Source organism: Candidatus Kaiserbacteria bacterium, assembly GCA_016699245.1.
Taxonomy (GTDB): domain Bacteria; phylum Patescibacteriota; class Minisyncoccia; order Phycocordibacterales; family UBA918; genus Damh-18.
The window spans coordinates 519,045-576,715 of sequence record CP064968.1 but is presented as its reverse complement, the minus strand read 5'-3'; the positions used below and the strand labels follow the sequence as shown (position 1 = coordinate 576,715).

Sequence of the window (57,671 nt, the reverse complement as noted above, 5' to 3'; positions counted from 1 at the left end):
CAACGCTTTTGTGGCGCTTGTCGACAAGCATATTGTGAGTGATGAAAAGACGCTCCCACGCCCTTTCGTGTATGCCTTCTACACCTGTCTTATTTCAGGTGTGTGGGTCGTGGTGTACTTCATAGGATTTCTCCCATTTGTCTCCGCGTCACTTCATATCCCTTCTTTTTCAAATGTTATTAAGCCGACCCTTGAAGTGGTGGCACTTTCATTTCTTTCAGCGTACACCTTCTTTACCGCGCTTGTCGCAATGTTTAGTGCACTGCGCGACCACGATGCGTCTGATGTCGTGCCCGTGATTGGCTCAGTCTCTGCGCTTGCGTCCTTTGGTATGGGGTATTATTTTTTCAATACAACCCTCAGTCACAATTTTATTTTTGGAATCATACTTCTTTCTGTGGGTACTTTTTTGGTATCGCGTTTGCAGTTCCCTGTGAAAACAGCAATGGTGGCACTCTATTCAGGAATCTTTTTTGCGCTCCACTACATCACTATCAAGGGACTTTTTCTGAGCACCTCGTTTGATAATGGATTTTTTTGGTCACGTATTGCCTTTGTATTTTTTGCGGGTACTCTCCTCATGATTCCAAATTATTTTGAAAAAATTAAGGAGCAGACGAAGTCAACAACAAAAGGTACTGCCGTACTCGTCATTGTCAATAAACTCTTGGCAGGTGTTTCTACGATTCTTATTTTGAAAGCAACGGACCTAGGCGATGTGGCGGTGGTACAGGCCTTGGGCGGGCTTCAGTTCGTGTTCATCCTGCTTCTCGGTATTTTCTTTAGTATGCGTCCAACCAAACTCAACATCGGTGAAACGTACGATCGGGGCACAATCCTCAAGAAAGTACTATTTGTGACTGTCATTACCCTTGGTTTTCTAGTACTATTTAGATAATGAAAAGATGGCTCCTTCGAACACTTGCGGGTGTTGCGGTGTTGTGTACATGTGTACTTATTACACTTGTTTTTCTTGCGCGTAAAGAAAAGCCTGAGCACATTACGTACGGTATCTCATATAACGTGCCGTACGTACTTGAACTTGGACTTAATCCCGATGATGTCTTCGATGCATTTCTTAATGAACTCAATGTGCGCTATTTCCGTTTGAGTGCACACTGGACACTCATTGAGCCAGATAAAGATGATTATGATTTTGCATGGATGGACAGAGATATTCAGAAAGCCGAGACAGCGGACGCTAAAATAATTTTTGGTGTGGGTCGGCGGCTTCCGCGCTGGCCTGAGTGCCATATTCCCTCATGGGCACAGTCACTCTCGTGGGAAGATAAAAAAGTCGAGATTCGAGAGTACATCACTGCGGTCGTAAATCGTTATAAAGATTCCAAGGCAATTACCCATTGGCAAGTGGAGAATGAACCATACCTCGGTCTGTTTGCATATGATCATTGTGGTGATATTGATGAATCCTTTCTTGAAGAGGAAATTGCGCTCGTGAAATCACTCGATCCTACACGTCCGATACTCGTGACTGATAGTGGCAATCTCGGCACCTGGAATGGTGCGTACTCCCACGGTGATTCTTTTGGGACGAGTGTGTATGTGTATTTCTGGAATCCCGAACTCGGCCAATTCAAAACAATTCTTCCTCCATGGTTCTATCGTGTAAAAGAAAATATCATGGCGCTTATACATGGAGAAAAAGAAACCTTCCTCATAGAACTCTCGCTTGAGCCATGGCTCCTCGAGCCAGTCACTGAAGTGCCTGTAGAGACACAATACTCACGTATGGACATGAAGAAGTTTAATGAAATCATTGAGTACGCTCGTGACACGCGCTATGAGACACAGTTCCTCTGGGGTGGTGAATGGTGGTATTGGCTTCGTGAGCAGGGACACCCCGAAATGTGGGAGCGGGGTATACAATTATTTAATCAATAGTCCCCGTGTATATCCTATCTGTATGAATACAGAATGCTGGGGTATGATACACACATACAAATATGCGTATCGTTCGATTTATTTTTCCGTTTCTTTTTGTGCGTAATTGGTACGATGGTTCGTGGGAGTTTTCGCGTGCACGCCTTATCCTTGTTTCTATGGGTCTGTTTTTCCTTGTCCTCGGTATTGTGATTGCGGCCATGCTCCAGTCGCCCACAGTGTATATTTCACCTACTGTATGAAAGTTATAAAAATATGTATCGTCATCATTGTTGTGCTCCTTGTGTTCGGTATCGGTTTTAGTGTATACGTGTGGTACACCATTCAAAATATTCCCACAGCGGCTGACATTCCGATGCTCCAGGAATCATCCCAAGTTACTTCAGATGAAAGTGCTACAAAAATCACGGTACCTACAGAGGAAAAGCCAGAGACCACGGTGACAAAAACTGAAAGTGTTCCACCCACGGTGATAGAAACCGAAACACTTTCTGAAACGCAACAGACGATGCTCAAATCTATGGGATATACGAAAGATACCGTTACCATTACTAAGGAAATGATTACGTGTGCTGAAGACGCGGTGGGGGCAGCACGACTCAAGGGGATTATGGACGGTGCGGCACCGAGCCCCATGGAATCTTTGAAACTCCTCCCTTGCTTTAAGCAGTAGACTAGAAAAAAACTAGAAAAGTGGTATAATGCACGCATGAACAGAATTTTTGTATGTCTGGCGTTTTGTGCGCTTATTTTTATTCCGGTTTCCGCGTTTGCGGGTCCTATTTTGCGTACGGGAGAAACTATCTCGGTAGATGCAGCTCAGTCCCTTAAAGGTGACTTCTATGGCTTCGGTTCTACGGTTAGTATCTCAGGTCAGGGTGATAATGATGTATATATTGCAGGAGGAACGGTGACTATTAATGCGCCTATTTTGGAAGATCTTACCGTTGTCGGGGGTGTTGTGCAGATACATGGTGATATTGGAGATGATGTACGTATTGTGGGTGGTGAAGTAGTGCTTGCAAGTCCGGTGAAGGGAGATGTGGTCGTGTTTGGTGGAACGCTCACTATCCTCTCTACTGCACAAGTGGAAGGCGATGTACTTTTTATGGGACAAACGCTCGTAATTGAGGGTTCGGTGATGGGAGGCATTCATGGTGTTGCGGAGACAGCACGCCTCAATACTGAAGTAGAGGGTGATGTATCACTCCGTGTCGAAAATCTCTTTACGGTGGGTGATAAAGCAAATTTGCAAGGCAACGTGACCTATGAAAGTGCACATGAAGTCGTCCGTGCGCAAAATGCAGTCGTCGCAGGAGAGATGAAACAAGTACAGGTGCGTGAGCGTGAGTACTCGATGCCTACGGCACAGTTTGCACTTTTTGAATTAAGTATTTTGCTTTTTGTTGCGCTCACACTCTATGTGATTGGACGAAGACATGTGGTGCGTGTGGTGGAATATTCATTCGCTCGGCTGGGTATGTCGGGACTCATGGGTCTCGGAATACTCTTTGCCTTTCCCTTTATCGCAACGCTCCTTTTTGTGAGTGTACTCGGCATATTTGCGGGTATTATTTTCCTCTTTGGATACATGCTCATGATACTCATGGCACTCGCGCTTATGCCTATTTTTGTAGGGTACGCACTGCAGAAAGTGGCATTACGTCGTGAGGGAATTACACTTTATACGGTTATTGGCGGGGTGGCACTCTGTGTACTCCTCAGTCTCTTCTCGGTGGCTGGTGGACTCATCTTGTTTGCATGTTTCGTTATAACATTGGGAGCATTGGGTACGACTGCATATCACGTGCTTCACGGGTAACGAATGGTATTAAGACACTAATTACGCACTTCTGTACGACATTTAACCGTAACATAAAAAGTGGACACGAAAGTGTCCACTTTTTATATTCCTTGCACTATTAGCATATAAACCACTAGATGCATTGCTTCCTAATATCACTGATGGTATGAAGAATTAAATAAGATCAACAACTCCAGTATAGAAAGAGTCGTCCAGGGTTGCTGGACGACTCGGGTTACGTTTTTTTTGACTTACGTTTTACGATATAATTTCTATTTCAGAGGCATCGTAAGTCGCTACCGTCCCGTCTTCGTGTTGCACTACGTAGCATTGACCACGTGAATCGTAATTAACGGCGGCGGTCCCATGAACGCCCCACTTGCGCTTTTCCCAAGCTGTGTCGTTCCACATGTGGCGATACAAAAGGTTCGGCTGGGTAGTTTTCACTCGAATACCCGATGAGACACCTTCTGTCGCGCGGTCTTGACCAAGGATCTCATAGACCTTCAGTAAAAACTTGGGGTCGACGCGATACTGCCCAGAGGTGTCTCTTTTCGGAACCCACTCGATGATGTCGAGCGTGAGGCCGTACCGGGTGTCATCACCCTGGTTGACAGGATTGACTGCCTTCACACGAATAATCATTAGTCGGTCCTCAAGCTGAGGGATGGCCACTCGATTTTCATCCCCATGGATGTAGGTGAGTAGTGCTGCCAGGTTGTCACCTGAAATTCCGTCGAACTTTGCGATCATAAAATGAACTCCTTCTCTTGGGTTACGCTTCACAGAAGCATATCGCAGAAACATTCCACGATAAATGCAAATTAACACATTTAATACAGTATGTCAATGTGATTGTAAAATGCATGCATTACCTTGTTTGTGACAAGACAGTCTCCAGACTGTCCCCAACATCCGCAAATGAAAAATCCCCAAGATGAACCGTACCCCTTTCAGGGTCTACTAAAAGTAGTACGGTTCACATCGGTGTTTTTTGTTATACTACACACTCATGACAAAGGCACAGAAAAAGGCACGTACGGTGCGTGTACAAAAAATGAATGTGATACTCCGCACGCTGTATCCCAATCCTAAAATTGCACTCAATCACAGCACCACATGGGAACTGCTTGTCGCGGTCATACTTTCCGCACAATGTACGGATGCTCGGGTGAATCGGGTGACGAAAACACTCTTTGTTTCGTATCCGCATATTGAAGAGTATGCGCGTGCTCCACAGCACGAGATGGAAAAAGCAGTTTTTCAATGTGGCTTTTATCGCAATAAGGCAAAGCATATTCGAGAGGCGGCACAGATGCTCATCAGTGATTTTAAGGGTGAGGTACCACGCACTATGGAAGAGCTTCTTTTGCTCCCAGGGGTTGCGCGCAAAACCGCAAACGTAATGCTCTCAAACGCATTTGGCATACACGAGGGTATTGCTGTTGATACACACGTGCGTCGTTTTGCAATTCGTTTTGACCTCTCTGACTACACTGACCCAAAGCGAATTGAGCAGGATTTGATGGAAATCATGCCTATGTCCGAGTGGTGGGGATTCAATCATCGGCTCGTACATTATGGGCGGGATTATTGTCCTGCACGGAAGCACGTATGCACCGCACATTCCCTCACTATAGTGTATCCTCAGGCAGAAAAAGTATGGCCAAAAGCTCATTAAATGATTCAAAGAGACAACTTTGCTGACCTAATACATTCTCGTCAATAGGCTCCTTTTTCTCTAAAGTGCTATAGTATAGGTATTATGCAGATTATGGTTGCAACGATAGATACGGTGTATGCATGGATGATGCGTTTAAGTCTCCGTGTGGTGAATAGTGTGCTTGAAACATACGCACCTCGGACCAAAGTGGAAACACAAAAAGATACGGTGCTGAGCGATGCGGTAACCATGCACGAGAAAGTTACGTCAACCTTTAAGACAATGAAGGATGTACTGTATGCATATCCAAAACGCATGCTCGCAGGAAGGGAGGTAGTGTCCGAAGTATATCAGGATTCTCCTGTGGTCACCGCGCTTAAAAAAGCTGTCGCACACACAGAGGTACAGACAATAGATGAAGGTGTGCGTATTCAAAAGAATACCGTGATGTATGTGAGAAGTGTCCGCGTTCCGATATTTAAAAATCCAACCATTGAATTCGATGGTCAGATAGGGGAAGTATCTTTTGGTGAAATGGTGATTGTGCTCGAGCCACGCGGGCGCTTTTATCACATAATGTGGAATACGATTGAGGGATGGGTACTCAAAGAAGATATTGCTGATAGAGCACTTCGCGTGTATCCCGTTTTTGTTATTGGAGAGGAGAATGGTGTTGACCATCCCAATACCGCGCATACACGGGCAATTCTCAGGGATGTTTTTGGTATCGCGCGCTCAGAGTTTGCGCTCCAGTCAGGAGAATATGTGCTCTATCGGCTTTGGCGTAAGGGAAGACACATTGTGTGGCCAGAAATTCGCCCTCGTGTACCTGGTGTGTGGCATACCATATTGCGTGGCTCACGACAGATTCATATTGGTGTAATGCCTAAAGTCGGTGCCGTGATGGAGTATATGCTTTCTTCTGAAATGGGACATGTGGCGTATGTGGAGGCAGTGTTTCCAGACCATACCATTACTATTTCTGAAGCAAATTTTCCTGATGGGGGAATTTATAATGAACGTGTGCTCACGAAAGAAGAATGGAAAGAGTTACATCCCGTTTTTATGACGGTGTTATAAAGACAGGATGCGTGAAGTCGTAATTTTGATACACTACATACTATATGCAAAAAGTCGCTTTTTTTGATATTGATGGGACCGTATTTCGTTCGAGTCTTTTTATTGAGGTTGTGGAGGGGTGTATTAAGGCAGGTGTGTTTCCAAAAGACACACAAAAGGCGTATGCGCGCGAGTATCACGCATGGCAAAATCGCGAGGGCTCGTATGAGGCGTATGTTACTGCGGTGGTGGAGGCTTTTATGGAGCATATTCGTGGTGTCTATTATGGCGATTTTGCGGATGTGGGACGAAGCGTGGTCACCACGCAAGGGAAACAGACGTATCGCTATACACGAGATTTAATCCAGACGCTCCGCGCACAGGGATACTTTGTTGTGGCAATTTCGCAATCACCAAAGACTATCCTCGACGAGTTTTGTGCTGCGTATGGTTTTGATAAAGTGTATGGGAGGATCTATGAATTAGGCCCCCGCGATCTTTTTACGGGAGTGGTGAATGATGTAGATTTTATTGCAAACAAAGCAAAAGTAATAGAGCGGGTACTTGAGAAAGAGGGACTTACCCTTGAAGATTCTATTGGTGTCGGAGATACCGAGAGTGATATTCCACTCCTTGAGTCAGTGGCAAAACCTATCTGCTTTAATCCGAATCAAACGCTCTACCGCCACGCGCAGAAGAAGGGGTGGCAAGTAATCGTGGAACGCAAAGATGTAATATACACCCTATAGGTACTGTGACGAGAAAGGAAGAGAAATTTGTGGAAGAAGTGTGGAAATATTATGAGCGCCACGGAAGGCATAGCCTTCCGTGGCGCAAAACAAAAAATGCGTATCGTATACTCGTTTCAGAAATAATGCTTCAACAAACGCAAGTGGATAGGGTATTGCCCAAGTATACTGCTTTTATTAAAAGGTTCCCCTCACTTCAAGTGCTTGCGAAAGCATCTCTTGGTGACGTACTCCGTGAGTGGCAGGGGCTCGGATACAATCGTCGGGCGAAAATGCTTCATCAGTGTGCACAGTCTGTTGTACAGGAATACAAGGGGCGACTCCCCAGCACGCAGAATGAACTCATGAAGCTCCCCGGCATCGGGCACTACACCGCAGGTGCAGTAATGGCATTTGCTTTTCAGGAAAGTGTACCAATCATTGAGACTAATATTCGCACGGTATTTATTCATCACTTTTTTCATGATGATACCGATGTATGTGATACTGATATTCAAAAGTACGTCGCACGTACACTCGACATAGAGAATCCTCGTGAATGGTACTACGCTCTCATGGACTATGGTGCATTTCTTAAGAAGACCATAGGAAATCAAAATAGCCGTAGTCGCCACTACACAAAGCAATCCACTTTTAAAAACTCTGATAGGCAAATCCGTGGTGCAATCCTCCGTCTACTGGCTACTCAAAATTACTCACGCATAGAGATGCACAAGGCACTCCCATATGAGATTGATCGCATCGACGCACAATGTGAAAAACTTCTGAGTGAAGGACTTATCGTGCTTTGCAAAAAACAATTTGCGTTACCTGAGTAACGGAGGACTGTGTGACATTATTAAACACTTTTATTATTTGGTGTCTTTGAGCGCCATGGCAAAGAAAAGGCCAGGGATCATGAGGGTTCCGAGTATCACAAAAAGGAAACTAAATGAGAAGAAGTGTAGCGTGAGAACGCCCAATACAGGGCCGACGACGTATGAGAGGGGGCGCGTGATACGAAAGAGACTTATGACATTCGTATCCTTTCCTGCGGTATGTTTAAAAAAGTAACTCTCGGTAGTCACTTCAATAAAACTTGCGCCGACACGGGTAAGGAACATCGCGGTCATCCATAGAGGAATAGATGAGTTATCAAGAAATACAAATGACGCTGTTGCCATCGCAATGACCGCAAATCCAAAAGCCATCATTTCTTTTTCACCAATGTATGTGTCGGCAACCTTACCGATGGCGTACTCGAGAAACACGTACGCCATGAGTCCCACAAAAAGTATGGAGCCAACTTCATCCCAAGAAAGTCCAATGACATTCGTGAGATAGAGAGGGGTGTAGATAACCATCCACGTAAAGAAAAATTGCAGTAGAAAGTGGGCAAAAAATACGTTGCGAATATCTTTATACTGCCAAAATTCAAGAAGTCCTTCTCTGAATCTGAAGTGTGGATACACAGGATCTTTAAATGTTTTGAAATATTTAAGCACGACAAAAATAAAGGGAACAAGGAAAAAGGCACTCAGAAGGTAGACGAGGACAAACTCTGATGCATTCGCACTCACGTGGTGCGCAGCGCTCGTGAGCCTACCGAGTGCGAGGGGCGCAAGTGCGGTGGTAAGGCTCATGATAGTGAGTAGAATGCCCCGTTGCCTGCCAGTGGATTCCTCTTTGTCACCAATAATCACCTCCATAATGATATCGAGGTTAAAGAGCAAAATGGGCACAACGGCCTGGTGCACTACAAAGAGAGAAAGTCCAATATATGGATTCACCGTGAGACCCATACCAACAAGCGCACAAAACTCAATAAACGTAAGTACCTTAATGAGAAAAATATTACCAAATCGCGTAAGTATATGAGAGGCGTAGAAAAAGCTTCCAATCGTTACGATTGCTCCCACAACATAGAGAATGTCGATGATGCGATGAGATGCAAGTTGTTCGAGGTATGAAGAGTTGATGTAGAGCACAAACGCCCAGTGTAAGCAAAGAAGCAAGAGCGCAGTATAGTGCGCAAACTCTGCTTTGTGTCGCGATGCAAAGCGATATTCAGGAGTTACTGGTGTGGGCATGTGCCTATTTTATCACAGCGTATCTCGGAAACAGGGTGTTTTCAGAGTAGTTCAGCCCTTTATTTTTATCAATATTTTTGATTTTGTACAATTTGCACAAAATAGTGATTGTTGATATCATACAGGTATGAATGTGATATCAACAAGCAAAGCACGAAACACACTTCCGCAAATTATAGAAGCGCTCAAGGAGCGTGATGGTGTATTTGTGATTGGGCGTCGAAATGTTCCTGAAGCGATACTTATCAAATTCCCATCCCACTATCGCAAGGAAGTGAGCGATATCACGAACGTGAATGCAAATTCCGCAAGTTTCGATTTCTTAGATGATGAACCAGACCTCTATTCGATTGCAGATATTCTTCGGTAGTTTCATATGCATTCAAAAAAAACTATTCAACCAGTGAAAGGTGAAATACATCTCATCCCATTTCCATTTACTGACCTTTCGCAAAATAAATTACGACCATGTATTGTTATTGGACATGACCAAAATGACATGACCGTTGTCTTTGTCACAACCATGAAGCCAAAAAGTGAACTCAATATAGAAATAAAACCAACACCGCAGAATCGACTCAAGGCGGTGTCATATATTCGATACACAAAAATTGCAACCCTCGATACAAAAATGTCTCTCGGTATAGTCGGTGTACTTGAGAATGTATTGTATAAAAAACTCACCACTGCAATTAACGATTTCATTGTATAGTGGGTGACTCTGTTTAGCACGAAAAACTGGGTATTAAGCCCAGTTTTTTGGTGTCATCAAAAGCGACGTAACTAAATACCAATGAGTACAGGGATAACCCCAGTACAAAGCAGAGTTTCGTACGGGGCAAGCCATCTTAAGTTATATGCCGATAAGAACTGGAATCACCATTGGGGTTTTATTTGTTTTCTGAAGAAGGAAGCCAGATACCACTTGTGTAATTTCATCTTTTACAAAATCAAGGTCGATTGGATTTGCTTTTTCTGTATTCCGTTCAACAGTTTTCTTGATGAGGACACGGGCTTCTGAAAGCAATTGTTGGTTTTCACGAAGGTACACAAATCCGCGGGAAATAATATCAGGTGACTTACGAAGTGTACCCGTCTTGGTGTTGATGGTAGCAATGATGACAAACATACCATCTTCAGAAAGCGATTGGCGATCGCGAATCACGACCTCTTGCCTCGTACCTACCGTGAAGCCATCCACCATCATAATTTCTGATGGGGCCTTTTCCTTTCGTATGACCATCTCAGTACCATTTTTGATTTCAATCACGGAGCCATTGTCGGCGAGAATGATATTCTCGCGGGGGAAGCCTGCTTCTATATTGGCGTATGCATGACAACGAAGCATTGAGTGGTAGCCGTATGCAGGCATTACGAATGTTGGTTTTACTTGTTCACGAATCCACACGAGTTCACCGGAGTTTCCGTGACCAGTCGAGTGCACATCTGATGCACGGTAGTGAATAATGTGCACACCGCGACGGTACAGATTGTCTTTCAGTGTCTGTACAGACAGTTCGTTGCCCGGAATAACCGATGATGAAAGCATAATGGTGTCACGGTCATTGAGGGTAATAAACTTATGACGTTGGGTTGCAATACGCATGAGTGCGGCAAACTCCTCACCCTGTGCACCGGTAGCGAGTACCACAATACGATCGGAAGGGTAGTTACCAATATCTTGAATAGGAATGATGGTGTCTTTTTGTACTTTCATGAGGCCAGCGAGTTCAGCAATTTCGAGGTTTGTCTTGATAGAGCGACCCTCAAGGACTATTTTCTTCCCGAGTTCCTCACAAATCATAATGATGCGAATCATGCGCTCAAACTGGGACGCAAAGGTGCCGACAATAAGTCGTCCACGCACGTTTCGAATAATTTGTTCGATGTTGGTATGAACACGCAACTCAGGAATGGAGAAACCATCGCGCTCTGCGTTGGTGGAGTCTCCTATGAAAAGAATGTTCTTATCCTTACCGAGGCCACCCCACGTTTCTTTTTCTTTTGGTGATGGATCAGTACCATCGTGATCGAGTTTGAGGTCTCCCGAAATCACCACGTTACCGTGTTTTGTTTCAACAGAGATGCCCATTGAGTCGGGAATTGAGTGTGTCACGGGGAATGGTTTGATGTACGTGTTGCCAATCTTGATTCGCTGATTAAGTTCCACCACGTTCATGGTTACTTTGGGAAGATGTGGAAATTCCTCCTGACGCTTCAAAATCATAAGGGAGGTGAGGTAGCGGGTGTATATTGGTGGATTGCCAATACGCTCAATAAGGAAAGGAATACCACCGATGTGGTCGAGGTGACCGTGCGTAATGATGAGTCCTTTGATTTTGTGTTTATTTTGTTCGAGATACTGTGTGTTGGGAAGAATGTAATTGACTCCCGGAGCATCATTTTCAGATGACACAAACTGGAATCCTGCATCGAAGATAAGAATATCGTCGACAGTTTCCACTGCAATCATGTTCTTTCCCACTTCTTCGACACCGCCGAGAGGGACAATGCGCACAATGTCGGGGTCGGTAAGAGGAGGTACAGGAATTACTTTTGGATCGTGAATCGCCATACGCTGATTGAGTGCTGGACTCGTCATTTGACGTCCCTTGCGTACACGCTCGTGGCGCACTGGCTTTCCGTTACCTTGGGTGCGTCCGCCGTTATTTTGGCGATCTGTGGGCTTCCGATTACCGCCGCGGCGGCTGTGCTGTCCTCCTCGAGCATCTCCTGTGGCTGCATGTGCAGTTGCTCCCGGTGCCGCTACCCGTGGTGCTCCTGAAGGAGAAGTAGTGCCGGTGTGGCGTGATACACGAATCAAAGGACGTTGTTTTGTGTGAGAAAAATGTGCGGTGCGCCGCTTTCGAGGCTCTCCTCCTAGTGGTCTATTTTGTGTTGGTTCCATACTATAGTGTTATTAATTTATGTGTGTAATTATTTTTTGAAAAATGGCCAAATGGATTCGGTCTGAATGTACCAATCATATATGGTGCTAAATCGCTCGTATGGTTCACTCACTCCTGTAAATGTCGCTCCGGTAATTTTATTTGGAACAATGTATAAGAGTTCTGGTGCGTAGAGAAAGATTGCAGGCGTTTCGGTATTGAGTTCTTCGATGAATTTCTGAATTGCTGCATCGCGGCCAGTGTGGTCGGCACTTCTGCGCATCTCTGAAAGGATTGAGTCAGTGGTGATGTTGGCGTAGAGTGCCACGTTGAGACCGGGATTGGTACGCTGGGATGAGTGCCAGAATGAGTAGTAATCGAGCGAGCGTCCCAACTGAGTCCCAAAGAGGAGTGTCTCATAGTCGCGTGGACGAATCACTGCTTGGGTAAGGTCGGACTGTTCAAACTGTTTTACCGTTACTTCTGCACCCAGACTCGTCCAGACATTTCGTAAATATTCTGCGGTTGCTTCAAAAGTGCCATTGTTTGCTGTTGAGATACTAAAGATAAGAGGGACTACTTCTCCACCGATAGTCTTTTCCCAGTGTTGTGTTTCATCATTCATCTTCCACCCACCGTTTCGAAGTATTTCACGCGCAGTGTCGACACTCGGGAGAGTGGCAGTTGCACTTGTGACCTGAGTAAATCCCGGAGGGACTGGTGACGTGAGTGCATTCCCATATCCACCTAACGTGCTCTCGATGAGTGTCGTACGGTCTACGGCAACATTTAGTGCTTCTCGTGCCGCAGGATCGCGGAGTGCAAGGGATTTATTCTGATTGATAAAGAGTGCAAACGTACGGGGGAGTGGAATGCGCTCAAGGTGGTGTGTCAGTGGGGCAAGACCAAATTGATCGATGTACGCTGGGTCAATCCCTACAACACTCTCGATAATGCCTTTTGTGAAAGCATCTCGTAACTGGTCTTCTGTGGGATAAAAGTAAAACTCTAATGTTTCAATTTTTGGTGCCGTGATGTGGAAACCTTTGTTGGCGGTGAGTGTGTATGAGACGGGAATACCCGAGGTGTTCCGTGCAATGGTTTTGATTTGGTACGGACCTGAGCCGATTGGTTCACTATTGTATTGGCTAAAAGGAAATTCATCAGTACCAGCTTCTTTCCATATATGTTCGGGGATAATACCAAAGGTAAGATTTTCAGTGAAAGGCCCGTATGCTTCTGGGAGTATAAAGTTAAGTTCATATTCACCTATTTCCTCAACGACGACGCCATCAAAATTACCGCTAAGCGGACTGTTGAGTGCAGGGTCCTGAATGCGCGAAGCGGTAAATACAACATCGCGTGCGGTAAGGGGCGTTCCATCATGAAAGTAGATGTTTTGCTTTACGACAATACTATACGTGAGACCATCTTCAGAGATGGTTACTGATTCGGCGATACTTGGGACGAGTGTGCCATCAACACCGAGGCGCATAAGACCGTCATAGATAAGTGTCGAAAGGTCACGGTCGGCACGCGTGACTGCTAGTACTGGGTTAACAAAACGTGGCGTACCAATGATTCCCTCACTGAAAGTTCCACCAAATGCGGGGATTTGCACAGTTTCTCGAAGACTTGCTTGTGCAAGAAGGATGAGTCCACAGAACGCTGTAATGAAAAGCGCTAATTTGAGAAAGAATGCGTCGCTCGCACGGAGTGCGTGCATCTTTGCAAAATATGCATCAATGAGTGAGTGCTTTTTTTGAGAAAAAGAATTACGTAAGGACATACGAGAGGCCAAGTATGGCTATGTGCTTTGTGAGGAGCACACTAAAGAAGGTGTATACACAAAAACCGTGTACTGATATTAGATGATAAAACTCAGGAAAGTAGATGCTACAAACAAGATAGCAAGTACTATAGACAAGCGATATAAGAAGAGTTCTGCTCCTCGTCGTGTATGGTACGTCGCACTAAAATTGTCTCCTCCGAAGGCGCCACCCATGCTTGATCCTCGCTGTTGAAGCAAAATTGCTGCAATGAGAATGATGGAGAGAATAATTTGTGCGTACGGCAGTATGGTACGGACTATTTCCATGATAGTGAAGATAGTATCACAGACTCTCAAATAATCAAAGTTCAGTGAGGAATATCTTTATTATAAGCCATTTGGAGTATATACATGTGTAGTACTTAATATAAAGCATCTACGGTATGACTTCTTTACGTATGAAATGCGTTCACAAAGGGCACCGGATGCAACACGCATCACGGGCCCTTTTTTATTTTTGTCACATTAAAAATGTCTTTTTAATGACGTAAAAACACAATCTCTGGACACTACGTTGAGTCGCTCGTATAATACCCCCGCAGTAGACATTAAAAGCATTAAGGAAAAAATATTTGTATATGAGTTCAAATACTATAAAGCCACTTCTAGACCGTGTGGTCGTCAGACGCCTCACCGATGAAGAAGCGGGCACAAAATCAGCATCAGGTATTATTATTCCTGATACGGTAAGCAAAGAGAAGCCAGAACAGGGAATTGTCGTTGCAGTGGGAGCGGGTAAATGGGACGAAGATGGCGAAAAACGAATTCCTATGGATGTAAAGGTAGGTGATAGGATTATTTTCTCGAAATACGGATTTGATGAGGTGAAGATGGGAGGAGAAGAACTCTATATTGTATCGGCTTCAAGTATTTTGGGGATTATCCAATGATTCGAAATTAGTAATTTTAATTGAGAAGGATCTTTTACAAACCTTAACAAGCTAAGCGTTGGAGCTGGTGCGTCACAAAATCCATTAGGAATAGGATTTTGAGACGGCTAAGATTCTCTAATTCGCTTACGCTCATAACAGAATCTAAGCATGGCAAAAGAAGTAATCTATGGAGAAGATGTAAAAAAGCGACTCAAGAAAGGTGTTGATACGGTAGCAAACGCCGTGAAAGTAACACTCGGTCCCCGTGGACGGAATGCAATCATTGATAAAGGCTACGGTAGCCCAACGATTACGAACGACGGCGTATCAATCGCAAAGGAAATCACACTCAAAGATAAGTTTGAGAACATGGGTGCTGAGATTGTGAAAGAAGTAGCAAATAAAACCAATGAACTTGCAGGAGACGGTACCACTACCGCGACTATCCTCACACAAGCACTCCTCACGGAAGGACTCAAGCACACCACTATGGGTGTGAATGCTATGGGAGTACGCCGTGGTATGGAGATGGCGTCTGTAGATGTCGTGAAGGCACTTCGCGAAATGGCAAAACAGATTTCTACAACCGAGGAAATCAAGCAAGTAGCAACCATCTCTGCAGAGAGCGAGGAAATTGGTGCAAAGATTGCTGAGACTATCGAGAAAGTGGGGAAAGATGGTGTGGTGACCGTAGAAGAGTCACAGTCATTTGGAATCGAAACAGAATTTACCGAGGGTATGGAGTTTGACCGTGGCTACGTGTCTCCATACATGATTACCAACACCGAGCGCATGGAAGCTGAGTACAAGAATGCACTCGTGCTTATTACCGACAAGAAAGTGAGTTCTGCAAAGGATATCCTTCCACTCCTCGAACAAGTTGCGCAAACAGGGAAGAAGGAACTCGTTATTATTGCTGATGATGTAGACGGTGAAGCGCTTGCCACATTTGTGGTGAACAAACTTCGTGGCGGATTCTCTGTTCTTGCGGTAAAGGCACCAGGGTACGGCGATCGAAAGAAAGAAATACTGAATGATATTGCGGTGATGACCGGTGGGCAGGTAATTTCTGAGGAAGTAGGACTTTCACTTGAGAAGGCCGAACTAAGCCAACTTGGAAAAGCAGACCGTGTAGTAGCAACAAAAGACAAGACCGTGATTGTGGGTGGGCAGGGTAAGAAGGAAGCAATTACTGCTCGTGTTGAAACTCTTCGCGCACAACTCGCTCAGACTGATTCGAAATTTGATAAGGAAAAACTTGAGGAACGTATTGCAAAACTTTCGGGTGGTGTAGCAGTTATCAAGGTAGGTGCTGCGACTGAGACAGAGATGAAGTATCTCAAACTCAAGATTGAAGATGCAGTAAATGCTACCAAGGCAGCGATTGAAGAAGGGATTGTGCCAGGAGGCGGTACGTCACTCTCACGCGTTGCAGGAATCGTTGAAGGCCGTGTTGATAAGACACTCGGCCGTGACGAGCTCATCGGCTACCGCATTGTACTTAAGGCACTTGAAGAACCACTCAAGCAACTTGCAGACAATGTAGGGAAGGATGATGGGGCAGTTATTGTACAAAAGGTGAAGGACGCAGGAGGAAATGCCGGCTACGATGCTGCGAAGGCAGAGATGGTAGACGACATGATAAAGGCAGGTATCATCGACCCGGTGAAAGTAGGACGTGCAGGGGTCCAGCACGCGGTATCCGCCGTTGCGATTCTCCTTACGTCAGAAGTGGCTATCGCCGATGCCCCCGAGCCAGAAAAGCCCGCAATGCCTGATATGGGCATGGGAGGCATGGGAGGAGGCGGAATGTACTAAAGGATAGAAGATAGAAAAAAGATAATAGGGAATAGAAAATAAAACCAGCGCGACCTTTGGTCGCGCTGGTTTTCTGCATATTGACGCTTTTATTCCTATTCTGCGGTGATATACTATATGTACCTTTGATTATAAGGAATATTTTAATTTTTATGACACCTACATATATTATTTTAGCGGTTGTTGGAGTGATAGTCTTTTGGGCTATTGTTGCGTACAACAACTTTATAAAACTCATTCAGCGGACCAAGGAAGCGTGGGCAGATATTGATGTGCAATTGAAGCGTCGATATGACCTTATTCCAAACCTCGTCGAAACGGTAAAGGGATACGCGTCTCATGAACGCGAGACGTTTGACGCGGTGACCAATGCACGTGCAGAAGCCACAAAGGTGCACGTGGATCCAAGCAACATTACTCCTGAAACACTTGCAGCAATGGCAGGCGCAGAGGCAGGACTCGGACAGGCTCTCGGGAAACTCCTTGCAGTAGCAGAGGCATACCCAGACCTCAAGGCAAATACAAACTTTCTCGAGCTTCAGCGTGAACTCAGTGATACTGAAAACAAGATTCAGGCCGCTCGTCGTTTCTACAACGGCAATGTACGCGATCTTTCGATTGCGCTGCAGTCGTTTCCTTCAAATGTCATTGGTAACATGTTTGGATTTAAGGGTGAGTCATTCTTTGAACTCGAAGAGGGAAGTGTAGAAAAAGAGCCGGTAAAAGTTAGTTTCTAGATATGTCACAAACACCGATAGTCCTTAATGGCCAGAAAATTGGTCGTTTTCGTGCAAGCAGATTACTCTTTACCGAAACCTTTCGATTCTTTTGGGCAGACAAGGAAATGCTCTTTGTGCCCGTTATTGCACTCATCGCGCAACTCTTTATTTTAGGAGTCGCGGTTGTTGCTGTATGTATTCCGGCAGGGGTGTTTGTTGAGGGTGGAGATACTGTGCAGCTTTCAACACCTGAATACGTGGCACTCTTTGCTTTTTATGTGATGAGTGCATTTGTGCTCGCGTTTTCGCAGGCAGTCATTACACATATTGTGTACACTCGTATCCACGGTGGTGATGCAACACTGGGAGATGGCATTAAAGTTGCTGCATCACACGCATCAGCACTTCTTGTCTGGGCATGTATTACAAGTACTGTGGGAATACTTTTACGCACCATCGCCGAACGTTCACAACTTTTGGTAAAAATACTGGTAGCGGTGATGGGTGCGATGTGGTCGGTACTCACCTACTTTGTGGTACCTGCAATTGTGATTGATAAAAAGTCTGCCTTTGGTGCGATAGGTCACTCAGGCAGTGTGTTTAAGCGCACGTGGGGGGAGACATTAATTGCGAATTTTTCTCTTGGCCTCATGTTCTTTGTATTCTTCGTGGTTATCATTTTTGCATTCATAGGATTCGCTTTCATTGTAAAAATATCACCTGTTATAATGCTTATGGGGGGAGGAGTACTGATTTTTGCAATTATCTTCGCAAGTCTTTTGAGTGCAGTTTTGGAAAGCGTTTTACGTACACTTTTGTATGTATATGCGTCTGAACACATAGTTCCCCAAAACTTTAATCAAGAATTGCTCGAAAGTATGCTTGGGCGTAAAAGCGTGCCAGCACCTATTCCTCAGCCAGGACAAGGAGTATAATGAGCAAATTAATAAATCATATAACTAAAATATAAATATGGAGAAGATTTATTACAACAAACTCTGTCGCGATAAGGTGCCTGAAATTATTATAGGGAAAGGTTTTGAGTGTGACGTCCGTGAAGTAGACCATGAGGAATATCAGCGCGAAATTGTCAGAAAAGTGTATGAAGAAGCAAGTGGCGTCTCCAATCATTCTGGTCGCTCGAGTCTCCTTAAAGAACTCGCCGACCTACTCATTACGATTGATGCGGTAAAAAAAGAGTATAGCATTACTGATGCAGAACTCGATGGTGCAGTTGAAAAAAGTATTGAGGAGAAGGGAGGGTATGAGGAAAGACTCTATCTCTCATGGTCTTCAGATACTGACTATAGTTCACACGACCAAGGACGTGGGGGGTTTGACGATTAGGGGATAAGTGAAATGATGTAGTGCATATACGAAATGTTATATACGTGTGCACCAAAAGTAATAAAGAGCATATTCGCAGTTCTTGCGGGTATGCTTTTTGTATGCGTAATACCGATACTCCTTCATGCGCAGTCGTTAGAACGCATTGAGTCTTTTGTGGTAGATATTGAAGTACAGCAAAACGCCGATGTGTGGGTGACCGAGCATATTACGTATAATTTTCCCGATGAGAAGCACGGCATATATCGCTGTGTCCCTACACTTCACGCAGAGCAACCAGCGTCACTATTACAAGAACGATACATAGACGTCACCTTTGAATCGGTATCGATGGATGGAACAGATGTACCATATACACGTGAACGAGATGGAAAAAATACCTGTGTACGCATTGGAGATCCTGATACAACTATCGATGGTAAACATGTGTACACAATACACTATGTAGTGAGTGGAGGACTGTCATATCTTGAGTATGGTGGTGCTGAACTGTATTGGAACGCAACCGGAAATGATTGGGAAGTACCCATAGATTTGGTAGAGGTATATATCCGAGGTACCGAGGGACTCCTCTTGCGCGAGCGTGCATGTTACCGTGGAGTGACGGGCGATGACTCTTCATGTGAAATGCGTACAAGCGTTGACGGCGAACCTATCTTTACTGCACGGAATCTTTTTCCTGGGGAAGGGATAACGGTCGCACAAGCACTCAATCGTGCGAATCTTCCTATAGATGTACGAGAACGGTATGGCATATTGTGGAAAATACTTGCTTTTGTAGGGGTTGTCGCATGTGGTTTTGGAATCGGACTCTATCGATATAAAACGAAGGAAAAAACAGACGCACCGATCATACCCCAGTATGAGCCATATCCAGGAGTAAAGCCGATGTACGCAGGGTACCTCTTTGATAAGATTCTCGACCCACGCGATATAACCGCAGGTATTGTATATCTCGCAGAGCAGGGCTATTTGACTATCAAAAAAACTGAATCAAAAGTCCTCTTTTTCTTTGAAGTCGATGATTTTGCATTTACCCGTACTCAACCGAAGACTGATGCCGATGCAGTTCTTCATAATTTTGAATCAGAACTCCTTGCACTCATCTTTGGTGATGGAGCAGAAGTTGGAACTATAGTTACCTTGAGTGATTTGAAAAATAACATTTCTGTGCAGACGCGTAATAGAGGTATTATTCGCAGTATGACCGAGGGGTTACGTAAAGACATGAAAGCACAGGGTTTTTATACCGGATTCAGTTTTGTTTCTATGGGTGGCAGGATATGGGCAGTGACGGGAATTGTGTCGTGTGTACTCGCTTCGTTGATTTCCCGTGACTTATTTATTGCTACTGCGGTTTTCATGCTCATTGTGTTTGTTGTGCTTATTGACGGAAGACGCACTAAAAAAGGATATGAAGCACTTGACCACCTTAAAGGATTTAAAGATTTTCTTCGTGTTACTGACTCACAGAGATTTATTTTCCATAATGCACCCGGTATCAATGCAGATCAATTCATGGAGTATTTGCCGTATGCGATTGCCTTTGGTGTAGAAAAAGAGTGGGCAAAGACTTTTGAGAAAATCACTATCCCGAACCCTTCATGGTATGACGGGGGAAATAGTGTAGGTACTTTTAATTCTGTAGCGCTTACGCAGAGTCTTGGAGGTTTTTCCACCGCCTTCGCCAGCGCCTCCGGCTCAAGTGCCTCAAGCGGCGGCGGCTCTTCAGGAGGTGGAAGCGGCGGAGGCGGTGGAGGGAGTTGGTGAGAAAGCGCGGGGCGCTTTCACCACAGGAGTACTTCAATTTTCATGGTCGTTACACTCCCTGAAAATTTGGTCGCGCAAGAGGTTGTCGACAAAATCCTTCAGAAATTTTCTGAAGGATTTTGTCATACAACCTGAACAGTCTCTGTAAGAGAACCGAAAAATAACGGGCAGAGCCCTTTTTTTTCCCCCCCTCCCCCCCCCCCCCCCAAGAAGGGGGAAACCCCACCCCACCCCAAAAAAACACTATACCCCCCCCCCCCCAAAATCGCCAAAGGCAGAGCCCCTATATTTTTTCTCTGGCAGATATTTTTTGACTCCCTGAATGACAAGGAGTAAACTTATGGTTCCATTTTACAGGAGTGAAACATGAGTACAGAAGAACTTGAGAGAGTGCCAGTTCAAACAGAATTCGATTTCATGTCGGATGATGCAAAAATTACAAATCGCCAAATTTCCTTCGAAGCGTTGCGTATACGCGCCGAAATAGGAGTAAAAACGAGTAAAGAATCTGCTGGTGTAGCAGTTCTTGGTAACAACTAGCTCCATCTAGTCCCACAAGGGTCCGGTCGCTCACGAGGCGACCTTTTTTTGCCTTGTAGCACAAGAGTATTATCTTGAGCAATATTTACGTGCACCCATTTCTTCGGTACTATAGAAGTGTCCATCAGTATTTGTATTGGACATGTAATTCATTTTTTATGGCAACACTGTATACACATCAAGGTGAAAACCTACGTAAGACATGGATGTTGATGACGGTGTTTCTTGTGCTTGTCATTGCAGTAGGGTACGCGGTGAGTTGGTATATGGGCTCGTCTGCATTTCTCTACATCGCAATTATTTTCGCACTTCTCATGAACGTGGGGAGCTACTGGTTTTCAGATAAGATAGTACTTAGCATGACGGGCGCCAGGGAAGCGACACATGCTGAATTTCCTGATCTCTTTAATGTGGTTGAAAATCTCTCTATTACCGCAGGGCTTCCGATGCCAAAAGTGTTTGTGGTAGACGACCCAGCACCCAATGCGTTTGCTACGGGGCGCGACCCCGAACATGCGGTGGTTGCAGCGACTACCGGCCTCCTTTCGATGTTGAGTAGGACGGAACTTGAGGGAGTGATGGCACATGAACTCTCGCATGTGGGGAACAGAGATATGCTCGTAATGACGGTTGCGGTGGTACTTGCTGGTTTCCTTGCAATGCTCGCAGACTTTCTTTCTCGTGCGCTCATTCATGGAGGTGGCGGAGACAGACAAAAGAGCCCTATCTTTCTTATTATTGGTATCGCAGGCATCATTCTTGTCCCTATTGCAGCGCAACTTATAAAACTCGCAATTTCTCGGAAGCGTGAGTATCTTGCCGACGCATCGGGGGCGCTTCTCACACGGTACCCTGAAGGGCTTGCATCAGCACTGGAGAAGATCTCGAGTTACGGTAGGCCGATGGAGCGCGTGAGTCATGCGACAGCGCATCTCTTCATCTCAGACCCTTATGGAAGTGGTGAAAAGACTATGGGTCAAAAAATTGGAGGCCTTTTTCAGACACACCCACCCGCAGAGGATCGGATTAAGATTCTTCGTGAAATGCCCTAGAGCCTACCCACTAACCCCACCTACTTCGTGGCCGGAACGTACAGAGCGTAGCGACAATACGTTCCGAGTCTGTCGCAGTTTCTTCCCCACGGAAGAAACTGCGACGAATGAGTCCTTCAAAACGTACATTAAATTCCTTACAGGAACTGTCCACTCATTGGGTCTTTTGTTTCATTTCATTCACAAAAGCCCTCAATGAGTCTTGCGAATGTGCTTTGTGCACATTCTCACGCCTCACGTTTTCAGTCCTCGATGCCTCGTATCTGGGGTCATTGGATAGGCTCTTGGAAATGGAGTGACCTTTCTTGAATCGTACCCTTAGATTTGATACAGTACACGTACACACAGACTCGTGTGGGGATATAAGGAGACGCATCATGCGTAATGCAGGCCTCGCTTAAAAACACGGCAAGGATTGGAGAACGGTGATTTGTTATTGTGTTCAGGTCATAAACCGAAACCCTCCAGAGAGTGTCACTACGTGACACTCTTCTATTTTTATGACATACCTCGAAGTACAAAAACAAAAATTATTCCATGAGAAGTATGGGGGCGTGTCATCACCTGCGTACGAATCTGATTGTCTGCGCCTTGAGAAAGGTGAGCCATATGAGTACGTGCTCGGGTATGTCGACTTCCTCGGTGCACACATCGACCTTTCATTTCATCCCATGATTCCTCGTCCGGAGAGCGCCTTTTGGATACAAAGGGCCATCGAAGAATTAAGACAAAAAGAAGGCACACTGCGCCTCGCAGACACTTTTTCTGGAGCAGGGAATGTGGGGCTTGCACTTCTCACGAATCTTCCGAACGCAACTGTCGATATCTGTGAACTTGATCCTGCACTTAAGGCACAGATAGAACTCAATCTTAAAAAGAATAATATCGAAGAGAGTCGTGCGCGCGTTATTACCGCATCAGCACTTGAAGGACTTACGGGTACCTACGATGCACTCTTTGCAATTCCGCCATACATACCCCATAGCGCACTTCCTGAACTTGATGCAGAAATGAGAGACTATGAGCCACACCTTGCATTTTTTGCACACGATGATGGGCACGAGTTTCAGCGAATCCTCATTCGCGAAGCCTGGAATTATCTTAATCCGGGAGGGACGCTCTACATGGAAGCGGACATAGATCATAATGATGCAATTCGTGACATGGTCGCGGGTACTCCGTGGTCCTCACTCGAATTTTGGTCTGACCCCTATGGAGACACTCCAAATGTGATTTTAAGAAAATAACTTTTGTTTCAAACATTGCTTCATAAGTGTGATACCATTTTGCTATGGAATCAAATGAAACAGAGTTGGCGCGTCTCGAAGATAAAATAGATGCCGTGTATGCATCAGTCGAAAAGAGTCGCAAGTATCTGCTCACGATGGTTATTATTACCGTGGTTACTATTGTATTGCCGATTATTATTGCAGTCATTACTCTCCCCATCCTCATGAGTACTCTGGGAGGTATGTATCCGATATAAAATAATAAGAAAATATGAATTGGGCAATATACGCAGTACTTTCGGCATTTTTTGCATCACTTGTCGCCATCTTTGGGAAAATTGGTATCAAGGGTGTTGATAGCAATCTCGCTGTTGCACTCCGCACCGTCGTCATTGTGGTGTTTGCGTGGGGCATTGTGCTCATCCAAGGTAACTGGTCTGATGTGTTTAAAATATCAAAGTACTCATATATTTTCATTTTTCTCTCTGCACTCGCGACCGGCGCTTCATGGCTTTTTTATTACAAAGCCCTGCAACTCGGTGAGGTATCCCGCGTGGCTCCTATTGATAAAATCTCCATTGCACTTACGATTATTCTCGCGTTTGTGTTTCTCGCAGAAAAGCCTACACTGGGTAATGTGCTTGGCGGTACCTTGGTGACCGCAGGCGTGCTCGTGACCGTCTTTATTAAATAGTTTTTATAATATGAAAAAAGGATATCATGCACACATCGAAAGACTCACCGAAGAAAACACAGATTTTCGGCGCGTACTCTATACAGCAGAGTCGCTTCAGTTGGTCCTTATGACACTCGCTCCTCTGGAAGAGATTGGTATGGAGACCCATCACGAGAATGATCAATTTTTTCGCTTTGAGTCAGGTGAGGGAAAAGTGGTGGTTAATGAAACCGAGCATCACGTGAGTGATGGAGATTGTGTCATTGTGCCCAAGGGCGCCAAGCACAATATCATCAATATTTCTTCCGAAAATCCTCTAACGATGTACACCATCTACACGCCACCCCACCATATGGATGGCACCATACATCCTACAAAGGAGTATGCGGAGAGTCATGAAGAAGACTTTGAAGGCACAACAACAGAAAAATAAAATATTTCTACTCGTTCGTCCAGAATGATACGAGGCTGTGCCCCGTGGATGCATGGACATATATAGCGCTTCGGCGGAGCCGAATCCTCTGCGAGCAAAGAACCCCTGACCCCACTCCTCTGAAGTGGGGTGGTTCTTTATTCCTTGACTTCTGCGTTTTTTCGCCTATATTGCTTTATCCAGACGCGTAATAAGCCTTCTGATGAACCGACTTCTACCAATCTCCCGTTATAAGGAGATTGTTCCCACAGAATGTCGGTTCATCAGAGGGCTTATTTTTGTTTCGTATAACTAGTATAGCAATAAGTAATTATCAGAGTATGAAATATTCGGTACTCTGTGCATAGTGGAAAGATTGACGTAGTTTCTTTATCGTTCTGGAATGTGTAAAAAATTGACGATATCAAAAAGAAGCATAAAATATAGACACCAAAATCTGGTCTGGCGTGGGAACCATACTAAGCAAGGTACTATTTACTATGCAGTTTCCACATCGCGTTTATAGCGCTTACCAATGGAAAACTTACTTTAAAAGTAACCGATTTTTTTGTTGTTCTCAGCAAAGGAGTTATTTGTGTTCGTGACACTTCGTGTATCCATACGATGATGTCTGCACGACAGATTTCATCATATGGGTATGTGCTACATACCCGACCATGGTCGAAACAAGGAGCGTCTCTTTTCTCTCTGAATGGGAGAGGGAGTAAATTTCTTATTAAATTATTTAACGTTAAATAAATATAGTTATGACATCAGTAATGTATAAATCAACAGCAGCAATCTCTCTTGCAGCACTCGCTCTTGGACTTGTGGCTATTGCGCCAGCACAAGCGTACGAAAACGATCTTGTTATGGTAACAAATGCTAATTCAGCAATGATCGCTAACGTTTCAATCGCTTCATCAAACACCGGAGGAAACTCTTCACGAGGAGCTCGAGGTGGACGTGGTGGAGAAGGTGGTAACGGAGGCGACAATGCGGGAACTGGCGGATCAAGCATAAACAACGGAGACGGTGGAAACACTGGATCAGCTGGAGATGCTGGAAACGCAGGTAACGGAGGAGATGCGAACGGAGACGTTGACGGTGTTGACGCTCTTCAAATGGGCGGACAGGGTGGAAATGGCGGAACTGGAGGCACTTCAGGAGCTGCTGGAAACGGAGGTAACTCTGGAAACGGTGGAGCAGGTGGCTCAACAGGAGCTGGTGGACACGGTGGTGATGGAGCAGTTGGAGGAAACGGTGGCGACATCACATCGGGTGACGCTATCTCAACTTCAGACATCGCTAACGATGTAAACAACAGCGATACAGAAGTAATCCGCGATGGAAGCGAATCTGATCTTGATGAAACTGCAGCAATCGTAACTGACCTCAACCAAGTTGCTCTTCTCAATATGGGCGTAGCAACTTCTGATTCAGGTAACAATGATTCAGAAGGCGGAGAAGGAGGCAACGGTAATGACGGCGGAAACGGCGGCAGTAACGACTGCGAATGTGGCGCTGGAGACGGTGGATCAAGTCAAAATAACTCACAGGGCGGAACTTCAGGTTCAGCTGGTGATGGTGCAGAAGGAGGCAATGGCGGAGACGCTACCTCACAAGCACCACATGAAGTTGATGGAACACAACTTGCTGGTAACGGCGGAACAGGTGGCAACGGTGGAAACACCGGAGCTGCTGGTAACGGCGGTACTAGTGGAGCTGGAGCAGCTGGTGGAAACACTGGTGTAGGAGGCTCAGGTGGTAATGGCGACGCTGGAGGTAACGGCGGAGCTGTTCGCACTGGAAAGGCTGACTCATGGAGTACGGTTACAAACATTGTAAACCGAAACACTACTCGAGTTGTTCGTCAATAATTGTGACTGACTGAGAGGAGAACCCCTTTTCACAAAGGGGCCCTCTCGTAAAGTCGGAAATGTATTCTGACTTTATAGAGGGATGATGCAATCAGTGAGAAATTACAAACAAATATTTGTCGTGCTTGCAATTGTGGCTGTTTTTAGTACAGTTGCGACAGAACGTGTATGTGCAGATGATGCACACCTCATTACAAACGTCGTGTATACAAGTGAGAACACTGGCGGGATACACCAAAGGGGTCAAGATGGTGAAGATGGCCAAAGTGGCCAAGATGGTGAAGATGGAAAACCTGGGACAGATGGTGCACCAGGAACATCAGGCAGTATTGTTACCAAAAACAATATAAACCATGCTTCAAGTATCATCGAATCTACTGTGGATGAAGTACCAGTTTTAGATATTCAAAAAACTCAATCTTCACCCGCTGACTCGTCTTTTGTTTTTGCAACACACACAACCACGACTACCGAAACTTTGGTTCTTGAAAACTTCCAAAATACGACGAGTGAAGATGCATCTCAAAGTGTATTTTCGAAGTTTTCGGAGGCACTTTTTTCATTGCAGTTAATGTTAATTACCTATGTCAGCATACTATTTTAAAGTAGCGGAGAAATTAAATCGCTTTTTGGCGACGATAATTATCGTCTCAATACTCTCGTCGCTCATTCCGCTCGCTGTTTTTGCTGAGGACACGCTACCACCTGTAGAACCCACTACTATAGAGATTCCATCCCAAGGTGTAGATGGACAAGAAGGGAATGACGGCACAGCAGGAGGAGTACCTGATACCGAAACGACACCTCCAGAAATAATTCCTGACCCGGTGATTACAGAAAACACCCCATCATCTGAAGCATCACCAGTTGCAGTAGAATCACCATCAGAAGAAACCCCTGAAACGACACCGCAAGGTCAAGACGGAGCTGATGCGACCGCAGGGGCAACGCCCGATGATGAAATAACGCCTGTTGACATTATTTCCGACGGACTACTTGGGGATGTTGGTGTTCCTCAAGAAGAAGAAACTACGGGTGATATAACACAAAGAGAGACTTTTGCGCTTATTGAGACGGGAATCGCGACTGCACAGGGAGAGCTTTCCACTGACGCAAACTCAAACGATATTCGCAGTGAACTCATCGGTCCTGTTCCAAATGATTTTGATATCTATACCTTTGTTGCCACAGGCACCAATGACGCAATTATAACGAACGATGGTTTAACTCGCTCCACCTCTGGTGACAACTATGCTCGAGGACGAAGTACTGCGGAAGTGAACACGGGAGATTCGATTGCAGCGTTTAATATCGCAAACGTGGTCAATACCAACGTCATCAACTCGAATGGCTTTATTTATCTCGCGAACAAAATCCTCGATGAAGGTCAATCACTCGACCTCACGAGTTCATTTTTCCCCGATCCAGCACAGGAAGAGGCACTTTCAAACACCTGTTCATTGCTTTCATGTATTGCTGAAGATGTTGTGTACAACGTATCGCAGATGAATAATGCAACCATCACCAACAACGCCGTTGTGGAAGCAGTGACTGGTTACAATGAAGCAGTGGGAATTTCAAGCGCAGAGATTACCACGGGTGACGCCTACGCGGCAGCAAACGTCATCAACGTCGTTAACAGCAACATCATTGACTCCAACTATAGACTTTTTACCTATAACGCTATTGGCGACCTCGAGGGTGACCTCGTGCTCCCCACAGGAGAACTTTTTGACGCATTTTTTGGACGCGCAAACGGCATAGCTGTTTCTGAAGAAAGCCGACAGGGGAAATATGAAGACTTCAATGTGCGTGTGAACAACCTGAATGATGCCGTGGTGGATAATAATATCGATGCTTATGCTGAAACGGGACTGAATGAGTCAACAACATCTTTTGCATCAAATATCACCACGGGAAGGGCAGAGTCTGAATCGAACGTGCTCAATAAGATTAATGAAAACACCTACGGTGGTGATTCAATGTACATGCTTATCCGTGTGCATGGTGTGTGGAGTGGAGATGTCGTTGGTCTCCCTGAGGGTCTCCTGTGGGAATGGACACCGCAAGGAATTGTTATATACAATGCAGATGCTGAGATTACTCCATCCGAATTTCTCAGTACGAAAGACCTCGATGCATATACCGCAAATTTTGATAACAACAACCGTGTTGCGCTTGAAAACAATCTTTCTATCAATGCCATCACGGGGGAGAACGACATTGATGCATTGATTGGAAGCATCAACACCGGAAACGCTTTTGCAAGTGCAAACGTGATGAACATTGCAAACACCAACATCATCGGTACGAACTGGACGTTTGCGGTCATCAACATTCTTGGAGATTTTGAAGGAAATGTTTCTTTTGCAGCCACTGACATCGCGCTTACCGGTACTGTCTCCGCTTCAGACGCATCGCTTGGTATTGGTGACACACTTACCTATACATACACGGTGACAAACCATAGCAACACGACTGCAACCAACGTGGTGATTGATCAAGTACTCGAGTCGGCGCGTACAACCTCAAATGGAACTACACAGAGCAAGTCTTTGGGTAGTATAGAGCCGGGCCAGAGTAAGCAAGGTGTCCTCACCGCAATCGTAAACTCAGATATTCCTTTTGGCACTACTACCGTTACTGCGTATGCCGCTGTCTCGAGTGATAAAGGTGATGAAAACATCGCTGACAACTCGCTCATGCTGAGTAAAGACGCGTTTAAACCACAACCGGCTGGTTCAGGCGGAGGAGGAACGGGTTCGACAACAAGTACAACGACAGGTAGTGGCACTGGTACCGGAACAACTACCGGGAATGGTACAGGCACAACGACGGGTAATGGTACCGGAACAACGACCGACGATGGTACGGGCACCACTGACCCCGTGGGAGGTGGTGAGGAAGGGAATACTGATACTAGTACTACACAAACACCTTCACAAACTTCACCGAGCGGTGGTAAAAGCGGAGGTCCAAAGAAAACAAAAGTTGAGCGTGCAGAAGTAAAAGCAATTGATCCAAGTAAGGCACCGCATCTCGTTATTAAGAAAGATGCTGTCAACGTTGATGAAGGGGATGTTGTAAACGCAGGAGAAAGTGTTGACTACAAGATTACGGTTACCAATACGGGAGGCAATGCGTATGACGTTGAGGTATTTGATGTGCTCACAAATCCGATTGGGTCAATTGTGGCTGAGCAGTCGTGGGTGCTTGATACCATACTCCCTGGTGAAGTGATTAAACTCACGTATACCACTGAGTACAATGAAAACACGCCAAGTGGCATGTATACCAATACCGCAAGTATAAAAGCATACCTTAAGGACGGCATGAAGGAGGCGAAGAAAGCTCCACTGAAAATTAAAGATGCCGTGTACACCATACAGGTAAAAGGACTTGATCTTGCAGTCGGCAACGTTTCCGTTCTTGCATACTTCCCCGGAGCAAATGGAACCGTCTCAGCACTTGCGACATGGGAGACGTCAAAGCCTTCATTAAGCCAGGTATTCTATGGTGTCGCACAAGCAGTCTCACCCTATAACCAAAGTGCACTCAACATGGGCTATCCGTACGCAAGTTTCAAGTTCCCTACCGTGAGACCAAAACATGTGATGATTATAACGAATCTTCAACCGGGTCGTACGTATGCGTACCGCATCCACGCACAAAGTGATACGTTTGTTACCACGAGTCGAGAGTACACATTCACGGTGCCATCTACCATCTTGAAGTTGACACTCGCTTTCCCAACGAACGCAAACCCAGCCGTTGCGGGTGCTTCTATAACCGCTCCGGTACCGGCTCCTGTGGCGCCAAAGCCAAAGTACGTACCACCAGCACCAGCACCGACTCCAGCACCTGCTCCAACACCTGAACCGAAACCAACCGCACAAGCGCCAGCAGAGCAAAAACAGGGGGGTGTTGCCGGATTTGTGAAGAACGTTTTTGGTTTCTTCAGATAAGATTAGTTCATCATCACAGTTTTAAATTTTGTCAATTGCTAAACAAAATTATACGTTGTATTGTTGAAACAAAGCATAGTACCGAGTAGGGTCACTATAATTATTTAGAGGTATTAATATTTTTTACTATGATTACTCGTATCAATCTTAAGTTTGCGCGTGTTGCGCTCTTCGCAACACTGCTCCTTACCGTGTTCGTCGCGTTTCAACTTGTACAACCTACGACAGCAGAGGCTACAGTAGCAACATATCCATTTAAGCTTACGAAAAGCATCAGTGATAACTACACCCCTGATCCATATACAGCCGACGAATTTAAATTCAATGTCAGTGGTTACGGTATCGTTACATTAGATGCGTTAACTCCTGATACTGCTGAAAAAGTGGTCTATCTTACTGCGGGGACCCACACCGTTTCAGAAGTTGGTCCTGCGGGATTTGTACCCGCGGATTGGACACTTCAGTGGTCTGGTCCTGGCTGCGAGACAGCCAATGATGGGAATGGACCTGTACGGCCGATAGAGATTACTGTGGTTGAAACCAGTGTCGACTATCCACTCGCAGATGACGTCGGTAATGCCTGCAAAGCTGACAATCAGTGGCCAGGGGAACCTGCTCCAATACTCGGCTGTACTGACTCGGAAGCTACAAACTACGACCCCGCAGCTGAAGAGAATGATGGGTCTTGCGAGTATGAAAATGGTGATCCTGACAGAGGAACTATCATCATAGAAAAGCAGACTATTCCTGATGGTAATCAGACTGATTTTACGTTTAATCCAAGCTGGGATGTAGTTGACTTATGTGGTGATGGCGAACAAAAGCACAACTTGCCACCACGGATCATGGGTGGACACAGACAAGCGCGGTCTGTACTGATGGAAGTCCTATAAACGCTATTTCACTTCAGGCAAACGAAACAGTGACGTGTGTCATTACCAATACATATAACGGAGGCGGAAATGGTGACCCAGACAAAGGGACTATCATCATACAAAAACAGACTATCCCAGATGGTAATCAGACTCTCTTCACCTTTAATCCAAGTTGGAGCGACGTGGATTTTACACTCAGTGATGGTGGACAGAGCACTTCTTCAAAGCTTGCGACAGGAACGTATAGTGTTGTGGAGTCTCCGATAACGGGATGGACGCAGACAAGTGCGGTATGTAGTGACGGAAGCCCTATAAACGCTATTGCACTTCAATCGGGAGAAACAGTGACCTGTGTCGTTACAAACACGTTAAACGGTGATACTGGAGGAGGAGAAAAAGGAACAATTATTATTGAAAAACAAACACTTCCCGATGGTAATCAGACGGTCTTCACCTTTAATCCAAGTTGGAGCGAAGTGAATTTTACACTTAGTGATGGTGGACAACATACTCAATCAGGATTGGCCGTTGGCGTATACAATGTTGTTGAAACACTCGAGACAAACTGGACACAGACAAGCGCGGTGTGTAGTGATGGAAGCCCTATCACCGCAATTTCACTTCAGGCAAACGAGACCGTGACCTGTGTGATTACCAACACACTCGATGGTGGAGGAGAGAATACCGTTCCAAAATGGCTCGTATTCGGATACGTATGGCACGATGAAAACGAAAATGATGCATGGGATGTAGAACAGCCAAACCCAGTGGATGATGAGAGCGATCTTGATGGATGGACAGTACAAATAACGAACGGTGGTGTAACGTATTCAACAACGACTGATGCATCTGGATACTATTACTTTTATGTGCCTGCGGGAACATGGACAATCAACGAAATCATAGAAGAGGGATGGAGTAAAACATTTCCTAATGTCAATGGGCATGTGGTAGAAGTGCTTGGAGAGGTTACGTTTAGTGAAGAGACTCATTTCTTTGCAAAACTAATGGACTTTGTGGTTCCTACAGCGTACGCATCGGTACTTCCCACAACATACGGTCCATACAACTTTGGTAATGTACAAGAAGATGATAGTTCAAGTAGTGGAAGCGATGGTTCAGGTCCTCGCCGCGGAAGTAGACGACACTCTTCCAATAATAATGATGATGAACCAGAGGGTGAAGTACTCGGTGAATCAACGAGCATAATGCCTATTGGAGCACCAAACACGGGTGCTGGAGGAACCGCTCCTCACGCAGTACAATTCCCAATACTCACGGCAATCCTTCCTCTTTCAACATCAGTTCGAAAAGTGAAGAATGGCTAATGTATTCAAAAACATACGTGCATGTATAGCAAACCGCCAGTACCAAAAGGTAGTGGCGTTTGCTGTTGCGGGGATGGTGGTGGGAGCACTGAGTAGTCTTGGAATTCTTTTTCTTTTGAAAGAGTCGCCACAACAAGCACCAACGTCTGAAGTACCGAGTGCAACAACATCAGTCGCATTTTCTCGCTCGGCTCCGACACGTATTTCTATTCCAAAAATTGAAGTAGAGGCCACATTTGAAAAGCCCCTTGGACTGAAGGAAGATAAGACTATTGAAGTACCCGATTCGTACACACAGGTGGGGTGGTACAAAAACGGCCCGACCCCGGGTGAAGTAGGGGCAGCAGTGGTGCTGGGGCACGTGGACTCATACAAAGGACCTGCAGTATTTTGGCCACTCAGAAAATTGGAAGCAGGTGATGAGATAGAAATTACACGTGAAGACGGAAGTGTTGCTGTATTTACCGTCGATTCTCTCGCACGATACAGTCAGGATGATTTCCCCACAGAACTAGTCTATGGCAGTACAGACACACCAACACTTCGCTTGGTCACCTGTACCGGAACATACGACAAAGGAGAAGAGAAGTACAGTCACAACCTCGTTGTATACGCCTCACTCAAGCAATAATTAAGAAGTGTCATACGCACGTATTGAACTTCTTTTTTTGTGTGTTCTATTACCTACAAAAAGTGTTGTCTACAGCACTATGAACAGAATATACATCTGTTAAGCACACGTTAAGCACACGTTATCAACTATACAAAATTTTACAATAATCAGTATCTTCAACAAAGCTGTTACGACTTATGCACATATTTGCTCAAAAATGAGTACTATTTTTTCTTTTTTTCCTCAAATACCTCGATTTGACAGCATACGATATTATTATCAGACGTTTTATGGGAATACTCGTGTGGTAGGGAACGCGCTTAGGAAGCCCCAACGTGTTTATTGGTATTCATTATACATAGCATTTATATACACATGAAAAAAATTATTATGAGTTTGGGAATGATTGTCTTCGTCGGCGCACTTGTCGCTGGCGGCACAGGCGCATTCTTTAGTGATACAGAAACCTCAACAGGTAACTTGTTTACCGCTGGAGCAATCGATTTAAAGGTTGATAGTGAACAACACTACAACAATGCTGTTTGTACAAACGGAGTATGGGTGCTAGATGATGGAGAGACTGAAGATAATCCACAGTACCCAGTCCTTAATTCACCATGTACCGGAACTTGGCTTCCAGCCAATTTGGGAGCGCAAACTTTCTTTAACTTTACCGACATCAAGCCAGGCGACGAAGGAGAAAATACTATCTCTCTTCATGTAGACAACAATGATGCGTATGCTTGTGTCGATGTGTCACTTGTTGCTAATGATGATGTGAGTACAGTAGAACCAGAACTTGGTGCAGGGGACGCGGTTAATACCGGCAGTCTCTTTGATGGAGAGCTCGCTCAAAATATCGAATTTTTTGCTTGGGCAGACTACGGAGCAACACCAGGATTCCAAGGTACTGATCCAGGTGAAGGAGATAACATCTGGCAAGCAAATGAGCAACCATTGTTCTCAAATGGTAGTGGTCCAGCGAGCGATGTGCTCGATGGTGAGAGCTACACAATTGCTTCTCCGATTCTCGGAGCACTGGTAGGTGGAAGTACTAGTTATGTCGGGCTTGCTTGGTGTGCTGGTGATCTCACCACGCCAGTTGCCGGAACAATTGCTTGTAACGGTGGTGCGATGGGCAACATTGCGCAAACTGACTCTATGGTTGCAAATATTGCGTTCCGCGTTGAACAAGCACGAAATAATCCTAACTTTACGTGCGGAGATATTCCTCCAGCATTAGATTTGGTCTTTTCAGAAAGTTTTGAACAGCAAGGTGACCCGTACTGGTTTAGTAATGATGGTACATTCAGTATCGTAAATTCAGGTACAGGTGGTGTTACATCTTCTGATGGAAATAAACATGGTCTTGCTAATGGAGATATCTTTACTCGATGGGGAGGATATTCATCAGTATTTCCAGCTGGTGGCTATACAACTGAAGTAGATGTCTATCTTGATATGGCAGATGCTGATGGTATAGATAAGCGTTTCGATTTCTCATCTGCAAGTAATGGATCAGATGGAAATCATCAACGTGACTTTATTTTCCATCTTGGTACTAATGCAGTAGGTGTATGGGCAGCAAATGCAAGTAATAACGCACCTGGTGACCCACATGGAGTTGGAACTGTGGCTATCAACACCACCGGTTGGTACACACTTCAAGCTTACTTCCATGACGTAGCTGGTGTACTGGTTGTAGATATGAAAGTACTCAATAGTCTTGGCGTAGTGGTTGGTTCATGGACTCGAAGTGATCCATCTGACACTATCCCAGCAGAAGTTGGAGGTAATCGATATGGATGGTTTATAAACAATCCGTTTACAGATTTGCCATTCGATAATGCTCGTCTATACCTAGGTGCGCCTGCTATCTAGTCATTTCTAGCCGTTCTAAATCTCAGCTTCGGCTGGGGTTTAGCGGGCTGGTAAGAACCAGGAAATTAAAAGTATTAATTACAAATAAATTAATAATTGTATGAAAAAAATTATTACAAGTGTTGGGATGCTCGTGTTTGCGGGCGCCCTCATCGTCGGAGGAACAGGAGCATTCTTCTCTGACACAGAAACCTCAACAGGAAATGTCTTTACTGCCGGAGCAATTGACCTAACGGTAGATAGTGAAGCACATTATAATGGTAGTATTTGCCAGTTAAACCTTCTAACTACTAACGATTTAACTGATTACACTTGGCAGGGTGGTACAGAGTATCCAGTTGGTCTCCCTTGTACGGGTACCTGGGAAGCAACTGACTTAGGTGCACAGACTTTCTTTAATTTCCGAGATGTAAAACCTGGTGATGAAGGTGAAAACACTATTTCACTTCACATTGATTCAAACCCCGCTTGGGCTTGTGTTGATGTAAATATCACCAAGAATGATGACATGACAGTGAATGAGCCAGAAGATGCAGAAGTTCTTGAATTAGATACTCAAGCAAGTGAGCCAGATGCAGATATGTTTGATGGTGAACTCGCGCAGAATATTAAGTTCGCAGCTTGGTTAGATCAGGGCGCTACCCTTGGATGGCAGAACTCAGATGAAAATGAACTGAATGATGATGCTGGTGAAGGAGATAATATTTGGCAAGGAGAAATAGCTGAGCCACTTCTGTTCTCAAACGACTCAGGTCCAGCGAGTGATGTGCTTGGAGGAAAGAGTTATCCGCTTGCTATGCCAGGACTCAACAACAGTACACCAATGGCACCAAATCAGACCAACTACATTGGTCTAGCATGGTGCGCAGGAACACAGGCTATCGTGGGAAATACAATTACCTGCGATGGTTCAAATTTGGGCAATATTGTGCAGACCGACTCTATGGAAGCAAGTATTGCGTTCCGTGTAGAACAGGCTCGAAACAATCCAAACTTCACATGTACACCACGTGTAGTTGTTGAGACAGGAACAGTAACTCTTGATAAAGTTGTTCAATTTACACAGGCTTCAGTTGTAGGAGTAGATGTTAACGACTTCGTACTTCATTTGGTTGGTCCGGGCGGGGATCATATCTTGGTTGATCAGGTAGCATTTCCTAACCTGACTCCAGGAGCATACGTCGTCTCTGAAGTGTACTCAAATGATCCTGTTGGAATTCAATACAATGCGTCGTTCAGTGGTAGCTGTGCAGAGATTGATGACATAGGTACTGCAAACATGAATGTTGTATCAGGTGTTAATCCAACGTGCGTTATTACAAACTTGGTTGTATCTAATCCAAACTAGTCCTCACTAGCCGTACTAAATCTCAGCTTGGCTGGGATTTAGCGGGCTGACGGGAACCAGCATATTTTAATAAATTATTTATATATCAAACTATGCAGCGTATTATTCTCAGTCTTGCACTCATAGGGGTGGTAACGGGCGGACTGGTGTTCGGAGCAACGAGTGCGTTCTTTAGTGATACCGAAACCTCAGTAGCAAACGTGTTTACCGCAGGGGCAATTGATCTCAAAGTAGACAACGAAAGTTACTACAACGGCGTTGCGACAAGCACTACCTCATGGGATGCAACCAACCTCACCATTGAGAAGTTTTTCAATTTTTTTGACCTCAAGCCTGATGACTACGGAGAGGATACTATCTCACTTCACGTTGATACGAATGACGCATATCTCTGCGCGAATGTCACACTCACCTCAAACAATGAGAATGCTCAGACAGAGCCAGAGGCACTCGTCGACCTAACGACTGGTGCAACCGAAGGTGAACTTGCCGGCCTCGTCAACTTCATCTGGTGGGCTGATGATGGCGATAACGTGCTTGAGGTGGGTGAGAGCGTTATCAATACGGGCAACTTTGGCCAACTTGGTGTTGGCAATTCATACGCACTCACCTTTGCCGACAGCGTGAAAAACATCTGGACAAATCAGGCAGGACCTATTCCGGGTAATACAACAAAACACATCGGTAAAGCATGGTGCTTTGGAACGATTGTGCCTGCGCCACTACCACAGGTAATTACAGTTCTCCCGCAGACAATAACGGTGGAACATCGGCAATCGGCGAGCCCGAAGACGGTGGATATACTTGCGATGGTACTGCCCTCGGTAATGAAAGTCAGACCGACTCACTCACTGCCGACATTGTATTTGAAGCAGTGCAGGCAAGGCATAATGCAAACTTTGAGTGTACCAAAAACTGCACCATTGTAGAGCAACCAGAAAATATTCTTGAGAACTACAGTTTCGAAGTTCCTGAGGTGACGAATGGAAAGAAATGGGACGTGTTTCAGACTCCTGTCGATGGCTGGACTATCGAATGGCGTGGAGATGTTCTCCCGACATTTGGAAACCAGAATCGTCCCGCACTTGCAAAACTTGAGTTACATGAAAACGTACTCGGCAGTGCGTATGAAGGTGACCAGTATTCTGAGCTCGACAGCGACTGGGGAGGACCAAGCGACAGTGGTACCGGTGAGCCAGCATCCATCACGATGTACCAAGACATTCCAACGGTCATAGGAAGGCCGTACCGCATCAAGTTTGCCTTTGCAGCGCGTCCGAACACAGGATCGGCAGAAAACCGTGTTGAGGTGAAGTGGGGAGGAGCAGTCGTGCACGACACCGGCAATGTAGCAGACAATAATGATGGTATCGAATGGCAGGTTATCACGGTGAATGTTGTTGCAACTTCGAATGTGACTCGACTTCAGTTCACCGACCTTGGCACCGCAAATTCACAAGGCAGTTTCATAGACGACATCAAACTCTACAGCCCTATCTGTCAGTAATATTGGTGAATACGTATGCCTCGACGCATCCTCAGTACTCAACCATAGAACGCAACCCATAGCACCATAGCCCAAAGAAGAAGCGATAAGTACCTAAAAAAATGAATCGCACATATACAAAAACAGGAATACGCATTGCCCTCATTGTGGGGGTAGTGGTATTCCTTGCTTTTGTGATGATGTTTAGTAAGGGATTTATTGGTACAACCTTTGCTACGGGTGGTCTCAATTTAAAGATAGACAGTTATGCAATCTATAATGGTGTCGTGCAACCATCACAAACCTGGGCATTAAAAAATCTCGTACCCAGTGTTGATAAATTCTTTAACTTCACTGATATAAAGCCAGGGGATAGCGGTATCAATACCATCAGTTTTCATGTCGATAAAAATGCATGGGGCTGTATGGATTTTACGAACTTGGTTGACCACGATAATGGAAATAATGAACCAGAGTCACTCCTCGATGTGGATGGCGTACTCGGAGGGGAACTCTCGAAAGGAATAGAGTTTTTCGGTTGGTTTGACGATGGTGATAATACGTATGAAGTGGGGGAGAAGACACTCTTTGGCACCACTACAGAGCAATCAGGTTTTGCTGTGCTCAAGAAATATATTCTCGCTGACGCGACTACGGGTAATTATTTTCCTGCGAACGTGACCAAGTATGTTGCTATTGAGTGGTGTGCGGGTGACCAAACGGTTAATACCGCAACCGCCGAGGTCACGTGTGATGGCTCTGCCCTCGGCAATTGGGCACAAACGGATTCTTTTTCCGTTGATCTTGCGCTTCGTAGCGTGACTGCGGATGATTATCCAAAGTACCAATGCGATGGTTCAGTCCCTCCACCACCTGTGGGTCCTACGGTAACGCTTAACCTCGAAAAGAAATTCAGTGGCCCCGTACCAGAAGGGTATTTGCCACAGCAGTTCACATTCCAAGTTGTTGGTGCAGGCATCAATCAAACAGTGACACTCACTCCCTACACGGTAGATTCAGCAAATGGGACAATACAGTTGCCTCTGGGGACATATTCAATAACTGAGGTTGGGCCTGTGGGCTTTGTGGCGGGTGACTGGCGACCAGGATGGTATGGAGAATGCAAGAAGGGAAGTACGTTCTCTACAACTATCGTCATTGATAATAAGAATATCGACGACGGCACCCTCTATTGCCAGGTGGATAACCAGTACCGTCCCGCAAAGAAAACCAAAACACCCGCAAGTCCGACACCCGGAGTGCAACCTACGGTACTACAAACACCGAGTGTGGTAAGTCCCGTAACAAGTGGCGTCTCATCACCTGTGATCCGACCTTCGCGACGATAATATGAAAATTTTCATCACCATTTTCTATAGTTTCTTCACGGTACTGCTCATTGGTGTTGCGGGACTCTTTTTGGCGCCACTTTCACCACTCGATACCAAAATTGAAATCAAGATTGTTGAGTCAGGGTCAATGGAACCTGCAATCCTTACGGGCTCAGTCGTTGTTATAGGTCCAACGGGAAAGTATGAAACTAACGATGTTATTACCTTTAAAAGTCCATCAGCAGAAATTCCAACAACACACAGAATTGTGAGTAGTGAAGAACGTAATGGGACAACCTGGTTTACAACCAAAGGCGATGCTAATGAAGAGGCGGATACAGAACAAATTCCTTTAAGCGCCATACTGGGAGAGGTGGTTGTTGCAGTTCCCTATGTGGGATTCATTCTTGACTTCGCACGGCAACCGATGGGCTTTGGTTTCTTGATTGTGCTACCTGCACTCATGATTATTTTTGGTGAAATTGAGAAAATTTGGCGAGAAATACGAAAAAATAAAAAAGACAAAGGAGATGATACGGGAAGCGTCGTTGTGCATGACGTGCGTGTGGATTTACCGCCAGACACACGACAAAGAGTACGTATGATAGAAATTGGAAGACCAATAGTGTCGTATCAGCCAGTTACCAAGGCAAGACATCTCCCCATGAGTGTTGTGCGAAATACCAAGCGTCATTCTGTGTCTTTTGGTGACGTTGCGATTGGGGCGTTTTCTGTGGTTGCGAGCGTTTGTATTGTCGGTCTCGGGTTTGTAGGTTCAACGGTTTCATATTTTGGCGACTCAGAATCTTCTGTGCAGAATACACTTCAGGCACAAGCGCTTGATTTCACACTGTCGGTTAATGACACTGCATATAGCTTTATTGGAAGTGAGCTTGACGATGCAGACGGCGCGCTTATCGCGGTGGTCACACCCGCGGAGGGAAGTACTGATATCAAGTACCGTGTGCACACGAATGTTGTAGGTGATAATACGTTATTTTGTCAGTCGATACTCGTTGATGCTGGTGCACCGCTTATGTATCAAGGGTCACTCGTCAATCTCAGTGCCTCAGATGTCGTATTTGATGAACCGTGGACCCTGTCGCTTTCACTACCTGTCAATTACGGTCCTTTTGGGGAGGGGGAGGTATGTGTGATTGATATTGAATACACCGCGTGGGACGCCACCGGTCCAACTGGTGTGGGGTATGATGATAGTGAAAAGATATCGCTCACCTTTACCGCACCTACTCCTATAGCGTTGCCTCGAGCGCTGCCCTCCGTGGAACCGCTCATGATGTTGCCCATACCTCCTGTGACTACCGATGAAGTAGTTCAAGAGGTGCCATTAGAAGAAGAAGTTGCAGAGGATGTTGAAGATCCGATTGCCCAGATTGTACCTGAAGTCCCCGAGGAAATTATCGAAGATACAGGACTTGAAGAAATACCCACCGTAGACGAGTAGGCTGTGTGCGGAGGCGAGAGGATTTGAATCTTTTCGTTCACTGGAACGCGGCACAGATTCTGTTCAGGTTGTATGATATTTTCTTTCAGAAACTATCGACAACCTCTTCAAATCCTTGGACAGTCTCCCAGACTGTCCACCTCCTCCACTCACTTCGTTCGTTGCGGAGGCGGAGGGATTTGAACATTACATGTTCAGTACCCATTCTGGATATTTTTGTTCGCCTGCGGCTCCAAAATTATCTCTGAATGGCTTCAAATCCCTTCGCACATGCTCCCAGCATGTGCTCCGCCTCCGCTTTCGCGAAGCTCAAGCGGAGGCGGAGGGATTTGAACCCTCGAAGGCTTTCACCTTACTCGCTTTCCAAGCGAGCGCACTAGACCACTATGCGACGCCTCCGTATGTATTTTTCTCTGGGGCATATAGTGTAACTCATTTGTGGGAAAAATCGAAAGGGGGTATCGTAGTAGGATTATGACCAAGCATGTGTATGTGATTCTCTTGTCTACCTTTGTTTTTGGGTTTGTGACAGGGGCAATACTTTTTCTTTTTAATAACACGGGGAATAATGGGAATGGAGGGGATGGTGAGGAAGTGGTGCTTGAGGAAACATCGGCTCTTTCAGTGACCGCATATCGGTATGGTGGTTGCGCGCGCGGGGATGGGTGTGCGTCGTACCGCATTTCTGATGATGGTACGTATGAATACATTGTGCGTAGCCGTGAGGACGGAGAGACACGCTTTGCCGACACACTGAGTACGGGAGAAAAGACTGCACTTTTTAAAACACTCAAAAGTACTAATCTCGAATCCCTTTTAGAAACTACGTTCACGGGTGCGTGTCCTGTGGAATATGATGGCACGGGCTATCGCTACAATATTACCTATTACGCCAAACAATATGCCTTTGATACCTGTGTGCAGGATTTGGAAAATGAGCCACTGTTTATAACGTTCTCAGATTATTTTGAGATGTTTAATAATGCCTATACCACACCAGAGTAAATACGGTATGATATTCACAATGAGATTAGGTTTGTTTTTAGTGTTGTACATGTTTTTTGCTCCGCAGGCACTCGCGTATGTGCCTGTTCTCGTAGAGCAAGAGTCATTGAACGACATTACACAGATTGCCGACCCCACTTTGGCACAAGGATTTTTCGGCACACTCGATAGTTTTCCACAGACGTATGAAATCCATGCTTCTGAACCCTTTACTCTCTACGCCAACATTCGTACACCAGACTTGCCGTCTAATACCAATACCGTTTCGGGGATTATTATTAAAGAGGAAAAACGTGGTGTCTCTGAAATAACCCGCATGCACGCTGCGGACGCCGCATGGGAAACCGTGCATGACACCCTCACGGGAAACTCATACCGCGAGGGAGCGACTTTTGAAAAAGAGTTGGAACCCGGAGTGTATCGCATTGAGGTGCACACGCCCGATAATGCAGAAAAATATGTCCTTATGGTGGGGAAGCGTGATGACATGACTTTGGGTTACTTCAGCCTTTTGGGAAGACTTATTGATGTACAACGTTTCAATGAGCGAAGCGCCTTTTTTATGGTTTTGTCACCATACGTATACATCCCCCTCGGTATCATTATGGGAGGTATAGGAGGAGTGTGGTGGTATAAACGCCGACCTAAAGTACAGAAGTGATATACTAAAGGTGTATGTTTTCATCTATCAATGAGATTGCAGTACTTGTCGCAGCAATTCTTGCTGTTGCAGTGGAAAGTATCTGGTACTCGCCACTGTTGTTTGGCTCTGTATGGAAAAAGTCTATCGGTCACACAGAGTACACCGAGGATATTTCTACGCTCCACATGGTTCGTGCCACTGCTTACTCTGTCGTGGTATATGCATTCTTCTTTGCATGCGCTGTGCAGGTGATGAACATAATGGATGATAATCAGACTTTTTTCCAAGGTGCTGGGCTCATCTGCTTACTTTTAATTGGATCACTCATACTATTAGCCCATCGTGAATTTCGCTCATGGAGGTATATGGCTGTACACGGGGTATTTATTGTCATCACGTTTTTTGGAGGGGTGGGAGTCATTATGTATTGGCCGTGGTAGTTATGTAATATGAGAAATAGAATCCAAGTTTTAATTATTTTAATACTCATACCTCTCGGGGGGTTGTACTTGTATCTTGATGGCGAGACTGTAACGATGCGTGAATTCTTTTTTGCAGAAACACCAGTGGTACATTTTGGAGATTTACCCGTACGTGTGGAAATAGTAGACTCTGAAATTGAGCGTGCGCAAGGACTTTCTGGACGAGAAAAAATCGATGATCGATACAAGGGTATGTTCTTTATTTTTCCTGAAGAAGACTATATTGGTATTTGGATGAAGGATATGAAGTTTTCTATTGATATTGTGTGGATTGACGAAGACCTAACGGTGATTGGTATTGAAAAAAATGTATCTCCCAACACCTATCCCCGTGTATTCCGTCCAAATAGACCAGCAAAATACGTACTTGAAACTGAAACGCAGTACCCGGAGCTCATAGGTATCCATGTCGGGCAGAAGGTACGTATCCCTCTTGAGTATTAGTGAAAATGTTGTATAGTTTGTATGCGTTTGTGATCGCCCTTCGCCAAAAGCACGAGGGGAGGAAAGTCCGAACACACACCAGGATAAAGCCTGGAAGAGTAGCGGGTAACGCCCGTCGTGGGTAACCATAGCGTTGCGAACAGTGACGAACCGATTTAGTTCGGATGAAACGGCTAAATACGTACTTGTGTGCAAGGCCGTGCCCAGTGAAATAGAGTAGTTTGCTACTTAGAGTGCTCTGCACATTTCACCAGGGAGTGCCGCATGAGCGCATTGGCAACAATGCGCCTAGGTAAATGATCACACTGGTTTTCCAGACAGAATTCGGCTTATAAACGTACACACAAGTGCCCATTATGTGGGCGCTTTTGTGTGTGATAGTATATTAAGTATACTTTGGAGAAGTTTAATAAAAGATACGTATTAATTACAACTATTACTTATGCTGCCTGATGAAAAACTACCACAAAATGATCCTATTGCGAGTGCGCTTTGCGGATATGCACAAAATATTCTTGTCATAATCTTTGGTCTATTACCTCTCCTTTTTATTCCTTCCGCGGCTGTGCCGTTCGAGTACACAAAAGTATTTATAGTGATTGGGGGGCTACTCATTGCACTTGTACTGTATAGTCTCTCGGTACTTCGTTCGGGTGTATTTTCAGTTGGTGTGTCATATCCACTTCTTGCGCTTTGGGGTATTGTGGGTATCACATTTTTGTCATCGTTTCTTTCAGGGGATTTCAGAGATTCTTTGGTAGGTGATTTATTTAGTATTCACTCTACAGCATTTGTCGCTATACTCGCACTTATTCCAACCGTGTGGTTATTGTTGAAATCAAGCAAAGCTCCAGTCATGCGTATGTATGTGCTTCTTGCGTTAAGTACAACCATCTTAGTCGTATACCATCTATTTCGTCTCAAATTCGGTCAAGAATTTCTTTCGTTCAGTATCTTTACAAGCACCACATCGACACCGGTAGGAAGCTGGAATGACCTTGCGCTCTTCCTCGGTTTGACGGTTATTCTGTCTCTCGTAGCACTTGAACAAATTGCACTCACAAAGATAGGTCGTCTTCTCTTTGCGAGTGTCACACTCATATCACTCTTCATGCTTGGAGTAATTAATTTTTTCATGGTATGGCTTATTCTTGGCCTCACCAGTCTCGTCATGGTTGTGTACTCAATCGGAAAGGAAAGATTCAGTGGAAATCAACTTTCGTTCACTCCTTCAATATCAAATTTCAACAGCACGTCACTCACGACTTCGCTCATTGTATTTGCCGTATCCGCACTCTTTGTAGTCGGTGGCGCAACACTTGGAGGCGCTATTTCAAAGTTCACGGGTGTTTCGTATGTGGAGGTGCGACCTTCGCTTGAAGCGACTGCAGATATAGCACGTCAGGTATACAAAGATAATGCATTTCTTGGTATCGGTGCCAATAAGTTTACTGATGCATGGCGTTTGTACAAGGATAATAGTATAAATTCGACTCCGTTTTGGAATACTGATTTCAATGCAGGAAATGGTTATATTACAACATTCTTTGTGACAACAGGTGTTTTTGGAGGACTCGCTTGGTTGCTGTTTATAGTTCTATATCTTATTACAGGTATTCGAAAACTTCTTGGTGCTACTGAGGATAGTGACCGCATGTGGTACTTTATCGGTCTATCTTCTTTTGTAAGCGCAATCTATATTTGGGGAATGTCCATAGTCTATGTACCAGGCGCGGTAATCCTCCTCTTGGGAGCGCTCTGCACAGGCGTCTCACTTTCTGCATTTTCAGTATTGGATGGTATTTCACCGCGAATATTCTTTGTAGGTGCAAATCGACGCTCGGGCTTTGTGCTCACACTTGTGGTGATTACCGTCATTATTGGCTCCGTGAGTGTTTTGTATGTAACAGGACGTCATTACTCATCGGTGTATACCTTTATGGAAAGTGTCATTTCAATGCAGCAGGGGAAGAGTATTGATGAACTCGAAGATCGTGTCGAAAGTGCATACAAACTCTCATCAAGCGATGTGTTTGCTCGTCGTATTGCTGAATTTCAGATTGCGCGTATGAATGCACTCATGGCAACTAAAGAACCTACAGAAGTTCAAATTGAACAATTCAACAATGCAGGTATTCTCGGCATTAATGCTGCGAATCAAGCGGTATCCATTGATGGTCAGGAACCGTCAAACTGGTCTGTACTTGCGAATATATATAGTATTTTGGCATTGGTACCCGTGGAGGGCGCACAACAGCGTGCGCTTGATGCACTTGCAAAATCCCGAGAACTTAATCCAAAGAGCCCACTCCCGTACCTCGAATCTGCTCTTTTGGAGGCGCGGTCAGGAAATGTTGACATTGCTCGTGAATACATTCAGCAAGCGATTAACTTAAAACCAAATTATACTGAAGCATTTTTCCTTCTTTCACAGTTAGAGATAGCTACAGGAAATGTTGAGGCTGCAATCAAATCATCACAGTCAGTAATTACACTCGAGCCGAATAACCCTGCACGGTATTACCAACTTGGTGTACTCGAAAGTTCACGTGATAACATTGATGGAGCAATAGCATCTTTTGAAAAAGCTATTTCACTCGATGAAAATTTTGCAAATGCACGATATCTACTCGCTCTTGCCTATGATCAAAAAGGACGTAGTGGCGAGGCAAAACAGCAGTTCGAAGCAGTGTTGCGACTCAATCCAGGAAATGAAGAAGTTACTATACTTTTGCAAACTATACAAACAGAAGGGTCGTTAGCACGACTCCGAGAAAGCGCCAATCAGTCTACAAAAATAGTAAATGAGGCAACACCGGTAACCGATGAAAATGGCGTCGTGAGTACCAATCAGACCAGTGAAACTGATTTGGTAAAACCGGTCAATACACAACCAAATGTGGAAAATGTAGCGTCTACAACAGTACAGTAAATGGTTCAAAACGTATTTAGAATTGTGTATAAGGAGGTACGCGGCTTGCATCAAGCCGCGTATGTTCTTGCGGTTTTTACGTTTGGTTCTCAGTTACTTGCATTGGTACGTGACAGACTCCTTGCACATGAGTTTGGAGCAAGTACCGAGCTTGACCTCTACTACGCGGCTTTCCGTATTCCCGATGTACTCTACGTGATTTTTGCTTCGACGCTTTCGGTGTACGTACTTATTCCATTTCTTGCACGAAAAGCAGAAACCGGGGTACCCTCTGCAGCAAAGAATTTACTCTCGCAATTTTTCTCGCTTTTTATTTTACTGTATGGAGCAGTCGCACTCGTCGCAATGATAGGTGCACCACTTATGGTGACGTACCTATTTCCGGGGTTTGCAGGGGAAAGTGAGACACTTGTTGCGCTTATACGAATTCTTCTCGTTCAACCACTTCTTCTTGGGATATCGAGTCTTTTTAGTATTGTGACGCAGATGGAACATCGTTTTATTCTCTATGCACTAAGCCCGCTTCTCTACAATCTCGGTATTATCGCGGGACTCTTGTTCTTGTATCCAAGTATGGGTGTATACGGGCTTGTGCTCGGCGTGCTTTTAGGTGCTATGGGGCACGTGTGTATTCAGATACCTTCCGTGATTAGAAGCCCTCTTGCACCACGCTTTGTGTGGACTTTTGTACATATGGATATCGTGATGGTCTGCAAGACATCCTTTACCCGCGCACTCACTCTTTCATTCCACCAGTTAGTCCTCCTTGGGTTTGTGAGTGTTGCAAGTCTTATGGCGGTGGGTTCGGTGTCGGTGTTTCAGTTTGCATACAATTTGCAGTCGGTGCCACTTGCGGTTATTGGTGTGAGTTACTCGGTGGCTGCATTTCCACTTCTTGCACAGCTGTATGCGGAAAAACAGTACGCACAATTTGCATATAGTATCACTACTGCGCTCAAGCATATTTTCTTTTGGTCTTTGCCCGTCATCGCACTTCTCGTCGTGATTCGTGCACAGGTGGTACGTGTCGTGCTCGGCTCAGGAGCATTTGATTGGAGTGATACCCGTCTCACGGCCGCGGTCCTCGCCATTTTCATTCTTTCTCTTACCGCACAGGCAATACATTTGGTCATCGTGCGGGCACTCTATGCGGTAGAAAATACGCGACTTCCTTTTGTAGTGACTCTTTTTTCTTCAGCATTCGCACTACTCGGGGCGTATGCATTTCATACGGTACTGCTTGCACAGGGTGATTTTTATTCACTCGTGGAGCGAATGATGCGTCTTGAGGGTGTTTCGGGTATTGAGGTTCTCGCACTTCCACTCGGGTATTCATGTGCACTTATTTTGCACAGTGCGATACTCCTCATTCTCGCGCGCAAGGATTTGTATATTCAGGGCAAGACACTCGTTGTCCCATTTGTACAGTCCTTTATTTCGGCTATTTTTGCAGGATACGTAGCATACATACTTTTAAATTATTTTGTGCTCGCATTTACCGTGGACACACTTTTCACCGTATTCGCACAAGGCTTTTTGGCGGCAGTGGGTGGGGGAGTGGGATATGTTGTGCTCCAATACCTGTTTAAAAACGAAGAACTTATCGAGATTTCTAAAACACTCCATAAACACTGCTCACGTCGTGGTGTACCACTACCCCAGAACAAAGGTACTCTTTGTGATGTGGCAGTACCTCAAGACGAAGATACGCTCGCGGTATAGCAAAGAAAAAATAGCAAGGCGTCGCCTTGCTATTTTTTTGATATTGAAATGCAAAAGTATTGTATCTATACAGTACACGCTCAACTCACTTATACCCCCCCCACATCTTCCTAAAGAATGGTGGTGTATATATAATTAACGCATATGATATCAACCCTCACGTTCACGAAACGTCTTGTATCGTTTGTGCTCGCGCTTATATTTATTAGTACCCAACTCGCATTTGCACAAGTTGATCCCACCACGCTCACGGAAGCAGAGTTCAAAGCACTCTCTGAAGAGGAGCAACAGAAAATATTGAGTGAAATTCGAATTATGACTCCGGTATCTACATCTCCTGCAGCCCCCTCAAACACCGTCAACTGCTTCGACTACTACTCCTTCGGCTCCGTACAAGTTCACCTCTCTCCCACCCTCGAACAAACCATCCCCGGCATGCCCCTCACTTTCACTGGTACCCTTAAAAACGCAAACGCATACCCCGTGGTTGGCGGCCAAGTCTACGCAAAGATATTCAAGGTAGATGATGGTGATACTCCACTCACCCACCAAAATGGCCACCCCCTCGTCTCCTTCTTCCTCGTACAAGATAACGTCGTCATCCCCGCAAATGGAGAAATCCCTGCAACCTTCACCTACCAAGTCCCAAAGAACATGGCCGGAGGTGCATACACCATCGCCTACTTCTTCACCACAGAAAATAGATACAACCTCCTCGGTCTCTCATTCACCGATGACGTCACCGGTAACAAAGCAAACTTCAGTATTACCGATGACACCAATACACCCGTTACCTTCAACAAGAACACCGTGATGCTCAACAAAACCCCCTTCAGTTTTGCTGCATTTCCTCCACACTTCACCAAAGACGAAGCCGTCACCGCACACGTGGAGGCAGTGAATCCCGCAAACACCGAGAGAGTCGTCGAAGTCACCTGGATCATCTCTCAATGGGACGGTATCCTTGCCAAGCATGAGGTGAAGCGTGAGACACAGGGGGTACTCCTCAAACCTAAGGAAAAGAAGACACTCTCATACACACTTCCAAAACTTGATACCTCCGTCACGTTCATCCAAGCAATCCTCAAAGACCAAGATGCAGAATCAATCCTCCACATACGCTACGTCCGTGATGGAAACGAAGAGCTCCGCATCAACTACCCCAGTATTACTGAGTATCCACTTACCGCAGGGAAGGAGACTACGGTGTTCTCCTGCCTCCACTCCACCAATCTCCCTATCGTGAGTGATAACCTCCTCACCCTCACTCTCAAAGATGAGAACAATGACGTTATTCATACCTATACCTATGAAGGTGACGTAACCGGTGCCATGATGGGTGTGAAGGATACCTTCACGCCACCACGAGACCTCACCACCTTTTCCCTTACCGCAGCACTCACCCACAAAGGTGCACTCGTTGATGAGGTCACCATACACTATGATTGCAATGCCTTGGGTGCACCATGCCCCGAACCGAGAAACAATATCATTCCGAACATGGTATCTGACTCAGTGTCACCCTCGACATACATTATGCTTATCGCAGCACTCATGCTGAGTCTTATGGGAGCAGTACTCCTCTATACGAAACGACGCGGGGTACCAGCTAATCAAAACACTATATGAAAACAACGTTAATGATATCAGTTCTGGTACTCCTTATGGTTGGGATGTTCGGGGTGGGGGAGCGGGTGGAGGCGCAGGAGATTATGAAGGATGCGAATGCTGACGTAAGATCTTTGCCAAGTCTTGCTGCTTTTTGGAACTGGGCTATTGAATACACAAACCCATCCAATGCACGCACCTGTCCAGTTGGCACGTGCGGTTGGAATACGAGTATCGAGAGCGGAGCAAATGCTAACATAAATTACAAGGCACGTCTTGTGAATCATGATACGGGCGTAGTGATAGCAAATAATTCTTCTCTTCCTGTGGGGACAAGAGTTCGTATTGAACAAATACCCGCTGTTGATACAGACATTAGTTGGTTTGGTGGAGGATACAGTCAAGATAGTCCTTTTGGCCATTGGGTGGCAGGTGCTGGGCCTCTTCTTCATGGCTGTTTAGAAAGTGATCGTGCTAGTACAAGAGTGTGGCCAGTTGTGAGTGGAGGCGGTGGAGCTGATACAATACATTCATACTATCTTTTGAATGTGCACCCCTCGACTTCTGGGCTATCTTCACCAAGTGCTAATCTTTCGTGTGCTGGCAATGTGTGTACGATAGTAAGTCCGGGCGCAGTGTCTCTCTCTATGAATTTTTCGAGTACATACGGGAAGTTTTATGTACGTTATATAAACAGCTACACTGGACCAGGATGTCGAGGTAATAACGTACCTCTGCAGAGCACTGCTGGATTACCCTTTAGACGTGAATCAACTTATGGAATCACTATACAAAGCTGCAGTGGTTTTGCTGAAAGAATTGTAGGAAGATCTCGTTCAGGTGAGTATTGTCTAAACAATGGCGACTACGTCGTCTCATTCCCCTCTCGGACAATTTCCTTCAATCTCACCGCCGTTAACCCCAACAACCCCCCCACCGCCCCCGTCATCACCCCGCAACCATTCACTGGTCTCATAAACACTGCATACTCCTTTAACTTCACCGGCACCGACCCCGAGGTTAACAATATCTACTATCAAATCGACTGGGACAATAGCGGAACAGTAGATGCCACCACTGGATGGGTCTCCTCAGGTACCGCACAACCATCTCCATACACATGGCCAACCCCTGGCGTAAAGACCTTCCAAGCACGCACCGTGGACACAAGTAGTAGTGTCTCCGCATGGAGAACCGCACAAGCAACCATCAATCTCCCCGCAGCCCCCACCGTCGTTACCCTCCCTGTAGTGGGAGACACTATATACGGTACCGGTAACCCCAATGGTGGTGCTGCCACCGGCTGGTTCCGCTATTCCACTACCGACCCTGGCTCCTGCAATGACACCTTTGGTACCCGTGTTCCGCTCGCCGGAGGTACCACCCTCGGTGCAGGAAGTGCCCCTATGCTATTCAGCCAACCCCTCACCACTACCCCCGCCACCACATACTACTACTGTGCTATCGCAGGAAACGCAGGAGGCACCGGCTACGGCACGGTGAGTTCCTTCCTCACTGTTCCTGCAACTCCCACCGGTCTCACTGCAATCCCAAGTGGTATTTGCAGCAATGATGCCATAGACCTCTCCTGGAACGCCTCAACTGGTGCCACCAGCTACGACATTGAACTTGATACTGTATATACCCCCACCACCCTCACCACATACACCCACAGCGGTCTCGCTGCAAATTCTTTGCATTCATACAAAGTTCGTGCCAATAACGCACGAGGCTCATCTGCATGGTCAGCACAGGTCGACGCAACTGCTCCCGACGCTTGTCCACTCCCTGACCTCAAACCCCTCGACTTTACCGCCACCGTCCCCTCAGCAGGAAACGTATTCTTCGACGGGGAAGACATTGTCTTGGACGGAACTATGACAAATATTGGAGCTATCCCTACCCCTTATGACTTTGAAGATAATTTCTCATACCGGTGGAATCTTTCCGATCCCTGGATAGACATCATCCCATTTTCCTCACATTTCGCAGGTTTTGCAGTAAACGCTATTGACACAGACAATGTCATCTTAGATGACCCAAGTGGATCAGGCACCTTGTATATTCAGTACTGTGTCGATTCTAACCGTAGTAACCCAGAGTTTATACCGAGTGGCGGAGAGACCAACAACTGCATGGAGAAAAGCTTCACCGTACATCCAAAGCCAACCGGTAACCTCACGGTCACTTCTCCAATTGCATACGACACAAAATCAACTATCGATTGGTCTATTACACCCACAGGTGGATGTACACCAAAAGTCACTGGTGGTGTAGATACATGGGGTGGGACATCAGGCTCAGAACTATCCTCATCCCTCACAAGTGACACCACGTACTCACTCACCTGCGCACCGTATCCAGGACTCCTCGATAGTAAAGTAGTTGATGTGAATACAGAACCCTTTATCAAGGCAGACCCACGTGTGGTGCCAAGTAGTGGGAAAGACGTACTCGTTGAATGGGGTACCGGCATGGAAATTAATTGTGCCATCACTAGAAATAGCATGCCCTGGGTACCGTCAACCACAGGCCTTGGGTCACAATCATATTTCGTCAGCGTGAACACCACATTCACCATAGATTGTCCGATTGTTGATCAATCAGTCAAGGTGGAAGTGCAGGGGTATGGGCAGGAGACGTAGTTAGTCTTATTACTCAGAAGATACATAAAAAAATAGCAAGGCGACGCCTTGCTATTTTTTTGATACCAAAATGCAAATGGTATACGGGAGTACCTATTTTTGCGCGCTATGGTAGAGTATTGATTCTATGAAGCATATACGAAATTTTTCTATTATCGCCCACATTGACCACGGCAAGTCAACGTTGGCTGATCGTATGCTTGAAATCACGCATACGGTTGAAGCTCGTAAAATGAAAGAACAAGTCTTAGACTCGATGGATCTTGAGCGCGAGCGTGGTATCACTATTAAAATGCAGCCGGTACGCATGGAGCATACTTTTAATGGTGATGTGTATGAACTTAATCTCATCGACACCCCTGGACATATAGACTTTTCCTATGAAGTATCGCGGGCACTCAAGGCGGTAGAAGGTGTACTTCTTTTGGTAGATAGTACACAGGGAGTACAGGCACAGACGCTCTCCGTGCTCAGTATGGCCCGCGAGCAGGGGCTTACCATTATTCCCGTCCTCACAAAAATTGATGTCCCACACTCGCGCCGTGAAGAAGTGATGAATGAGGTTGTGACGCTCTTGGGGTGTAGTCCCGAGGAAATTCAGTATGTATCAGGGAAGACGGGGGAGAATGTAAAGGAGTTACTTGATGGTATTTGTGAGCGTATCCCTCCTCCAAAAGAAGCATCCAACGATTCCTTCCGTGGTCTTGTGTTTGACTTTCACTACTCAAACCATCGAGGAATTATTGTGTATTTTCGTGTCTTCGATGGTAAAGTGCGAAAAGGTGATTCACTCCGTTTCATTGCTGCGGGGCGGGTATTTAACGTGCTTGAAGTGGGTGTCCAGTCTCCACAAGAAACTCCGGTAGAAGAACTCAATGCGGGTGAAATTGGGTATATTGTGACGGGGATTAAGGAACCTGGTGTCGCATCAGTGGGTGATACACTCGCCCTTGAGAAGGGGAGTAGAGAGCCTTTGGTGGGGTATCAGTCGGTACCCCCTGTCGTATGGGCATCAGTGTTTCCTGAGAGTCAGGATGATTTTACCATTCTAAAACAAGCACTCGACCGTCTCAAGATGTCTGATTCCTCACTTTCGTATGAAGAGGAATCCTCAGGTCTCCTAGGGCGTGGTTTTCGCTGTGGCTTTCTGGGGATGCTTCACTTGGAGATAGTGACCGAGCGTCTGCGACGCGAGTTTGCTATCGAGATTACCATCACCTCACCGTCGATTGTGTATGAAATAACGTATCCCGATGGACGCATGGAGGAAGTATATGCAGCCTCCCGTTTTCCCGATTTTGGAACAAAGGTTGAGATACGAGAGCCATGGATTCTTGCACAGATTATTTTGCCCCCGGCATACCTGGGCGCTATGATGACACTTCTCTATGACCACGAGGCAAGTGTTTTGGAAACTGAAGTTTTTGGGGACGGACGTAATTTGCTTACCGTTGAGATGCCACTTCGTGAACTCATGCGCAATTTCTTTGACCGACTGAAAAATGCCACGAGTGGGTACGCATCACTCTCGTATGAAATCGCAGAGATGCGCTCTGCGGATGTGACGCGTCTTGATGTACTTATTGCAGAGGAGATTGTACCAGCCTTTTCACGGGTGGTAGGAACGCGTCGCGCAGAAATAGACGCAAAAGCAATTGTGGAGAAACTCTATCACACACTCCCGCGACAGCTTTTTGTGACAAAAATTCAAGCAAAGGCGATGGGACGTATTATTTCATCACGCACTCTTTCTGCAATGAAAAAGGATGTGACAGGCTATCTGTATGGTGGGGACATTACCCGCAAGATGAAACTTCGTGAAAAGCAAAAACGGGGAAAGAAACGCATGCTTGCGCATGCGAAAGTGAACATTCCCCCAGACGTCTTTATGAAAATTATTAAGGCGGAATAAAAAATCCCCTGCAGCCAAAGGCTGCAGGGGATTTTCTCTAAAACTAAAAACCACTTCCGGCCGAATATGCAAAAATCATACTTAAAGCAATAATAATCGCGATGACAGACCAAACCCATTTAATAGCCGTCTTTGTCTTTTTGTGAAATAAGAAACTCATAGTGGTAGTACCATATTCGATTAATCTATCTCCACCAAGTTCTCAAAATTTTAAGAACTTTTGAGGAAATCTAAAGCGAGAATGGTACAATAATACCACATGTTCGATTTTCATGAAAAGCGCAAAATACGAAGTATTGTGTACTCGAAGCCCATGGTGGCATTTTTAGCCTTTATTACTATTGTACTTTCGTTTTCAGTCTATAATCGCTACATTGTGGCAGAAGAGATGAAACACAAACTCAATATACGTGAGGATGAACTTCATGAACTCGAAGAGCGCGCTACGGTACTTGAGTCTAAGGTAGAGTATCTGCGCGATGAGCGGGGAATCGAAGAAGAATTGCGCAATCGTTTTGATGTGGTAAAAGAAGGGGAACAGGTGATTATTTTGGTAGACGAACCAGAGAGTGCTGAGGAAAAACGGGAGATACTTCCACTCGGTAATGAAATACCTAAGAATGAGAGCGATTCATTTTTTGCACAGTTCAAATTTTGGTAATTTAGTATATACTGCTCGTACGTAGTTAGTAATATAAACTATTCATATGGATAAAAACGTAATCATTTACAGCACACCAACGTGTCATTTTTGTCACTCGGCCAAAGATTTTTTCACTGCCAATAATATTCCCTTTGAGGAGCACAATGTTGCAACAGATCTTGAAAAGCGAAAGGAGATGGTCGATATGACTGGTCAAATGGGAGTCCCCGTCATTCGCATTGGTGACGATGTCATCGTTGGTTTCGACGAAGCAAAGGTGAAGGAATTGCTCGGGATATAAGTATTCCACTATAAAAACCTCGGTATCCTTCGGACACTGAGGTTTTTATGTTACAGTACAAATTCCTATAGATTAGGAAACAAGCCTCCATAGTTCAATGGATCAGAACAATTCCGTCCTAAGGAAAAAATCCTGGTTCGATTCCGGGTGGAGGCACCACAGCGTTGTAACCACATATCCCATTTTGACTATGTGTCATCTGCTATAATGCATATATGAATGAAAAGGAAATAGACACACATACTGAGATACTGACTCTTCTCCGTGAGAATGCTGAACTCACGAAGCAAAACAACATTCTCCTCAAGAAGATGTATCGAAACGACATGATTGGTCTTTGGTTACGTGTTGTGTGGTATGCGGTGCTTATTGGGCTTCCATTCGCCTTATACTTCTATGTTCTGCAGCCGTATTTTGAAGCATTTGGATCAGATTACGATTTGTTCAGGCAGGGTATCGGAGAAATACCTGGGCTCAAAGGCTTAGAAAACCTCCTCCCTCAGTAAAATAAGAACGCGCTGTACTGATTTATATAATATGCTACTATCAGTGAGCAGATTTTGCTGGGGGTTGAGGAATCTTCGAGTACTATCTGCATTCGCTGAGGTAAGCATAGCTTCCCGCAGCTGCATTCGGAACACAAATGCAAAAGTAAATTTTTGCGCTTGGTTCCTCATTCGCTGAGGTAGCTCAGTTGGTAGAGCATTTGTCTGAAGAACAAAGGGTCGGCGGTTCAAGCCCGCCCCTCAGCACAGCACATACAAAAAGTCCCTCCGGGGACTTTTTGTATGTGCTGTGCTGAGGGAGTAACGTGCATAGGCACGTTACGTGCGGGCTTGAACGGTTTGCGATATGAGTCGCTTTTCCTAAAGCGACGAAGCAGCAAACCGCGGGCAGGTGCTAGTTATGAGCGTCAGCGAATTACTAGCGGACGCCAAGCCCGCCCCGGAGGGAGCACGATGCATAGGCATCGTGCGTGCGGGCTGAAATAGTTTGGGAAACTATTTCAGAAAGTTGTCGAAATTTTAAATAAAATTTATACGACCAAATTTTCTTAACGCTTGCGTTTTAGAAAATGGAAGTGCTCTTGTGGCGCAACTTGAACAGAATCAGTATGATTTGAAAGACGGAACTATGTGGCTCTGCCACGAGTGAGTCAGGGTAGCTAAAACAGTATGGGGTACTGTTTTAGGCTTAGTATTTTTGGAGTGAAGCGAACAAAAATACTGATGTGAGTTGCGCCAAGCCCGCCCCTCACCTCTACCAAATCATTTGAAGTCGCCAAGTTCTCAAAATAATCTCATTGATTACTGCGGTGGTATAATAAAAACATGAATGGTGAGTATACTAAAAATTTTGATAAGTGGAACACCTTAAAAAAAAGTTGATATTGAAGAAAAAGAGGTGTATGGATATCCACGTGAAGTGTGGTGGTGTTCTCTTGGTGTAAATGTTGGAGCAGAAATTGATGGAAAGAACGAGAGTTTTGAACGCCCTGTTATTATTATGCGTGTTTACAACAAAGAGACTATGCTTGTTCTGCCTACCACAAGCAAAGCACGCTCAGATAAATTTCATTTCGCACTAGAAGTTGAGACACAAGATTCAAAAACAAAAAAGATGTATATAAAAACAGTGTATGTAAAACTAACACAAGCACGAGTGATTAGTAGTAAAAGACTTATTCGCAAAATTGCAGTAATTGGAGAAGTTGATTTTGCAAAAATTAAAGAATCCTTTAGTCAGTTTGTCTAAATACATCGATACCCCGCATTGCTGCGGGGTATCTCGGAGGCCGAAGCCCTAATGTATATATAGTACCATATTTTAGAATAATAACAATGGCTGTCCACTTTTTTTGGGCGCGATTCATGGAGTGGGGTTCTTTACTAGTTCGTCCAGAATGCCACGGGGTTCGACCCCGTGGATGAATGGACAAATATATAGTTTCGGCGGAGCCGAATCCTCAGCTAGCAAAGAACCCCCGGTCCCACCCCAGCACTGACGGGTGCAAATGCCCCATCCCCTCTGGGGTGGGGTTCTTTACTTCGGCATTTGAACGCTCACGGTAACCGTCGTCTCATCTTCAGTACTTCCAATATAAACAGCAACATTTTCTTCCTCACCCTTTGTTGCGGTAATCATTGATCCATCACCAGTTGCCATTGTCCCTTGAATTTCCCAACCCGCTGTCTCAAGTGTTGATTTGAAATATTTGGCAACCTCAGTAGTAGATTCCTTTGTGGTATAGACTGCAGAGAGACCGACTGATTCTGCGTCACCCGCATTCATAGAACCAGCGTAGCTGAGACGTGCACTTGAGGGGATAGATACAGAACTTGGCCAGTTATCTGGAAGAGAAACATCATTTCCTGTAGAGATGTTATATTCTCCACCATCGTCACCGGTAACACGCATACTCCTATTATCTTCGATATCGTCGATATTAATATCAACGTCACCTCCCGAAGCCCCCTCAATAGCTCGCTCGATAGCACGCTCAGGAGAGAAGAGTGATTGTGCACCATAGATAAATACAAGTCCAACAACACCTATAATAATCCATTTTGTATAATCCTGCTTTTTGCCTTCTGTCTGTGAGTTTTCTGGAGCCTGTTGTTCTGGTATTTCATTCATAAAAAATTACCTCCATATGTTGATAACATAATAACGACATACATATTATAAAACAGAAATTGGTGCGCGTATACTCATCAAAGGTCCTGTGGGGTAGTTTCGTTCACCGATATGTTACACGACAC

Annotated in this window: 55 protein-coding genes, 3 tRNA genes and 1 other RNA gene (2 of these 59 cut by a window edge); 51 read left to right on the top strand and 8 right to left on the bottom strand. The window is 45.3% G+C overall.

Annotated features, from left to right (window positions below; translation table 11 throughout):
• The 5 genes from IPH92_02800 to IPH92_02780 form a co-directional block, all read left to right on the top strand.
• Positions 1 to 898, top strand: the 3' portion of a protein-coding gene (locus tag IPH92_02800) for an EamA family transporter (protein QQR64475.1). It extends 38 nt beyond the left edge of the window; the window shows 898 of its 936 coding nt (coding positions 39-936); the start codon falls outside the window, past its left edge; its stop codon occupies positions 896 to 898.
• Positions 898 to 1,902, top strand: a complete 1,005-nt coding sequence (locus tag IPH92_02795) for a beta-galactosidase (protein ID QQR64474.1) — start codon at positions 898 to 900, stop codon at positions 1,900 to 1,902. Before IPH92_02800 ends, IPH92_02795 begins: the two co-directional genes overlap by 1 nt.
• Positions 1,903 to 1,964: 62 nt before the next feature.
• A complete protein-coding gene (locus IPH92_02790; GenBank protein ID QQR64473.1) occupies positions 1,965 to 2,144 on the top strand; it encodes a hypothetical protein in 180 nt (59 codons plus the stop codon).
• A complete protein-coding gene (locus IPH92_02785) occupies positions 2,141 to 2,575 on the top strand; it encodes a hypothetical protein (GenBank protein ID QQR64472.1) in 435 nt (144 codons plus the stop codon). The genes IPH92_02790 and IPH92_02785 overlap by 4 nt, the downstream gene beginning before the upstream one ends.
• 36 nt (positions 2,576 to 2,611) lie before the next feature.
• Entirely contained in the window at positions 2,612 to 3,724 is a 1,113-nt protein-coding gene (locus IPH92_02780) for a hypothetical protein (protein ID QQR64471.1), read from the top strand.
• A 240-nt stretch (positions 3,725 to 3,964) separates the two neighbouring features.
• Here the strand turns inward: IPH92_02780 and IPH92_02775 are convergent, their stop codons facing one another.
• Positions 3,965 to 4,459 (bottom strand): hypothetical protein, encoded by a 495-nt coding sequence (locus IPH92_02775; GenBank protein QQR64470.1) that lies wholly within the window; start codon positions 4,457 to 4,459, stop codon positions 3,965 to 3,967.
• 304 nt (positions 4,460 to 4,763) lie between these two features.
• On the opposite strand from IPH92_02775, the gene nth reads away from it, so the two are divergent.
• From nth to IPH92_02755, 4 genes are all read left to right on the top strand, one after another.
• Positions 4,764 to 5,387, top strand: coding sequence for an endonuclease III (gene nth / locus IPH92_02770; GenBank protein ID QQR65446.1), 624 nt, complete (start codon positions 4,764 to 4,766; stop codon positions 5,385 to 5,387).
• 84 nt (positions 5,388 to 5,471) lie between these two features.
• Positions 5,472 to 6,449, top strand: a complete 978-nt coding sequence (locus tag IPH92_02765) for a CHAP domain-containing protein (protein ID QQR64469.1) — start codon at positions 5,472 to 5,474, stop codon at positions 6,447 to 6,449.
• A gap of 44 nt (positions 6,450 to 6,493) precedes the next feature.
• A complete protein-coding gene (locus IPH92_02760) occupies positions 6,494 to 7,177 on the top strand; it encodes an HAD family phosphatase (GenBank protein QQR64468.1) in 684 nt (227 codons plus the stop codon).
• Positions 7,165 to 7,995, top strand: a complete 831-nt coding sequence (locus IPH92_02755; GenBank protein QQR65445.1) for an A/G-specific adenine glycosylase — start codon at positions 7,165 to 7,167, stop codon at positions 7,993 to 7,995. Before IPH92_02760 ends, IPH92_02755 begins: the two co-directional genes overlap by 13 nt.
• A gap of 33 nt (positions 7,996 to 8,028) precedes the next feature.
• Here the strand turns inward: IPH92_02755 and IPH92_02750 are convergent, their stop codons facing one another.
• Complete coding sequence (locus IPH92_02750; protein QQR64467.1) at positions 8,029 to 9,246, bottom strand: MFS transporter; 1,218 nt, start codon at positions 9,244 to 9,246, stop codon at positions 8,029 to 8,031.
• A 127-nt stretch (positions 9,247 to 9,373) separates the two neighbouring features.
• On the opposite strand from IPH92_02750, the gene IPH92_02745 reads away from it, so the two are divergent.
• Positions 9,374 to 9,616 (top strand): hypothetical protein, encoded by a 243-nt coding sequence (locus tag IPH92_02745; protein QQR64466.1) that lies wholly within the window; start codon positions 9,374 to 9,376, stop codon positions 9,614 to 9,616.
• A gap of 6 nt (positions 9,617 to 9,622) precedes the next feature.
• Positions 9,623 to 9,958, top strand: a complete 336-nt coding sequence (locus IPH92_02740; GenBank protein ID QQR64465.1) for a type II toxin-antitoxin system PemK/MazF family toxin — start codon at positions 9,623 to 9,625, stop codon at positions 9,956 to 9,958.
• Positions 9,959 to 10,099: 141 nt separating this feature from the next.
• Here the strand turns inward: IPH92_02740 and IPH92_02735 are convergent, their stop codons facing one another.
• From IPH92_02735 to secG, 3 genes are all read right to left on the bottom strand, one after another.
• The gene (locus IPH92_02735; protein ID QQR64464.1) at positions 10,100 to 12,154 is read right to left on the bottom strand and encodes a ribonuclease J; all 2,055 of its coding nucleotides are present in this window, start codon (positions 12,152 to 12,154) and stop codon (positions 10,100 to 10,102) included.
• A gap of 29 nt (positions 12,155 to 12,183) precedes the next feature.
• Positions 12,184 to 13,923 (bottom strand): peptide ABC transporter substrate-binding protein, encoded by a 1,740-nt coding sequence (locus tag IPH92_02730; GenBank protein ID QQR64463.1) that lies wholly within the window; start codon positions 13,921 to 13,923, stop codon positions 12,184 to 12,186.
• A gap of 78 nt (positions 13,924 to 14,001) precedes the next feature.
• Positions 14,002 to 14,232, bottom strand: coding sequence for a preprotein translocase subunit SecG (secG, locus tag IPH92_02725; protein QQR64462.1), 231 nt, complete (start codon positions 14,230 to 14,232; stop codon positions 14,002 to 14,004).
• Between the two features lie 311 nt (positions 14,233 to 14,543).
• On the opposite strand from secG, the gene IPH92_02720 reads away from it, so the two are divergent.
• From IPH92_02720 to IPH92_02605, 24 genes are all read left to right on the top strand, one after another.
• Complete coding sequence (locus IPH92_02720) at positions 14,544 to 14,855, top strand: co-chaperone GroES (GenBank protein ID QQR64461.1); 312 nt, start codon at positions 14,544 to 14,546, stop codon at positions 14,853 to 14,855.
• Positions 14,856 to 15,005: 150 nt separating this feature from the next.
• On the top strand, positions 15,006 to 16,655 hold the full coding sequence (gene groL, locus IPH92_02715) for a chaperonin GroEL (GenBank protein QQR64460.1): 1,650 nt from the start codon (positions 15,006 to 15,008) through the stop codon (positions 16,653 to 16,655).
• 152 nt (positions 16,656 to 16,807) lie between these two features.
• Positions 16,808 to 17,392 carry a LemA family protein gene (locus IPH92_02710; protein QQR64459.1) on the top strand — a complete coding sequence of 195 codons (585 nt, stop codon included), beginning with the start codon at positions 16,808 to 16,810 and terminating at the stop codon, positions 17,390 to 17,392.
• A 2-nt stretch (positions 17,393 to 17,394) separates the two neighbouring features.
• Complete coding sequence (locus IPH92_02705; GenBank protein QQR64458.1) at positions 17,395 to 18,309, top strand: hypothetical protein; 915 nt, start codon at positions 17,395 to 17,397, stop codon at positions 18,307 to 18,309.
• 37 nt (positions 18,310 to 18,346) lie between these two features.
• On the top strand, positions 18,347 to 18,721 hold the full coding sequence (locus tag IPH92_02700; protein ID QQR64457.1) for a nucleoside triphosphate pyrophosphohydrolase: 375 nt from the start codon (positions 18,347 to 18,349) through the stop codon (positions 18,719 to 18,721).
• A gap of 90 nt (positions 18,722 to 18,811) precedes the next feature.
• A complete protein-coding gene (locus IPH92_02695) occupies positions 18,812 to 20,491 on the top strand; it encodes a DUF2207 domain-containing protein (protein ID QQR64456.1) in 1,680 nt (559 codons plus the stop codon).
• Positions 20,492 to 20,857: 366 nt separating this feature from the next.
• Positions 20,858 to 21,031 carry a hypothetical protein gene (locus IPH92_02690; protein ID QQR64455.1) on the top strand — a complete coding sequence of 58 codons (174 nt, stop codon included), beginning with the start codon at positions 20,858 to 20,860 and terminating at the stop codon, positions 21,029 to 21,031.
• A gap of 158 nt (positions 21,032 to 21,189) precedes the next feature.
• Positions 21,190 to 22,083 carry a M48 family metalloprotease gene (locus IPH92_02685; GenBank protein ID QQR64454.1) on the top strand — a complete coding sequence of 298 codons (894 nt, stop codon included), beginning with the start codon at positions 21,190 to 21,192 and terminating at the stop codon, positions 22,081 to 22,083.
• A gap of 500 nt (positions 22,084 to 22,583) precedes the next feature.
• Positions 22,584 to 23,330 (top strand): methyltransferase, encoded by a 747-nt coding sequence (locus IPH92_02680; GenBank protein ID QQR64453.1) that lies wholly within the window; start codon positions 22,584 to 22,586, stop codon positions 23,328 to 23,330.
• A 44-nt stretch (positions 23,331 to 23,374) separates the two neighbouring features.
• Positions 23,375 to 23,569 (top strand): hypothetical protein, encoded by a 195-nt coding sequence (locus tag IPH92_02675; protein ID QQR64452.1) that lies wholly within the window; start codon positions 23,375 to 23,377, stop codon positions 23,567 to 23,569.
• A 14-nt stretch (positions 23,570 to 23,583) separates the two neighbouring features.
• Positions 23,584 to 24,006 (top strand): EamA family transporter, encoded by a 423-nt coding sequence (locus IPH92_02670; GenBank protein ID QQR64451.1) that lies wholly within the window; start codon positions 23,584 to 23,586, stop codon positions 24,004 to 24,006.
• Between the two features lie 10 nt (positions 24,007 to 24,016).
• The gene (locus tag IPH92_02665) at positions 24,017 to 24,421 is read left to right on the top strand and encodes a cupin domain-containing protein (GenBank protein ID QQR64450.1); all 405 of its coding nucleotides are present in this window, start codon (positions 24,017 to 24,019) and stop codon (positions 24,419 to 24,421) included.
• A gap of 746 nt (positions 24,422 to 25,167) precedes the next feature.
• Positions 25,168 to 26,280, top strand: coding sequence for a hypothetical protein (locus IPH92_02660; protein QQR64449.1), 1,113 nt, complete (start codon positions 25,168 to 25,170; stop codon positions 26,278 to 26,280).
• Positions 26,281 to 26,374: 94 nt separating this feature from the next.
• Positions 26,375 to 26,884, top strand: a complete 510-nt coding sequence (locus tag IPH92_02655; GenBank protein ID QQR64448.1) for a collagen-like protein — start codon at positions 26,375 to 26,377, stop codon at positions 26,882 to 26,884.
• Complete coding sequence (locus IPH92_02650; GenBank protein ID QQR64447.1) at positions 26,865 to 30,245, top strand: DUF11 domain-containing protein; 3,381 nt, start codon at positions 26,865 to 26,867, stop codon at positions 30,243 to 30,245. The genes IPH92_02655 and IPH92_02650 overlap by 20 nt, the downstream gene beginning before the upstream one ends.
• A gap of 128 nt (positions 30,246 to 30,373) precedes the next feature.
• Positions 30,374 to 31,138 carry a hypothetical protein gene (locus tag IPH92_02645; GenBank protein QQR64446.1) on the top strand — a complete coding sequence of 255 codons (765 nt, stop codon included), beginning with the start codon at positions 30,374 to 30,376 and terminating at the stop codon, positions 31,136 to 31,138.
• A gap of 29 nt (positions 31,139 to 31,167) precedes the next feature.
• On the top strand, positions 31,168 to 32,448 hold the full coding sequence (locus tag IPH92_02640) for a hypothetical protein (GenBank protein ID QQR64445.1): 1,281 nt from the start codon (positions 31,168 to 31,170) through the stop codon (positions 32,446 to 32,448).
• Positions 32,441 to 33,079: a class F sortase gene (locus tag IPH92_02635; protein ID QQR64444.1), complete on the top strand. Its 639-nt coding sequence runs from the start codon at positions 32,441 to 32,443 to the stop codon at positions 33,077 to 33,079. Before IPH92_02640 ends, IPH92_02635 begins: the two co-directional genes overlap by 8 nt.
• A gap of 357 nt (positions 33,080 to 33,436) precedes the next feature.
• Positions 33,437 to 34,942 carry a hypothetical protein gene (locus IPH92_02630; protein ID QQR64443.1) on the top strand — a complete coding sequence of 502 codons (1,506 nt, stop codon included), beginning with the start codon at positions 33,437 to 33,439 and terminating at the stop codon, positions 34,940 to 34,942.
• Positions 34,943 to 35,042: 100 nt separating this feature from the next.
• Positions 35,043 to 36,290 (top strand): hypothetical protein, encoded by a 1,248-nt coding sequence (locus IPH92_02625; GenBank protein QQR64442.1) that lies wholly within the window; start codon positions 35,043 to 35,045, stop codon positions 36,288 to 36,290.
• A 92-nt stretch (positions 36,291 to 36,382) separates the two neighbouring features.
• Complete coding sequence (locus IPH92_02620) at positions 36,383 to 37,219, top strand: hypothetical protein (GenBank protein QQR64441.1); 837 nt, start codon at positions 36,383 to 36,385, stop codon at positions 37,217 to 37,219.
• Positions 37,165 to 37,797 carry a hypothetical protein gene (locus IPH92_02615; protein QQR64440.1) on the top strand — a complete coding sequence of 211 codons (633 nt, stop codon included), beginning with the start codon at positions 37,165 to 37,167 and terminating at the stop codon, positions 37,795 to 37,797. Before IPH92_02620 ends, IPH92_02615 begins: the two co-directional genes overlap by 55 nt.
• Before the next feature lie 101 nt (positions 37,798 to 37,898).
• Positions 37,899 to 39,125, top strand: a complete 1,227-nt coding sequence (locus tag IPH92_02610) for a hypothetical protein (GenBank protein ID QQR64439.1) — start codon at positions 37,899 to 37,901, stop codon at positions 39,123 to 39,125.
• A gap of 1 nt (position 39,126) precedes the next feature.
• Entirely contained in the window at positions 39,127 to 40,572 is a 1,446-nt protein-coding gene (locus IPH92_02605) for a signal peptidase I (GenBank protein QQR64438.1), read from the top strand.
• 314 nt (positions 40,573 to 40,886) lie between these two features.
• On the opposite strand, the gene IPH92_02600 is transcribed toward IPH92_02605, so the two are convergent.
• Positions 40,887 to 40,971: transfer RNA gene (locus tag IPH92_02600), tRNA-Ser, on the bottom strand.
• A gap of 75 nt (positions 40,972 to 41,046) precedes the next feature.
• On the opposite strand from IPH92_02600, the gene IPH92_02595 reads away from it, so the two are divergent.
• The 16 genes from IPH92_02595 (at position 41,047) to IPH92_02520 (ending at position 56,664) form a co-directional block, all read left to right on the top strand.
• Positions 41,047 to 41,577: a hypothetical protein gene (locus tag IPH92_02595; protein QQR64437.1), complete on the top strand. Its 531-nt coding sequence runs from the start codon at positions 41,047 to 41,049 to the stop codon at positions 41,575 to 41,577.
• 19 nt (positions 41,578 to 41,596) lie between these two features.
• A complete protein-coding gene (locus tag IPH92_02590) occupies positions 41,597 to 42,238 on the top strand; it encodes a hypothetical protein (GenBank protein QQR64436.1) in 642 nt (213 codons plus the stop codon).
• A 14-nt stretch (positions 42,239 to 42,252) separates the two neighbouring features.
• Complete coding sequence (locus IPH92_02585; protein ID QQR64435.1) at positions 42,253 to 42,660, top strand: DUF1761 domain-containing protein; 408 nt, start codon at positions 42,253 to 42,255, stop codon at positions 42,658 to 42,660.
• 9 nt (positions 42,661 to 42,669) lie between these two features.
• The gene (locus tag IPH92_02580; protein ID QQR64434.1) at positions 42,670 to 43,146 is read left to right on the top strand and encodes a DUF192 domain-containing protein; all 477 of its coding nucleotides are present in this window, start codon (positions 42,670 to 42,672) and stop codon (positions 43,144 to 43,146) included.
• 18 nt (positions 43,147 to 43,164) lie between these two features.
• Positions 43,165 to 43,494, top strand: an RNA gene (gene rnpB / locus IPH92_02575) — RNase P RNA component class A.
• Positions 43,495 to 43,588: 94 nt separating this feature from the next.
• Positions 43,589 to 46,078 carry a tetratricopeptide repeat protein gene (locus IPH92_02570; protein ID QQR64433.1) on the top strand — a complete coding sequence of 830 codons (2,490 nt, stop codon included), beginning with the start codon at positions 43,589 to 43,591 and terminating at the stop codon, positions 46,076 to 46,078.
• Positions 46,079 to 47,800: a hypothetical protein gene (locus IPH92_02565; protein QQR64432.1), complete on the top strand. Its 1,722-nt coding sequence runs from the start codon at positions 46,079 to 46,081 to the stop codon at positions 47,798 to 47,800.
• A gap of 144 nt (positions 47,801 to 47,944) precedes the next feature.
• The gene (locus tag IPH92_02560) at positions 47,945 to 49,429 is read left to right on the top strand and encodes a hypothetical protein (protein QQR65433.1); all 1,485 of its coding nucleotides are present in this window, start codon (positions 47,945 to 47,947) and stop codon (positions 49,427 to 49,429) included.
• Positions 49,426 to 52,053, top strand: a complete 2,628-nt coding sequence (locus IPH92_02555) for a hypothetical protein (GenBank protein ID QQR65432.1) — start codon at positions 49,426 to 49,428, stop codon at positions 52,051 to 52,053. Before IPH92_02560 ends, IPH92_02555 begins: the two co-directional genes overlap by 4 nt.
• A gap of 127 nt (positions 52,054 to 52,180) precedes the next feature.
• The gene (gene lepA / locus IPH92_02550) at positions 52,181 to 53,965 is read left to right on the top strand and encodes an elongation factor 4 (GenBank protein QQR65431.1); all 1,785 of its coding nucleotides are present in this window, start codon (positions 52,181 to 52,183) and stop codon (positions 53,963 to 53,965) included.
• A 259-nt stretch (positions 53,966 to 54,224) separates the two neighbouring features.
• Entirely contained in the window at positions 54,225 to 54,626 is a 402-nt protein-coding gene (locus IPH92_02545; protein QQR65430.1) for a septum formation initiator family protein, read from the top strand.
• Positions 54,627 to 54,672: 46 nt separating this feature from the next.
• A complete protein-coding gene (locus IPH92_02540) occupies positions 54,673 to 54,909 on the top strand; it encodes a glutaredoxin family protein (GenBank protein QQR65429.1) in 237 nt (78 codons plus the stop codon).
• An 83-nt stretch (positions 54,910 to 54,992) separates the two neighbouring features.
• Positions 54,993 to 55,068 (top strand) — tRNA-Arg (locus tag IPH92_02535).
• A 56-nt stretch (positions 55,069 to 55,124) separates the two neighbouring features.
• Positions 55,125 to 55,415 (top strand): hypothetical protein, encoded by a 291-nt coding sequence (locus tag IPH92_02530; GenBank protein QQR65428.1) that lies wholly within the window; start codon positions 55,125 to 55,127, stop codon positions 55,413 to 55,415.
• A 173-nt stretch (positions 55,416 to 55,588) separates the two neighbouring features.
• Positions 55,589 to 55,661, top strand: a tRNA-Phe gene (locus IPH92_02525).
• Positions 55,662 to 56,313: 652 nt separating this feature from the next.
• Positions 56,314 to 56,664, top strand: a complete 351-nt coding sequence (locus IPH92_02520) for a type II toxin-antitoxin system PemK/MazF family toxin (GenBank protein QQR65427.1) — start codon at positions 56,314 to 56,316, stop codon at positions 56,662 to 56,664.
• Positions 56,665 to 56,952: 288 nt separating this feature from the next.
• On the opposite strand, the gene IPH92_02515 is transcribed toward IPH92_02520, so the two are convergent.
• Complete coding sequence (locus tag IPH92_02515) at positions 56,953 to 57,546, bottom strand: hypothetical protein (GenBank protein QQR65426.1); 594 nt, start codon at positions 57,544 to 57,546, stop codon at positions 56,953 to 56,955.
• Between the two features lie 114 nt (positions 57,547 to 57,660).
• A protein-coding gene (locus IPH92_02510) for an endonuclease/exonuclease/phosphatase family protein (protein QQR65425.1) crosses the window boundary here: on the bottom strand, positions 57,661 to 57,671 show its end. The gene runs 685 nt beyond the window's last position; 11 of the gene's 696 nt are visible here — the last part of the coding sequence; its start codon lies off the right edge, out of view — the gene reads right to left on this strand; the stop codon is at positions 57,661 to 57,663.

Bases quoted from the DNA above. Each gene is read 5' to 3' on its own strand.
- IPH92_02795 (QQR64474.1), top strand. From the start codon at position 898: ATGAAAAGATGGCTCCTTCGAACACTTGCGGGTGTTGCGGTGTTGTGT.
- IPH92_02590 (QQR64436.1), top strand. From the start codon at position 41,597: ATGAGATTAGGTTTGTTTTTAGTGTTGTACATGTTTTTTGCTCCGCAG.
- IPH92_02530 (QQR65428.1), top strand. From the start codon at position 55,125: ATGAATGAAAAGGAAATAGACACACATACTGAGATACTGACTCTTCTC.
- IPH92_02555 (QQR65432.1), top strand. From the start codon at position 49,426: ATGAAAACAACGTTAATGATATCAGTTCTGGTACTCCTTATGGTTGGG.
- IPH92_02670 (QQR64451.1), top strand. From the start codon at position 23,584: ATGAATTGGGCAATATACGCAGTACTTTCGGCATTTTTTGCATCACTT.
- IPH92_02690 (QQR64455.1), top strand. From the start codon at position 20,858: ATGAGTACAGAAGAACTTGAGAGAGTGCCAGTTCAAACAGAATTCGAT.
- groL (QQR64460.1), top strand. From the start codon at position 15,006: ATGGCAAAAGAAGTAATCTATGGAGAAGATGTAAAAAAGCGACTCAAG.
- IPH92_02710 (QQR64459.1), top strand. From the start codon at position 16,808: ATGACACCTACATATATTATTTTAGCGGTTGTTGGAGTGATAGTCTTT.
- IPH92_02570 (QQR64433.1), top strand. From the start codon at position 43,589: ATGCTGCCTGATGAAAAACTACCACAAAATGATCCTATTGCGAGTGCG.
- IPH92_02580 (QQR64434.1), top strand. From the start codon at position 42,670: ATGAGAAATAGAATCCAAGTTTTAATTATTTTAATACTCATACCTCTC.
- IPH92_02730 (QQR64463.1), bottom strand. From the start codon at position 13,923: ATGTCCTTACGTAATTCTTTTTCTCAAAAAAAGCACTCACTCATTGAT.
- IPH92_02705 (QQR64458.1), top strand. From the start codon at position 17,395: ATGTCACAAACACCGATAGTCCTTAATGGCCAGAAAATTGGTCGTTTT.
- IPH92_02695 (QQR64456.1), top strand. From the start codon at position 18,812: ATGCTTTTTGTATGCGTAATACCGATACTCCTTCATGCGCAGTCGTTA.
- IPH92_02605 (QQR64438.1), top strand. From the start codon at position 39,127: ATGAAAATTTTCATCACCATTTTCTATAGTTTCTTCACGGTACTGCTC.
- IPH92_02740 (QQR64465.1), top strand. From the start codon at position 9,623: ATGCATTCAAAAAAAACTATTCAACCAGTGAAAGGTGAAATACATCTC.
- lepA (QQR65431.1), top strand. From the start codon at position 52,181: ATGAAGCATATACGAAATTTTTCTATTATCGCCCACATTGACCACGGC.
- IPH92_02760 (QQR64468.1), top strand. From the start codon at position 6,494: ATGCAAAAAGTCGCTTTTTTTGATATTGATGGGACCGTATTTCGTTCG.
- IPH92_02650 (QQR64447.1), top strand. From the start codon at position 26,865: ATGTCAGCATACTATTTTAAAGTAGCGGAGAAATTAAATCGCTTTTTG.
- secG (QQR64462.1), bottom strand. From the start codon at position 14,232: ATGGAAATAGTCCGTACCATACTGCCGTACGCACAAATTATTCTCTCC.
- IPH92_02610 (QQR64439.1), top strand. From the start codon at position 37,899: ATGAATCGCACATATACAAAAACAGGAATACGCATTGCCCTCATTGTG.
- IPH92_02680 (QQR64453.1), top strand. From the start codon at position 22,584: ATGACATACCTCGAAGTACAAAAACAAAAATTATTCCATGAGAAGTAT.
- IPH92_02790 (QQR64473.1), top strand. From the start codon at position 1,965: ATGCGTATCGTTCGATTTATTTTTCCGTTTCTTTTTGTGCGTAATTGG.
- IPH92_02675 (QQR64452.1), top strand. From the start codon at position 23,375: ATGGAATCAAATGAAACAGAGTTGGCGCGTCTCGAAGATAAAATAGAT.
- IPH92_02665 (QQR64450.1), top strand. From the start codon at position 24,017: ATGAAAAAAGGATATCATGCACACATCGAAAGACTCACCGAAGAAAAC.
- IPH92_02660 (QQR64449.1), top strand. From the start codon at position 25,168: ATGACATCAGTAATGTATAAATCAACAGCAGCAATCTCTCTTGCAGCA.
- IPH92_02785 (QQR64472.1), top strand. From the start codon at position 2,141: ATGAAAGTTATAAAAATATGTATCGTCATCATTGTTGTGCTCCTTGTG.
- IPH92_02645 (QQR64446.1), top strand. From the start codon at position 30,374: ATGATTACTCGTATCAATCTTAAGTTTGCGCGTGTTGCGCTCTTCGCA.
- IPH92_02585 (QQR64435.1), top strand. From the start codon at position 42,253: ATGTTTTCATCTATCAATGAGATTGCAGTACTTGTCGCAGCAATTCTT.
- IPH92_02630 (QQR64443.1), top strand. From the start codon at position 33,437: ATGAAAAAAATTATTATGAGTTTGGGAATGATTGTCTTCGTCGGCGCA.
- IPH92_02685 (QQR64454.1), top strand. From the start codon at position 21,190: ATGGCAACACTGTATACACATCAAGGTGAAAACCTACGTAAGACATGG.
- IPH92_02595 (QQR64437.1), top strand. From the start codon at position 41,047: ATGACCAAGCATGTGTATGTGATTCTCTTGTCTACCTTTGTTTTTGGG.
- IPH92_02620 (QQR64441.1), top strand. From the start codon at position 36,383: ATGCAGCGTATTATTCTCAGTCTTGCACTCATAGGGGTGGTAACGGGC.
- IPH92_02560 (QQR65433.1), top strand. From the start codon at position 47,945: ATGATATCAACCCTCACGTTCACGAAACGTCTTGTATCGTTTGTGCTC.
- IPH92_02625 (QQR64442.1), top strand. From the start codon at position 35,043: ATGAAAAAAATTATTACAAGTGTTGGGATGCTCGTGTTTGCGGGCGCC.
- IPH92_02515 (QQR65426.1), bottom strand. From the start codon at position 57,546: ATGAATGAAATACCAGAACAACAGGCTCCAGAAAACTCACAGACAGAA.
- IPH92_02735 (QQR64464.1), bottom strand. From the start codon at position 12,154: ATGGAACCAACACAAAATAGACCACTAGGAGGAGAGCCTCGAAAGCGG.
- IPH92_02635 (QQR64444.1), top strand. From the start codon at position 32,441: ATGGCTAATGTATTCAAAAACATACGTGCATGTATAGCAAACCGCCAG.
- IPH92_02775 (QQR64470.1), bottom strand. From the start codon at position 4,459: ATGATCGCAAAGTTCGACGGAATTTCAGGTGACAACCTGGCAGCACTA.
- IPH92_02700 (QQR64457.1), top strand. From the start codon at position 18,347: ATGGAGAAGATTTATTACAACAAACTCTGTCGCGATAAGGTGCCTGAA.
- IPH92_02720 (QQR64461.1), top strand. From the start codon at position 14,544: ATGAGTTCAAATACTATAAAGCCACTTCTAGACCGTGTGGTCGTCAGA.
- IPH92_02780 (QQR64471.1), top strand. From the start codon at position 2,612: ATGAACAGAATTTTTGTATGTCTGGCGTTTTGTGCGCTTATTTTTATT.
- IPH92_02540 (QQR65429.1), top strand. From the start codon at position 54,673: ATGGATAAAAACGTAATCATTTACAGCACACCAACGTGTCATTTTTGT.
- IPH92_02765 (QQR64469.1), top strand. From the start codon at position 5,472: ATGCAGATTATGGTTGCAACGATAGATACGGTGTATGCATGGATGATG.
- IPH92_02545 (QQR65430.1), top strand. From the start codon at position 54,225: ATGTTCGATTTTCATGAAAAGCGCAAAATACGAAGTATTGTGTACTCG.
- IPH92_02565 (QQR64432.1), top strand. From the start codon at position 46,079: ATGGTTCAAAACGTATTTAGAATTGTGTATAAGGAGGTACGCGGCTTG.
- nth (QQR65446.1), top strand. From the start codon at position 4,764: ATGAATGTGATACTCCGCACGCTGTATCCCAATCCTAAAATTGCACTC.
- IPH92_02750 (QQR64467.1), bottom strand. From the start codon at position 9,246: ATGCCCACACCAGTAACTCCTGAATATCGCTTTGCATCGCGACACAAA.
- IPH92_02745 (QQR64466.1), top strand. From the start codon at position 9,374: ATGAATGTGATATCAACAAGCAAAGCACGAAACACACTTCCGCAAATT.